59 protein-coding genes, 1 tRNA gene and 4 pseudogenes (1 of these 64 only partly in view) are annotated in these 56,945 nt (G+C 28.7%); 28 read left to right on the top strand and 36 right to left on the bottom strand.

Going from position 1 to position 56,945, the window contains the following annotated elements; all coding sequences use genetic code 11:
- The 7 genes in view from purL to rpmH are tightly spaced (at most 10 nt apart) and all read right to left on the bottom strand, a layout consistent with a single transcriptional unit that may run on beyond the window.
- Positions 1-1,109: the 5' portion of a phosphoribosylformylglycinamidine synthase subunit PurL gene (gene purL, locus FBF06_RS05245; protein WP_002900033.1), read on the bottom strand. It extends 1,078 nt beyond the left edge of the window; only the first 1,109 of its 2,187 coding nucleotides appear in the window; it begins with the start codon at positions 1,107-1,109; the stop codon falls past the left edge of the window.
- A 10-nt stretch (positions 1,110-1,119) separates the two neighbouring features.
- The gene (gene mnmE, locus FBF06_RS05250; RefSeq protein ID WP_100623955.1) at positions 1,120-2,448 is read right to left on the bottom strand and encodes a tRNA uridine-5-carboxymethylaminomethyl(34) synthesis GTPase MnmE; all 1,329 of its coding nucleotides are present in this window, start codon (positions 2,446-2,448) and stop codon (positions 1,120-1,122) included.
- A complete protein-coding gene (locus FBF06_RS05255; protein WP_004308457.1) occupies positions 2,441-3,259 on the bottom strand; it encodes a Jag N-terminal domain-containing protein in 819 nt (272 codons plus the stop codon). Before FBF06_RS05255 ends, mnmE begins: the two co-directional genes overlap by 8 nt.
- Complete coding sequence (gene yidC / locus FBF06_RS05260) at positions 3,256-4,848, bottom strand: membrane protein insertase YidC (RefSeq protein ID WP_052795982.1); 1,593 nt, start codon at positions 4,846-4,848, stop codon at positions 3,256-3,258. Before yidC ends, FBF06_RS05255 begins: the two co-directional genes overlap by 4 nt.
- Positions 4,845-5,186, bottom strand: a complete 342-nt coding sequence (gene yidD / locus FBF06_RS05265) for a membrane protein insertion efficiency factor YidD (protein WP_002869899.1) — start codon at positions 5,184-5,186, stop codon at positions 4,845-4,847. The genes yidC and yidD overlap by 4 nt, the downstream gene beginning before the upstream one ends.
- A complete protein-coding gene (gene rnpA / locus FBF06_RS05270; RefSeq protein WP_002860715.1) occupies positions 5,183-5,509 on the bottom strand; it encodes a ribonuclease P protein component in 327 nt (108 codons plus the stop codon). Before rnpA ends, yidD begins: the two co-directional genes overlap by 4 nt.
- Positions 5,506-5,640 carry a 50S ribosomal protein L34 gene (gene rpmH / locus FBF06_RS05275; RefSeq protein WP_002776864.1) on the bottom strand — a complete coding sequence of 45 codons (135 nt, stop codon included), beginning with the start codon at positions 5,638-5,640 and terminating at the stop codon, positions 5,506-5,508. Before rpmH ends, rnpA begins: the two co-directional genes overlap by 4 nt.
- A gap of 130 nt (positions 5,641-5,770) precedes the next feature.
- On the opposite strand from rpmH, the gene FBF06_RS05280 reads away from it, so the two are divergent.
- From FBF06_RS05280 to FBF06_RS05290, 3 genes are read left to right on the top strand one after another with little or no spacing between them, the layout of a single operon-like run.
- Positions 5,771-6,250 carry a GNAT family N-acetyltransferase gene (locus FBF06_RS05280; RefSeq protein ID WP_002867426.1) on the top strand — a complete coding sequence of 160 codons (480 nt, stop codon included), beginning with the start codon at positions 5,771-5,773 and terminating at the stop codon, positions 6,248-6,250.
- Positions 6,247-6,855, top strand: coding sequence for a uracil-DNA glycosylase family protein (locus FBF06_RS05285; protein ID WP_002853338.1), 609 nt, complete (start codon positions 6,247-6,249; stop codon positions 6,853-6,855). Before FBF06_RS05280 ends, FBF06_RS05285 begins: the two co-directional genes overlap by 4 nt.
- A complete protein-coding gene (locus FBF06_RS05290; protein ID WP_002865964.1) occupies positions 6,852-8,042 on the top strand; it encodes a hypothetical protein in 1,191 nt (396 codons plus the stop codon). Before FBF06_RS05285 ends, FBF06_RS05290 begins: the two co-directional genes overlap by 4 nt.
- Here the strand turns inward: FBF06_RS05290 and FBF06_RS05295 are convergent.
- Positions 8,034-8,407 (bottom strand): annotated as a pseudogene (locus tag FBF06_RS05295) (thioesterase family protein). The gene FBF06_RS05290 and the pseudogene FBF06_RS05295 overlap by 9 nt on opposite strands.
- A gap of 142 nt (positions 8,408-8,549) precedes the next feature.
- Between FBF06_RS05295 and FBF06_RS05300 the strand changes: the two are divergent.
- From FBF06_RS05300 to FBF06_RS05325, 6 genes and pseudogenes are all read left to right on the top strand, one after another.
- Positions 8,550-10,699 (top strand): annotated as a pseudogene (locus FBF06_RS05300) (hypothetical protein).
- A gap of 425 nt (positions 10,700-11,124) precedes the next feature.
- Positions 11,125-12,930, top strand: coding sequence for a filamentous hemagglutinin N-terminal domain-containing protein (locus FBF06_RS09770; protein ID WP_224374552.1), 1,806 nt, complete (start codon positions 11,125-11,127; stop codon positions 12,928-12,930).
- Between the two features lie 152 nt (positions 12,931-13,082).
- The gene (locus tag FBF06_RS09775) at positions 13,083-13,775 is read left to right on the top strand and encodes a hypothetical protein (RefSeq protein WP_057041267.1); all 693 of its coding nucleotides are present in this window, start codon (positions 13,083-13,085) and stop codon (positions 13,773-13,775) included.
- A 320-nt stretch (positions 13,776-14,095) separates the two neighbouring features.
- Positions 14,096-15,824, top strand: a pseudogene (locus FBF06_RS05315) (ShlB/FhaC/HecB family hemolysin secretion/activation protein).
- 82 nt (positions 15,825-15,906) lie between these two features.
- Entirely contained in the window at positions 15,907-16,797 is an 891-nt protein-coding gene (cmoB, locus tag FBF06_RS05320) for a tRNA 5-methoxyuridine(34)/uridine 5-oxyacetic acid(34) synthase CmoB (protein WP_079460385.1), read from the top strand.
- A gap of 72 nt (positions 16,798-16,869) precedes the next feature.
- Positions 16,870-17,448, top strand: coding sequence for a hypothetical protein (locus FBF06_RS05325; protein WP_052795978.1), 579 nt, complete (start codon positions 16,870-16,872; stop codon positions 17,446-17,448).
- Here the strand turns inward: FBF06_RS05325 and FBF06_RS05330 are convergent, their stop codons facing one another.
- Positions 17,449-17,622 (bottom strand): hypothetical protein, encoded by a 174-nt coding sequence (locus FBF06_RS05330; RefSeq protein WP_002855981.1) that lies wholly within the window; start codon positions 17,620-17,622, stop codon positions 17,449-17,451.
- An 8-nt stretch (positions 17,623-17,630) separates the two neighbouring features.
- The gene (locus FBF06_RS05335) at positions 17,631-18,158 is read right to left on the bottom strand and encodes a thermonuclease family protein (RefSeq protein WP_052795977.1); all 528 of its coding nucleotides are present in this window, start codon (positions 18,156-18,158) and stop codon (positions 17,631-17,633) included.
- 67 nt (positions 18,159-18,225) lie between these two features.
- Between FBF06_RS05335 and FBF06_RS05340 the strand changes: the two genes are divergently transcribed.
- Positions 18,226-19,494: a M20/M25/M40 family metallo-hydrolase gene (locus tag FBF06_RS05340; protein WP_002856444.1), complete on the top strand. Its 1,269-nt coding sequence runs from the start codon at positions 18,226-18,228 to the stop codon at positions 19,492-19,494.
- On the opposite strand, the gene FBF06_RS05345 is transcribed toward FBF06_RS05340, so the two are convergent.
- Complete coding sequence (locus tag FBF06_RS05345; protein ID WP_002855823.1) at positions 19,477-20,724, bottom strand: MFS transporter; 1,248 nt, start codon at positions 20,722-20,724, stop codon at positions 19,477-19,479. The genes FBF06_RS05340 and FBF06_RS05345 overlap by 18 nt on opposite strands.
- A 39-nt stretch (positions 20,725-20,763) precedes the next feature.
- On the bottom strand, positions 20,764-21,603 hold the full coding sequence (locus FBF06_RS05350; protein ID WP_052795976.1) for a cysteine ABC transporter substrate-binding protein: 840 nt from the start codon (positions 21,601-21,603) through the stop codon (positions 20,764-20,766).
- A 219-nt stretch (positions 21,604-21,822) separates the two neighbouring features.
- Between FBF06_RS05350 and jlpA the strand changes: the two genes are divergently transcribed.
- Positions 21,823-22,941, top strand: a complete 1,119-nt coding sequence (gene jlpA, locus FBF06_RS05355) for a lipoprotein adhesin JlpA (RefSeq protein WP_009882608.1) — start codon at positions 21,823-21,825, stop codon at positions 22,939-22,941.
- Between the two features lie 91 nt (positions 22,942-23,032).
- Entirely contained in the window at positions 23,033-23,773 is a 741-nt protein-coding gene (yaaA, locus tag FBF06_RS05360; RefSeq protein ID WP_002856021.1) for a peroxide stress protein YaaA, read from the top strand.
- Between the two features lie 3 nt (positions 23,774-23,776).
- Here yaaA and FBF06_RS05365 read toward each other — a convergent pair whose 3' ends face one another.
- Positions 23,777-24,928, bottom strand: coding sequence for a M20 aminoacylase family protein (locus FBF06_RS05365; RefSeq protein ID WP_002856210.1), 1,152 nt, complete (start codon positions 24,926-24,928; stop codon positions 23,777-23,779).
- Between the two features lies 1 nt (position 24,929).
- Entirely contained in the window at positions 24,930-25,541 is a 612-nt protein-coding gene (locus FBF06_RS05370; RefSeq protein WP_032584420.1) for a hypothetical protein, read from the bottom strand.
- A gap of 233 nt (positions 25,542-25,774) precedes the next feature.
- Between FBF06_RS05370 and FBF06_RS05375 the strand changes: the two genes are divergently transcribed.
- A complete protein-coding gene (locus FBF06_RS05375; protein ID WP_002853356.1) occupies positions 25,775-25,981 on the top strand; it encodes a membrane protein in 207 nt (68 codons plus the stop codon).
- A 2-nt stretch (positions 25,982-25,983) separates the two neighbouring features.
- On the opposite strand, the gene FBF06_RS05380 is transcribed toward FBF06_RS05375, so the two are convergent.
- From FBF06_RS05380 to hemB, 6 genes are read right to left on the bottom strand one after another with little or no spacing between them, the layout of a single operon-like run.
- Positions 25,984-26,745: a DUF5416 family protein gene (locus FBF06_RS05380; RefSeq protein WP_011812755.1), complete on the bottom strand. Its 762-nt coding sequence runs from the start codon at positions 26,743-26,745 to the stop codon at positions 25,984-25,986.
- The gene (locus FBF06_RS05385) at positions 26,742-28,007 is read right to left on the bottom strand and encodes a (Fe-S)-binding protein (RefSeq protein ID WP_002856666.1); all 1,266 of its coding nucleotides are present in this window, start codon (positions 28,005-28,007) and stop codon (positions 26,742-26,744) included. The genes FBF06_RS05380 and FBF06_RS05385 overlap by 4 nt, the downstream gene beginning before the upstream one ends.
- Position 28,008: 1 nt before the next feature.
- Positions 28,009-29,364 (bottom strand): oxygen-independent coproporphyrinogen III oxidase, encoded by a 1,356-nt coding sequence (gene hemN, locus FBF06_RS05390; protein WP_002856393.1) that lies wholly within the window; start codon positions 29,362-29,364, stop codon positions 28,009-28,011.
- On the bottom strand, positions 29,351-29,842 hold the full coding sequence (locus FBF06_RS05395) for a DUF2603 domain-containing protein (protein ID WP_002856534.1): 492 nt from the start codon (positions 29,840-29,842) through the stop codon (positions 29,351-29,353). The genes hemN and FBF06_RS05395 overlap by 14 nt, the downstream gene beginning before the upstream one ends.
- Positions 29,839-30,759, bottom strand: coding sequence for an ornithine carbamoyltransferase (gene argF / locus FBF06_RS05400; protein WP_002854006.1), 921 nt, complete (start codon positions 30,757-30,759; stop codon positions 29,839-29,841). The genes FBF06_RS05395 and argF overlap by 4 nt, the downstream gene beginning before the upstream one ends.
- A complete protein-coding gene (gene hemB, locus FBF06_RS05405; protein WP_002859198.1) occupies positions 30,756-31,739 on the bottom strand; it encodes a porphobilinogen synthase in 984 nt (327 codons plus the stop codon). The genes argF and hemB overlap by 4 nt, the downstream gene beginning before the upstream one ends.
- A 57-nt stretch (positions 31,740-31,796) precedes the next feature.
- Between hemB and ribA the strand changes: the two genes are divergently transcribed.
- Positions 31,797-32,357, top strand: a complete 561-nt coding sequence (gene ribA / locus FBF06_RS05410; protein WP_002855920.1) for a GTP cyclohydrolase II — start codon at positions 31,797-31,799, stop codon at positions 32,355-32,357.
- Positions 32,358-32,924, top strand: coding sequence for a 16S rRNA (guanine(527)-N(7))-methyltransferase RsmG (gene rsmG, locus FBF06_RS05415; protein WP_002855974.1), 567 nt, complete (start codon positions 32,358-32,360; stop codon positions 32,922-32,924).
- 15 nt (positions 32,925-32,939) lie between these two features.
- Here the strand turns inward: rsmG and FBF06_RS05420 are convergent, their stop codons facing one another.
- Positions 32,940-33,512 carry a hypothetical protein gene (locus tag FBF06_RS05420; RefSeq protein WP_002867944.1) on the bottom strand — a complete coding sequence of 191 codons (573 nt, stop codon included), beginning with the start codon at positions 33,510-33,512 and terminating at the stop codon, positions 32,940-32,942.
- Positions 33,513-33,606: 94 nt separating this feature from the next.
- Positions 33,607-34,704: a YeiH family protein gene (locus FBF06_RS05425; protein WP_002853043.1), complete on the bottom strand. Its 1,098-nt coding sequence runs from the start codon at positions 34,702-34,704 to the stop codon at positions 33,607-33,609.
- Between the two features lie 112 nt (positions 34,705-34,816).
- Between FBF06_RS05425 and FBF06_RS05430 the strand changes: the two genes are divergently transcribed.
- A complete protein-coding gene (locus FBF06_RS05430; protein ID WP_002855820.1) occupies positions 34,817-35,698 on the top strand; it encodes a LysR family transcriptional regulator in 882 nt (293 codons plus the stop codon).
- Positions 35,699-35,778: 80 nt separating this feature from the next.
- Entirely contained in the window at positions 35,779-37,647 is a 1,869-nt protein-coding gene (rpoD, locus tag FBF06_RS05435) for an RNA polymerase sigma factor RpoD (protein ID WP_071311273.1), read from the top strand.
- 15 nt (positions 37,648-37,662) lie between these two features.
- Here the strand turns inward: rpoD and FBF06_RS05440 are convergent, their stop codons facing one another.
- On the bottom strand, positions 37,663-38,175 hold the full coding sequence (locus FBF06_RS05440; RefSeq protein ID WP_002852934.1) for a histidine phosphatase family protein: 513 nt from the start codon (positions 38,173-38,175) through the stop codon (positions 37,663-37,665).
- Positions 38,172-38,690 carry a rhomboid family intramembrane serine protease gene (locus FBF06_RS05445; RefSeq protein ID WP_002853058.1) on the bottom strand — a complete coding sequence of 173 codons (519 nt, stop codon included), beginning with the start codon at positions 38,688-38,690 and terminating at the stop codon, positions 38,172-38,174. The genes FBF06_RS05440 and FBF06_RS05445 overlap by 4 nt, the downstream gene beginning before the upstream one ends.
- Positions 38,691-38,788: 98 nt before the next feature.
- On the opposite strand from FBF06_RS05445, the gene FBF06_RS05450 reads away from it, so the two are divergent.
- The gene (locus tag FBF06_RS05450) at positions 38,789-39,205 is read left to right on the top strand and encodes a PepSY-like domain-containing protein (protein ID WP_032585073.1); all 417 of its coding nucleotides are present in this window, start codon (positions 38,789-38,791) and stop codon (positions 39,203-39,205) included.
- 8 nt (positions 39,206-39,213) lie between these two features.
- Here the strand turns inward: FBF06_RS05450 and FBF06_RS05455 are convergent, their stop codons facing one another.
- The 5 genes from FBF06_RS05455 to FBF06_RS05475 are packed head-to-tail and all read right to left on the bottom strand — an operon-like array spanning position 39,214 to position 46,150.
- Complete coding sequence (locus tag FBF06_RS05455; protein ID WP_032580799.1) at positions 39,214-40,830, bottom strand: ATP-dependent metallopeptidase FtsH/Yme1/Tma family protein; 1,617 nt, start codon at positions 40,828-40,830, stop codon at positions 39,214-39,216.
- Positions 40,831-40,833: 3 nt separating this feature from the next.
- Positions 40,834-42,084, bottom strand: a complete 1,251-nt coding sequence (mtaB, locus tag FBF06_RS05460; protein ID WP_002858158.1) for a tRNA (N(6)-L-threonylcarbamoyladenosine(37)-C(2))-methylthiotransferase MtaB — start codon at positions 42,082-42,084, stop codon at positions 40,834-40,836.
- Positions 42,081-43,652 carry a mechanosensitive ion channel domain-containing protein gene (locus FBF06_RS05465; protein ID WP_002852957.1) on the bottom strand — a complete coding sequence of 524 codons (1,572 nt, stop codon included), beginning with the start codon at positions 43,650-43,652 and terminating at the stop codon, positions 42,081-42,083. The genes mtaB and FBF06_RS05465 overlap by 4 nt, the downstream gene beginning before the upstream one ends.
- Positions 43,649-44,704: a 3-dehydroquinate synthase gene (gene aroB, locus FBF06_RS05470; protein WP_052795973.1), complete on the bottom strand. Its 1,056-nt coding sequence runs from the start codon at positions 44,702-44,704 to the stop codon at positions 43,649-43,651. The genes FBF06_RS05465 and aroB overlap by 4 nt, the downstream gene beginning before the upstream one ends.
- A gap of 45 nt (positions 44,705-44,749) precedes the next feature.
- Positions 44,750-46,150 carry a COG3400 family protein gene (locus tag FBF06_RS05475; RefSeq protein ID WP_002857878.1) on the bottom strand — a complete coding sequence of 467 codons (1,401 nt, stop codon included), beginning with the start codon at positions 46,148-46,150 and terminating at the stop codon, positions 44,750-44,752.
- A 29-nt stretch (positions 46,151-46,179) separates the two neighbouring features.
- Between FBF06_RS05475 and tgt the strand changes: the two genes are divergently transcribed.
- The 5 genes and pseudogenes from tgt (at position 46,180) to FBF06_RS05495 (ending at position 48,954) form a co-directional block, all read left to right on the top strand.
- The gene (gene tgt, locus FBF06_RS05480) at positions 46,180-47,301 is read left to right on the top strand and encodes a tRNA guanosine(34) transglycosylase Tgt (protein ID WP_002859190.1); all 1,122 of its coding nucleotides are present in this window, start codon (positions 46,180-46,182) and stop codon (positions 47,299-47,301) included.
- A 1-nt stretch (position 47,302) separates the two neighbouring features.
- A complete protein-coding gene (locus FBF06_RS05485) occupies positions 47,303-48,070 on the top strand; it encodes a magnesium transporter CorA family protein (protein WP_002860739.1) in 768 nt (255 codons plus the stop codon).
- Between the two features lie 52 nt (positions 48,071-48,122).
- Positions 48,123-48,199, top strand: a tRNA-Arg gene (locus FBF06_RS05490).
- Between the two features lie 296 nt (positions 48,200-48,495).
- A pseudogene (locus FBF06_RS09780) lies at positions 48,496-48,591 on the top strand (Arm DNA-binding domain-containing protein); the annotation flags it as partial.
- Positions 48,592-48,609: 18 nt separating this feature from the next.
- Entirely contained in the window at positions 48,610-48,954 is a 345-nt protein-coding gene (locus tag FBF06_RS05495; RefSeq protein WP_002874001.1) for a hypothetical protein, read from the top strand.
- Between the two features lie 50 nt (positions 48,955-49,004).
- Here the strand turns inward: FBF06_RS05495 and FBF06_RS09785 are convergent, their stop codons facing one another.
- Together FBF06_RS09785 and FBF06_RS05500 are read right to left on the bottom strand one after the other, a co-directional pair.
- Entirely contained in the window at positions 49,005-49,307 is a 303-nt protein-coding gene (locus FBF06_RS09785) for a tyrosine-type recombinase/integrase (RefSeq protein WP_248276697.1), read from the bottom strand.
- The gene (locus FBF06_RS05500) at positions 49,285-49,944 is read right to left on the bottom strand and encodes a site-specific integrase (RefSeq protein ID WP_248276698.1); all 660 of its coding nucleotides are present in this window, start codon (positions 49,942-49,944) and stop codon (positions 49,285-49,287) included. The genes FBF06_RS09785 and FBF06_RS05500 overlap by 23 nt, the downstream gene beginning before the upstream one ends.
- A 266-nt stretch (positions 49,945-50,210) precedes the next feature.
- On the opposite strand from FBF06_RS05500, the gene FBF06_RS05505 reads away from it, so the two are divergent.
- Positions 50,211-50,351, top strand: a complete 141-nt coding sequence (locus FBF06_RS05505) for a hypothetical protein (RefSeq protein ID WP_168977564.1) — start codon at positions 50,211-50,213, stop codon at positions 50,349-50,351.
- Positions 50,352-50,904: 553 nt separating this feature from the next.
- On the opposite strand, the gene FBF06_RS05510 is transcribed toward FBF06_RS05505, so the two are convergent.
- Both FBF06_RS05510 and FBF06_RS05515 read right to left on the bottom strand, forming a co-directional pair.
- Complete coding sequence (locus FBF06_RS05510; protein ID WP_002807233.1) at positions 50,905-51,048, bottom strand: hypothetical protein; 144 nt, start codon at positions 51,046-51,048, stop codon at positions 50,905-50,907.
- Between the two features lie 11 nt (positions 51,049-51,059).
- Positions 51,060-51,374: a hypothetical protein gene (locus FBF06_RS05515; RefSeq protein WP_052796220.1), complete on the bottom strand. Its 315-nt coding sequence runs from the start codon at positions 51,372-51,374 to the stop codon at positions 51,060-51,062.
- 536 nt (positions 51,375-51,910) lie between these two features.
- Between FBF06_RS05515 and FBF06_RS05520 the strand changes: the two genes are divergently transcribed.
- The gene (locus FBF06_RS05520) at positions 51,911-52,312 is read left to right on the top strand and encodes a hypothetical protein (protein WP_052796221.1); all 402 of its coding nucleotides are present in this window, start codon (positions 51,911-51,913) and stop codon (positions 52,310-52,312) included.
- Positions 52,313-52,719: 407 nt separating this feature from the next.
- On the opposite strand, the gene FBF06_RS05525 is transcribed toward FBF06_RS05520, so the two are convergent.
- The 3 genes from FBF06_RS05525 to FBF06_RS05535 all read right to left on the bottom strand — a co-directional run bounded on the left by FBF06_RS05525 (position 52,720) and on the right by FBF06_RS05535 (position 53,946).
- The gene (locus FBF06_RS05525) at positions 52,720-53,106 is read right to left on the bottom strand and encodes a hypothetical protein (RefSeq protein ID WP_087685863.1); all 387 of its coding nucleotides are present in this window, start codon (positions 53,104-53,106) and stop codon (positions 52,720-52,722) included.
- A 38-nt stretch (positions 53,107-53,144) separates the two neighbouring features.
- Positions 53,145-53,447 carry a recombinase gene (locus tag FBF06_RS09790; protein WP_052796222.1) on the bottom strand — a complete coding sequence of 101 codons (303 nt, stop codon included), beginning with the start codon at positions 53,445-53,447 and terminating at the stop codon, positions 53,145-53,147.
- A gap of 202 nt (positions 53,448-53,649) precedes the next feature.
- Entirely contained in the window at positions 53,650-53,946 is a 297-nt protein-coding gene (locus FBF06_RS05535) for a type II toxin-antitoxin system PemK/MazF family toxin (RefSeq protein WP_052796223.1), read from the bottom strand.
- An 853-nt stretch (positions 53,947-54,799) separates the two neighbouring features.
- On the opposite strand from FBF06_RS05535, the gene FBF06_RS05540 reads away from it, so the two are divergent.
- The 3 genes from FBF06_RS05540 (at position 54,800) to FBF06_RS05545 (ending at position 56,439) form a co-directional block, all read left to right on the top strand.
- Complete coding sequence (locus tag FBF06_RS05540; protein WP_237952136.1) at positions 54,800-55,978, top strand: DNA methylase; 1,179 nt, start codon at positions 54,800-54,802, stop codon at positions 55,976-55,978.
- A gap of 2 nt (positions 55,979-55,980) precedes the next feature.
- Entirely contained in the window at positions 55,981-56,127 is a 147-nt protein-coding gene (locus FBF06_RS09800; protein WP_237952135.1) for a hypothetical protein, read from the top strand.
- Between the two features lie 120 nt (positions 56,128-56,247).
- Positions 56,248-56,439: a hypothetical protein gene (locus FBF06_RS05545; RefSeq protein ID WP_002779581.1), complete on the top strand. Its 192-nt coding sequence runs from the start codon at positions 56,248-56,250 to the stop codon at positions 56,437-56,439.
- Positions 56,440-56,945 lie beyond the last annotated feature (506 nt).

The following is a 56,945-nucleotide window of genomic DNA, read 5'->3' on the forward strand; positions in this document are numbered from 1 at the left end:
GCTTTTTCACTTAGAGGCTCGATAGGAATAAGCCCTACAAGCTCATCATGCCAAAAAAGCTCCATTTTTCCTGTATTGGTAACTTCACCTATAACCACAGCATCTAAATCCCATTTTTTGAAAATTTCTATAACCTTATCTTCATAGCCTTTTTTCGCACAAATAAGCATTCTTTCTTGAGACTCGCTAAGCATTAACTCATAAGGAGTCATACCGCTTTCACGTATAGGAGTTTTATCTAAGTAAAGTTTCATGCCACTGCCACTTCTTCCTGCCATTTCAAAAGAACTTGAAGTAAGCCCTGCAGCACCCATATCTTGAATACCCACAATATAATCAGTTTTAAAAAGCTCTAAACAAGCTTCCATAAGAAGTTTTTCACTGAAAGGATCGCCAATTTGCACTGTAGGACGCAAAGATTTGCTTTCTTCATTGAAGCTATCACTTGCCATAACCGCTCCACCAAGTCCATCACGCCCTGTTTTTGAACCCACATAAATCACAGGATTTCCTACACCTTCAGCCTTAGCATAAAAGATATCTTCACTTTTACAAACCCCTAAAGCAAAGGCATTAACTAAGATATTTCCATTAAAACACTCATCAAAAGCACATTCTCCACCTATAGTTGGCACACCCATGCAATTTCCATAATGAGAAATTCCATTTACCACGCCTTTAACAAGGTATTTTTGATGTTTGCCACATTTTTCATCATGAATATCGCCAAATTTTAAAGAATTTAGCCCCGCAACCACTCTTGCACCCATGGTAAAAACATCACGCAAAATTCCCCCTACTCCTGTAGCCGCACCTGCAAAAGGTTCAATAAAGCTAGGGTGATTGTGACTTTCTACTTTAAAAACCGCTGCCATACCTCGCCCAATATCAATAACCCCTGCGTTTTCTCCTGGGCCTTGAATCACCCAAGGTGCTTTAGTTGGAAAACCATTAAGATATTTTTTACTAGATTTATAAGAGCAATGCTCGCTCCACATCGCAGAAATAACCCCAAGTTCTAATAAATTTGGCTCGCGTCCTAAAATTTCTAAAATTTGTGCATATTCTTCATCACTGATTTTATGTGCTTTTATGGTTTCTTTGTCCATTTTTATCCTTTCATTTTCCTAAACAAAAATTACCAAACATTTCGTCTAAAATTTCATCTCTTTGAAAATTTTTGGTAAATCTTGCAAGTTCATTAATAGCTAAATTAAGCTCAAAAGCAAAAAGCTCTAAAGAACTTTCCCCTAAAAGCCCCTTAGCTCTAAAAATCGCTTCACTTGAAATTTTACAAGCATTAATAAGATCTAAAGAACTTACCATAATACCTTCGCTATCAAAAGAATTAAGATAATTTTGCAATTCTTCTTTTAACAAAGTGATGTCTTTTTGAGCACTAAGCTTGATAAAATTTTTATTTTGAGTATTTTTGAAAACATTTTCTAAATCACTTTTATTTAAAATCCAAAAAATTTTTTTATCAGTATTTGCTAATAAGTCAAAAATTTTCTCATCTTCTTTATCTCGCACTCTTGAAGCATCAAAGACTGCCAAAATAATATCTGCATCTTCTAAACTTTTTTTACTTAAAGCTACGCCGATTTGTTCTATAGCATCTTTACTTTCCCTAATACCCGCTGTATCTATAATGCGTAATAAATGCGTTCCTAATTTAAAGCTCTCTTCTATAGTATCACGAGTGGTGCCTGCTATATCTGAAACAATAGCTCTTTCATAAGAAAGCAAGGCATTTAAAAGCGAAGATTTGCCTACATTTGGCTTACCTACAATAGCGATTTTAAAACCTTCTATGAGTCCTTTTTTGCTTTGAGAAAGTGTATAAATTTCTTTTAAAATTTTAGAATTTTCTTCACACATAGTAGAAATTTGTTCTAATAAATCAGAAGGTAAATCATCATCAGCATAATCAATACTAGTTTCTACAAAAGCTAAAGTTTTAACCAAATCTGTGCGAATTTTTTCTAAAAGTTCTCCTAAGTTTCCTTGCATGTTGCGTGCTATAATTTTAGCTGCAAGTGCAGATTTTGAAAGTATGAGATCTTGTATATTTAAAGCTTTTAAAGGAGTCATTTTGCCATTTAAACACGCTCTTTTGCTAAATTCCCCTGCTAAAGCAAGTCTTGCTCCTAAACTCACAAGTTCTTCGAGTAAAACTTCACTCACACTAAATCCTCCATGAGTTTGAAACTCTACTATATCTTCCCCTGTAAAACTATAAGGGGCTTTAAAATATATCATTATAGCTTCATCGATAATTTCATTATTTTGATTAAAAAGTTTTGTAAAAGTAGCATGGCGGGGGGTGAGTTTGGTTTTATGGCTAAGCTTTAAGGCAAATTCTAAAGCCCTTTCACCGCTTAATCTTACAATAGAAATCGAACCCACACCATGAGCTGTGGCAATAGCCGCTATAGTATCACTCATCTTTTTTGAAAAAGTCGTTTATTACAACAAATCTTTGATCATTATTTTGCTTAATTCCTACATACTTATCTGGAAATTCAGCTCTTAACTGCTCTAAAGCGATTTTTATCAAAACCCCATCTAAAGGTTTGGTTTGTCCGCGTCCATGAATTTTAATTTTTTCAATCACGCTTTGTAAATAAAGCTGCATACCTTGAATTTGATTTTCTAAAAATTGAGCAATCTCAAGGCGCACTAAAAGATTATATTTTAAATTGATCCAATTATGCAAAAGATAAGAAATAGCCTTGTAACGATGTGCTTCTTTGCCTATCATCAAAGCAGCATCTTCCCCATCCAATCGAATCAAAACACAATCTTCATCATACATTCTAAGTTCACTAAGCTCTATTTTAAACTGGGAGCTTTCTAAAAGTTTTACAAGCTGAATACGAATCTCGTCTAAAATATCCTGAGTATTACGCACTCCTTTGCTTTCTCGATGAAAACTATCAAAAATTTCATCACTTTTTACTGTGTATTTTTCTTTTTGACTTTTATTTTTTTCATTTTTTGTTTCAATCTTGTTTTCTTGTTTTGGCTCATGTGTTTCTGGTTTGTGATTTTTTGAACTTGTAAATTCTTTTTTAGGATTTTTTTTCAAAATCCTTTTTTTTGCTTTAGCCTCTATAATTGCCTTTTTTCTTCCAAATCCAAAAAAACCTTTTCTTGGATGCTGAATAATCTCATATTCTAAGTCCATCACAGAACATTCTAAACTTCTTGAAGCTTCTGTTAAGGCACTTTGAAGATCAATGGCTTCGATTTTCATTTTTCATGCTCCGCTTGTTTTTTGTGATGTTCTTTAGCAAATATTTTATTGATAACCCATTGTTGAACCAAAGAACAAAGGTTATTTACAAACCAATAAAGCGTAAGTCCTGCTGGGAAAGTGATAAAGAAAAAAGTAAAAATCACTGGTAAAAATTTCATAATCTTAGCTTGCATAGGATCTTGTATAGTCATAGGTGTAATAAGTTGTTGTAAAAACATCGTTGCACCCATTAAAATAGGCAAAATGAAATAAGGATCCATTACCGATAAATCATGTATCCAAAACGCCCAAGGAGCTGCTTTTAGCTCAATAGCATTAAGCAAAACGCGATAAATAGCAAAGAAAATAGGAATTTGTAAAAGTATAGGCAAACAACCACTCATAGGATTTGCACCATGTTTTTTATAAAGCTCCATCATGTGCATATTCATTTTTTGTGGATCGCCTTTATAACGCTCTCTAATATCTTTCATTTTAGGAGCAAGATCTTTAAGTTTATTCATAGAAATCATAGACTTATAAGTTAGCGGGAATAAAATAATACGCACAATTAAAGTCATCACAACGATAGCCCAACCCCAATTTCCTATATACTGATGCAAGAAATTCAAAAACTCAAACATAGGCTTAGCAATAAAAGTAAACCAACCATATTCAACAACTGCTTCAAGGCGTGGATCTATACTTCTTAAAATCACATGTTCTTTAGAGCCTATATAGCCCCCTGCTTTAAATTCATTATCATTATAAGCAAAAACTATAGGGTTTTGATTAGCATCCTTGCTGATTGCCACATTTAAAGGTTTATCAAAATTATAAAAGAAAGTTGCATAGTATCTATCAAAAGCCGAAGTCATTACGACATTATTAGCACTTTCATCCTTTTCTACATCTCCATCTTTATAAGTTTCGATGGTTTCTTTATTATCCATTACCAAAGCACCATGAACTGTATAACTATCTACGGCAATATTTGGACGATATCCTGGACTTATAAAATAATTTGCATTCTTGCTGAGTTTAACTTCTATCTCATAATTTCCTTTTGGATAAAAAGTAATATCTTTTTCGATTTTCAATCCAGAAAGATTTTGAGTGAGTTTTAAAACTTGACTTCCATTTTCATCAACAAAAAGATTGCTAGCGTTAGCAACATAAGGAATTTTAAAAGCCTCTGAGTTAATACTTGGATCACTAAAACGCATTTCTAAAGGATAAGGACTATTTTCCTTGCTAACAAGATTTATAAATTCTCCTTTCTCATTTTGGTATTTTTTATCTTTTAAATAAAAAGCAGAAATTCTACCAAAAGAGTCAATTTGTGCTTCAAAATGCTTGCTTTGAACCTTAGATATCACACTATCTTGTGAAACTAAAGCTGCACTTGGAGTATTTGTGGTGGTATTTTGTATATTAGGAGTGTTATTTATGCTTGTGTTTTGTTGATTTTGTTGTGTAATGTTTTGTTCTATTTTTAAAGGTTGTTTTGGAATGAAAAAATAATCGTAAACAACAAAAAATAAAAAAGAGATCACAACAGCTAAAAGTATACGCTTTTGCTGAAAAATATTATTTGAATTATTCACTGATTTGTCCTTTTAAAGATGATTTTTATAAGATAAAAACTTTTATTTTTATAAGGTATATATAAAAAACAAAGTTGTTTTTTTGCTAAAAATATAGGCTTAAAACATAAATTTATAGGATAAAAATTTTTAGAAACTCTAGGATAATCAAAACCCCCTTTAAAAAAAGGGTTGCATCTTAAAACTCTAAAAAAAGTAGAAAAAAAAGCTAGAAAAAAATTCTTTTTTTGAAACTGCCAAAGCGCATACTCAGAACAACTAGGATAATACCTACAAGCAGCGGGTTTTAAAGGGCTTAAGAATTTCTGATAAAAACGGAGTATTTTTAGGCATATCATTTGAAACATTCTAGTTTTTTCAATCCCCATTTTAGATTTTTTTCTAACCTAGAAAAAGAAAGTTCAGTGATTTCATTTTTAGCTACAAAAATATATTTGCCATCTTGAAGATATCTTTCAAACTTAGCAAACAAAGCCCTTAAAATTCGTTTTGAACGATTTCTAACCACTGCTTTTCCAACTTTTTTACTAGCAACAACTGCTATTTTTTTTTCATAACTATTCAGATAAAAAATAATCACACCTTCGCAATGCCATTTTTTACCTATTTTGTATACAGATGAAAATTCCTCGTTTGTGCTAAATTTATCAAAATTTTTCACACAGCAAGTCTTTTTCTACCTTTAGCGCGTCTTGCATTGATCACCTTGCGACCATTTTTAGTTTTCATACGAACACGAAAACCATGAGTACGTTTTCTTGGAGTGCCATGTGGCTGATAAGTTCTTTTCATTTGATTTTTCCTTAAAAAATTATAAAATAAACTTGTATTTTATCTTAATCTTACTTATAAATTGCTTTTGATTAAGAGTAATTTTTAAATTCTTTTGATAAATTTTGAAATTATTTTTAAAAGGTTAAAAATGTCAGAATTTAAAATTATTGATTTAAGACAAGAAGATTTAGATATTTTACAAGAAATGATCATAGAATTTGCAAAATACGAAGATATGTTAGATTTTCTTCAATGCACGAAAGAAAAACTGGAACATTCTTTACTAAAAAATAAATTTGCTCGTGCTTTTTTGTTAAAAGAAAATGAAAAAACTATAGGCTATATGATTTATTTTTATACTTTTTCGTCTTTTTGGGGCAGCGGTGGAATTTATCTTGAAGATATTTATATACGAGAAAATTTTCGTAAAAAAGGTTATGGAAAAGCTGTGTTTAAATTTTTAGGAGAAATTTGCAAAAAAGAAAATTTAAAAAGACTCGACTGGGTTTGCTTAAATGATAATATTTTAGGTATTAATTTTTATGAAAGTTTAAACGCTAAACATCTTAAACAATGGAGAAATTATCGTCTAAGTGGAGAAAATTTAGAAAAATTGTGTGATTTATGATAAGAAGTCTTTATTATTTAAAAGCTATGGGATTTAACTTTGTTGATACACATACAAACCACTTTGAACAAGTACAAAATTTTCAAGAATTAAAACAACTTGTTTCATCTTGCACCTTATGCCAATTTTCCAAAACAAGAAAATTTAGTCTTATGGAACCTAAGATAAAAAATGCCAAATTGCTAATTCTTGATGTTTTTGGGCAAAAGAGTGAAAATGAAAGCGGAATTTTACTTAATTCAAAAAAAGGTGAAAAATTAAAACACTATATTTATCAAATTTTAGGGCTTTGCGATGAAGATTTTTATTTTTCTTATTTATTTAAATGTTTTTGTAATGGAAAATTTGATGATTTTTCGCTACAATCTTGCTTACCATTTTTCTGGAACGAACTAAAACTGATTCAACCTGCTTTTTTGCTTTGTCTAGGAGAATATACATTTAAAAGCTTGGGATTTAAAGATTATCACATTTTAAAAGGTGAAGTTTTTGCTTATAAAAATTTTTTCATAATGCCAAGTTATGATTTAGATTTTATAGAAAAAAATCCAAGTTATGAAAAAAATTTTATACAAGATTTAAAAAAAATTAAAGGATTTTTATGAAAAAAATATTTTTAATATTTTTCTTATCTTGCTTTTTGCTTAATGCAAAAGAGCAAAAATTAGTCGATGTAAAACCCGTTGAAAATTTTTATCCTAAATTAAGCGTTCAAGAATGCAACACAAATTGTCTTTTTGATCTTTTAGAGTCAAGATTGTATCTCAGTTTTTTAAGTGAATTTGCAGATCAAAACGATCAATTTTTATCTAATGTTTATGCAAAATTATTAAATTCCATTACTGATTTTGAAAAAAATGTTCAAAAAATTACTTCTGTCAAACTTGCGATAATTATCCCAGAAAAAACCATAAAAAGCTACTCAAATACTATAATAAATTCAAGCATAGCCTATCTTTTAAGACAAAGAGCTGAAATCAAAGTAAAAGTTTTTTTAACCGGCACAGAAGATAGTGATAAAATTCGAGCCGCGCTTGATGCAGCACAAGCTCAAGGATATCAGTATGCCATAGCTGGATTTACCTTAAAAGGTGCTAATGAGTTGAAAAATTACTCAGGAAATATGAAAATTTTCATACCGACTATCCATAAAAACAACATACAAATTTCAAATCAAAATATTATTTTTGGAAGTATTGACTATGATGCTCAAATTGCCACACTTTTAAGCAAATCAAATGCTAATATCGCAATATTTAGCGATGGCTCTGCCTTATCAAGCAATCTAAATTCAAGAATTCTTGCTCAAAATAATAATGCTAGAATATATACCATAGAAGGCGAGAAGCTTGATTTCAGCAGGCTTTTAAGATCACAAGGTGGAGTTAATAATGCCTCAATATTTTTTAACACTCCATTGATCAAAACAGCTCTAGCAAGTTCTCAACTAAGAATTTATAACATTCATCCTTATGTGCTTTTATCCACTCAAATCAACTATAATCCAACATTTTTAAGTTTAACACAACAAGGAGATAGAGAAAATTTTATCATTGCTAATTCTATCAATAACCACGATGATAACTTAGTCTATCTTAATGAAATTTTTAATCAAAGTATAGATTATAACTGGATTGCTTATGCTACTAGCATAGGAGTTGATTACTTTTATACCGAATTCCTAAATAAAAAAAGCGAAAGTTTATTTGATGAGAAAATCAAAAATTCTCAAGTTGATTACAAAGTGCGTCTTATGCAAGGTAAGCAAGCAAGCTTTGAAGAATTAAAATAATTCTTCAAAGAGCTTTTTTAACTGCATATCCATTCTAGCTGGTTTTTCGTTTTTAATAAAAGCTAAAGTTAATTCCATTTTAAAAAACAAAATTTCATCTTTATAAATTTCTTGTAAAATTTCCACAGAAGCATTTTTGACTTCTAAAATTTTTGTTTTAATTTCTATCATATCTCCAAGTTTTGCAGGTTTTAAGAAATTGCAATTTGCTTTTGTAAGTAAAAAATGTCCCTTAGACGCATCAAAATATCTACTTTTTTATTGAAAAAAATTTCACTTCTTACTCTCTCGCAAAATTTTAAATAATTACTATGATACACCACTCCACCCGCATCAGTATCTTCATAATACACACGCATTTTCATCGCTTTACCTTAAAAAATATTTCACATTTAAAAAACATTAGATTATACAACGGAAATTCTTTGATATCGCTTTTTAGTTTATATTAAAAAATTCCGTCCAATCTTAATTTAATAAAGCTTTTTAACTTCACTGGGAGGGGGTATAGAGAAATTTTGTTTTAAACTTTCCATTGTTACCTTCTTAAGCATCAACGCTTTTGCAGCCACTCAAGCAAATACTACAGACAATCGAAATTTCAATATTCCAAAGCATTATTTTAATGATAACGAACTTTATGATAAAACCAATTCTACTTATAAAAAATTCCAAGGTATAAATTATTATGCTAAGAGTTCTAAACAATATATTAACAATATTTAACAATCATAAACTAAATATTACAAATATAAACGATTTAAATTTTAAACATTATTTACTTACTCCTGATATGAGAGAAGATGAAGTTCTTTCTTTTAAAGCAAGGCATGGTGTTAATACAGCCGATCGTAGTATAAAAAACAGTTAGAGTGCTTCCTTTTTTAATCACAGCAAAAACCGATCATGCTGATGCAAGTTATAACAAACTTATATTAGAACAAGGAGAACTTAGTTCGGTTTTTTATCTTAAACCTAAAGATACTCATATAAAAACCCTAGTAATTCCAAAAGCAATCAACGCATGAATTTCTTAATGAGTTCTACCTTTACTCATTATAGTAATGCAAGCTATAACCAAACCATACTTCAAAAAGATGCCCATATTAGTATGGGAGTTGAGAACACTTATGATTTAGCCTTAAATGGTTCTCCTTATTTAATCGGAGCTATAGCCACTTATAGAGATTCTACAAATAATAGTTTAAATATAGAAGCAGGTAGTAGTGTGGAGTTTTTTACTTCCTTGCCTAAAAAAGATAAAAATGGTAATAATACCTTTGATGAAAGAATCACTCACCTTGTAGGTGGTTTAGCTTATCAGGGCAATGTAAAAAACAATAAAATCTTTATCAAAGATGCTAATATGATTATCCATGGTCCAAGCAAAGCTTATGCTAGTTTAGCTGCTCATATTAGCGCAGGTTATATAGATAGTGGAACAGATAAAAACTTTCAAGCCAGTAAAAACCTTTTAGACATAGATGGTTTTAATCTTGATATGTATATGAACCATGATAAACAACCCCTAGCTTATAATTCTGTTTTATTTGCTGATTTTTGGGGTGGAAAAACCGAACAAAGACAAGCCTTAGATAATACTATCAATCTAAAAGATATTAAAAACCTAAAAAAAATAAAAACAATGAGAACATTTTTGCCCAAGCTTTGTTTAACTTCTACGCAGGAGCTTATAATAATGGAGAAGTAAATTATAATACCTTAAACATAGAATTAAAACATCCTTTAGAAATCGCTAATAACTTCTTAGGTTATAACCAACATTCTTTTTATGGTGACTTTGCAACTAAAGGAGTTAATCATAATACCATTAACATTAAAAACGATCTTACCACAACCGATCTTTCTCAAAGCTATAAAGATGCTTTAAATATTATAGCTGCTAGAACCTTAGAAGGCAGTGCGGATTATAATAAAGTTTATATTAATAATTCTATGTCAACCTTACCTATATACATTTATACAGCCAAGAAAAACCTTCTTAATAATCAAGACTTTTATCCTAGTAGTGCTAATAACAATAAAGTATCGATTAAAGATTTTGCTTCTTTTAGAAATCTAACTGTATTAACAGAAGCCAAAGAAGCTTCTTATAATACTATAAATTATAACAATATTCAAAGCATTACTGATGCAAGTAATATAGATAAAGGTTCTAAAATCATCATAAGAGCTTTAGATAAAGCTAATCATAATATCATAGATATAAAAAACTATTCTTCTAATGCAGCTGATAATGCTTATTTGATTATGGCTTATAATGAAGCTGCTTATAATAAAATCATTATCAATGATACTTTATTTGGTGTAGCTTCAGATAAAAGAGAAGGAATTTTAAGTATTATAGCTGGACTTTCAAACAATGGCCATGATAATACCTTAATCATAAACAATCTCAATCTTGATGAGTATAAAAATAACAATTCTGTTTTTATAGCTCCTTCAGATATCAGTTTAAGTAAAACAATAGACTGATTTTAAATACTAAAGTTGAAGCTAGAATTATTAATAACTTTGAGCATTATTATCTTATTGTATCCAATAAAATCAACACAACTCCCCTTTTGAAGTCATACGATGCTCCTATTAATATTTCTAGCGAGGGAGTATTGGCTCTTTATACCCTCAAAGAGTAATACCCCTACCTTAAAAATAAAGAAATCTTAATCTTACAAAGTGAGCAAGGTTTTATAGATGAAAACTCTAATACTTTAAATCAAGAAGAACTTCAAAGCTTTATTGAAAAAATGCAAAAAACAAAGAAGATTTTAAACTAAGTTCTATAGATAGATTAAAAAAGATGAATTTACAAAAGCTTTCTTACGAAGCAAGAATATCTCAAGATGGCAAAAGCATTTACGCAAAGATAAAGTAAATAAGGATGGACAATAAAAACAATAACAAATCAAAGTTATCAACAATTAATAATCCTAGAGAAATCTAGGATTAAGAACTTATTTTTGTTTTTAAAAAGAAAAAATAAAACAAACAGATAAAAAAAGAAAAAAAGAAAAACAAAGATAAGTTCTTAGAACCAAACCAAACCAAGAAAGGATAAACCATGAAAAACAATAAAATCGTTTTATCAATTGTTGTAAGTTCTTTACTTTTCTCCCAAAGCTATGCTTTACCAAGTGGGGGTAAGTTCACTCATGGAACAAGTGGAACTATAAATGTAAATGGTAATACCATGAATATTACAGGTAATAAAGTAAATTCTGTTATCCAATGGGGTGGTGGTTTTAATATAGCTAAGGGTGAAACTGTAAATTTTAGACAAGGAAAAACTAACCAAAACTACCTAAACATTGCTTATGGAACCAAAAGTTCTACAATAGATGGTTTACTTAATGCTACAGGTAATAATGTTTATCTTATCAATCCTAATGGTGTGGTTATAGGCAAAAGTGGAACTATCAATGCAAATAAATTTGGAGTGTCTACTTCAAGTATAGATAGCAAAGCGATGCAAGAATTTGCAGATAGAAGTACCTTTGAAAGTCCTGTGTTCTCTCCTAAATTTACAGCCAATAAAGGCAATGTGATTAATATGGGAAATATCAAGGCTAATGATGTTTTAATTATTGGGAATGAGGTGGGCAATGTAGGGGCAGATGGAGTGGGAAATTTCAATCTCCAAGATAATGGTAAAGTCCAATTTGTAGGAGATAAGGTTAAGGTTAATGTAAGAAGCATTAAAAATGCAAATAGTATTATCGTATCAGCTCAAACTGCAGCTACTTTAAGACAATCAACTACAGATGTTTATAAAAACAATACGAACAATCTTGATAGCAGAGTTCAAGCTCAAAACTACAATGGTTTAACGAACTATTTACAAACAATTCAAATGACTAAAAAAACCACTATAGCCAATGTAGAAGACTGGGCTTATTTCGCAAAGGGGATAAATGAAGGTAAAACAGGTATGAAATCTGTGGATACCTTTGATCTGATTTCTGATATTGACTTTGGGGCAAATTGTAACTCAGAAGGAGTTTGCACAGGACAAAATTATGCAAATTTCAATGTAGCAGGAAATAGTGAGCTTCAAGGTGTGAATATGATAGTAAGGAAAGATGATAGTCATGTTTTTTATGCAAATTTTAATGGCAATGGTCATACTTTAAGTAATATTAATATAGATACGACAGTAAGAAATGATATAAATAATACAGGGTTGTTTGGTTATATAGGTGACGATAATAGCAATAATAGTGTAATAAAAGATTTAACTGTAGATTATAAGGGTGGCGGTATAAAATCAAATAGTTATAATGCAGGTGGATTTACTGGGAATACCTATGGTACTTTTACAAATATTAGTTTGAATAATATAGGTAATATTGACGGTGGTGATTATATAGGTGGATTTGCTGGAGAAGTTGGAGATGATGATAAATTTATAAATATTAACTTAAATAATATAGGAAATATGAGTGGTAATAGTAAATTGGGAACCTATGTAGGGGGATTTATAGGATATCTTAGAAATATCTCAGGTTATACAACTTTCTCCAATATCTATATATTTTTAAATAAAAATACAGAAATTATTTCAGATGGTTCAGATGGTAGTGTTGGATTGTTTGTTGCTCTTAATGCAAATAAATTAAATAAACCCGATAACATCCATATATACAAATATAATACTGATTTTACAGATTCTAATAAATATGTTGATAATGGTTTTTGGAATCTAGTTTCTGGCTTTGATGATGCAGGTCAAGATGGTAAAATTAATATTCACAGTTATATCGAACAAGCTAGTGCAAATGAAAACTTTAAAAATGTAGTTTTAGACAAATTAAAAGATATGAAAAAGATAAAAATGGAAATCTTATCTTTACTACAGATTTTACAGTAGAAGTTCCTGATATCAACCCAAATGCTAACCAAGAACTGGTTACCAGTGAAACTAACAATAAAATCTCTCAAGATGATATTGATAAAGATGTCATTAATAGTATTTTAGCAGATGCTAATGTAGATTCTTGGATTAATGTCAATGACAATCCTATGAATGTGCATATAGATAGCAATGATATCAATACCCTAAATCAAAGCTTTGATTTCATGGAAGCTTTAGGAAGTGATTTTACAAATACTTATCTTCAAAATAAAGGTGTAACAGAAATTAAAAATATCCTTCAAGCAAAAACAAACATACAAGCACTCATAAGAAATGTAAACAATCTTGTAAATAACTACAATGACTTTCAAAACACCAAAGAAGATCTTGATAAAGCCATTGATGCTTACAATGCTTACGTAGCTTTAATCAATCAAGGTGCAGCAAGTTCTAAAGATGCAGAATTTATTTCACTTAAAAACAAAGTAAATGATCTTTATGCTAAAGCACAAGGATATCTTGATACTTATAAATTTGATGATACTTTAAAATCTTATAAAACACAAGCCTTATCTCAAAGTAATAATCATTTTAGCATCAAAGGAGAATTTGATACTAAACTAGCTTCTTTAGATTCTGTTTTAGATAAGCCAAATAATGAAGGTGGAGATACAAGCAATCCTGAAGCAAATGCTCCACTTCCTTTCTCTGAAGCTTTACTTACTCAAATGGATAAAAGTGTTTTAAAACAAGATGAAGATGATAAAGAACCTACAGTAGATGAAGCCAGCACTCAATTAAGTGGTAATGCTTGTATAGTATCAGATAATTTTAAAGCAGGAAATCCTTGCTCAAGATAATTAAATTCCAAAAGGTTAAAAGCCTTTTGGATCTTGTTAAAAATTAATAAAACAAAATTTAAAGATTAAAAATCAAAAAAGATTGATAATCAATCAAACAAATATAAAAAATAAAGAAAAATAAAAAGATAAAAAGAAAGAAAAAATAAAAACAGAAAAAGCAAAAAATAAAAAAGATTAAAAACTAAATCTATAAAACAAGCTCTTATGAAATCATTAAAAAGGAAAAACACAAATGAAACGCATTATCTTACTATCTAGTTTAGCTATCTTAAGCCTTTATGCTAGCGATACTAAAGAGATAATAAAAAACCATACAAATGTTAGAACAATCTCCTTATAAAGAAGATGCTAACTTAAAAAACTACAACAACACTTTAAAAGTAAAAGATGGAGTGATTATCATAGATCATTCTAATACTAGTGATAATAATAATTCAAAAACCATCAACACAAAGAAAAACACTCAAAAAGATAATAACAACACTCAAAAAAATCAACCTAATTTGTCTAATGATAATACTTTAAAAACTAAAACCCCAAATTCAAACACTCCTTCTTTAAAAAATACTTCTAAAGAAGAATCAATTCATAAAGTTAGCTTTAGCTTTCATATTACCAATAAAAACATAAACTTTAAAGATCTAGGTTTAGATGAGCAAGTTTTACAAGAAGCCTTAAACGATTACAAAAAAGAAAGTATTTCAGTTCAAGACTTACAAGATATAGCCAATATTATTTCTTATTATGTTCAAGTTAGTGGTTATCCTGCTGCTACAGCTTATATCCCACAACAAGAATTAAAAGATCAAATTCAAATCAATATCACCTTAGGTGTTTTAGGTAAATATGTGGTTCAAAACAATTCTAGTGTAAGAGATTATGCTATAGAAAGTAAATTACCTAATCATAAAAGGCGAAATCATCACTACTAAATTAGTAGAAGATGCAGTTTATAAAGTCAATGAAATGTATGGGATACAAACTCTTGCTTCTTTAAAAGCAGGAGATAATCTAGGTGACACAGATATAGTGATAGAAACTACCCCTAGTGATAGCTTTGTTTCTGTATTGTTTTATGGGGATAATTACGGTATAAAAGAATCAGGCAGATATAGGGGTGGTACTAGCATGAGTTTTAATAACATAGCTCATCAAGGAGATAGTCTAATGCTTACTTGCAAAGAAGCGATGAAGCACAAACTAACTATGGTATAAATTATACTACTTTCTTGGGGAATTTAAAAATCACTCGAAGCTATTCTAAAGGAAACTATGCTTTATGGGGAATTTGGAGAGAATTTGACTTTATAGGAATTTCTGAAAATCTAGGTATAAATTTAAAATATCCTTTGGGGATTACGACTTATAATTCTTTTTATTTAACTTCAAGTTATTATCATAAAAAGCTTCGTGATTCTAAATTTGATATTTTAACTTTTGATAAAAGCTCTGATACAATAAGCTTTGGTATAGAAGGAGTTTATAATGGTATTAGTAATGATAGTTTTTCTTATAGTGCTAATAAGCTATGGTAATGTTAAAGATGAAGGTATGACTATAGTAGGTATAGGAACAAGCAAAGTAGGTGGAGTAGAATTTGGAAAATTTGCTAAACTCAATGTCAATCTTAACAATGCTTATTTCCTTAATGATACCTTTACTCATCTTTTTAGTTTAAATTATCAACAAGTTATCAATGATCTACATTAGATAGTAGTGAAACCATATCTTTAGGAGGTCCTTATGGAGTAAGGGCTTATAATAATGGAGATGGAGAAGGAGATAATGCTGTAGTGGCCAGCTTTGGACTTAGAATGGCTACTCCTTTAAAAGATTTTTTATATTACTCCTTTTTATGATATAAGTTATTCTTGGTATGAGAATGATTCTTATACAAACTATATAGATGCTTATGGTTTACAACTGCTTTATAATAAAACAGGGAATTTTTATGTCAAGCTTGATTTAGCTAGAGCTTTAAAGAAGTATAAGCTAGATGATGATTATAGTTCTAAAGCTTATGTAATCTTTAGAAAGTATTTTTGAGTTATTTTTGATCAAATATTTAATGCATATAATTTATATTGCCATAAAAGCTTTTAATGTTATAATTTAGCATTAAAAGCAAATGTCAAGGATAAAAATGCAAGAAAATTTACTCGAAAAACAATTTCTAAGTCACCCTTTATACGCTAAAATTCAAGAACTTAAAGCTCTCAATCTTGCTTGTAATTTTTCTTTAGATGATAGTGTAAATTTATCTACAAATTCTCAAGCCAAAGATGAAATCTTAGCTATAACAAAAGAACTCAAGCCATGGAGAAAAGGTCCTTTTAAAATAGACGATCTTTTCATCGATACAGAATGGCAAAGTTTTATTAAATTCAACATTCTAAAGCCTTTCATGAACGAAATTTCTCAAAAATGCGTTGCTGATATAGGCTGTAATAATGGTTATTATATGTTTAAAATGCTTGAATTTAATCCTGCAAAACTCATAGGTTTTGATCCTTCTATCAAATACCGTTTGCAATTTGAACTCATTAACGCTTTAGCTAAAACTCCTATAAAATACGAACTTTTAGGCGTAGAAGATCTTCCAAGCTATGGCTTGAAATTTGATGTGATTTTCTGTCTTGGGGTGATTTATCATAGAAGTGATCCTATAAAAATGCTAAAAGATTTAAAAGCAGGACTTAATAAAAATGGAGTTGTTTTTTTAGATACCATGTATATAGAAGATGAGAGAGAAATCGCTCTTGTGCCTAATAAAACTTATTCTAAAATTCCAAATATTTATTTTGTACCAAGCATTAGTGCATTAAAAAACTGGTGTGAAAGAGCAGGATTTAAAGAATTTGAAGTTTTGGCTACAAAAAAAACCGATGAAAACGAACAAAGAAAAACAGAATGGATAGACTCTTTTTCGCTGGAAAATTTCTTAGATCCAAAGGATAAAAATCTTACCATTGAAGGCTATGAAGCACCCAAAAGAGTTTATATACGCATTAAAATATAAATTCTTTTTATTTTTTGCCGATATTGAATTTTAGATATTTTGAAGTAGATAAGTAGAATTTAAAGGTTAGATATGGCAAAAAAAGATAATTTTGAAGAATATGCACAACTTGAAGAATACGCATCTGCAGAAGATATATCTCGCGTTAGAGCAGAATTACTCACTTGTCCTGAATTAAACACCTCACTTGCTGGAACCATTATCGAAATTGATAAAAACTATGCCAAATCAATTTTAATAACCACAAGCGAAATGGTAGCAGATGATCAAGGATTGATTTTTGATGCCTTTATTTTCGCTGCAGCAAACTATGTAGCACAAGCCTCTATCAATAAAGAATTTTCAGTGATTATTGGATCAAAATGTTTTTTTTATGCTCCGCTTAAATTAGGCGATGTTTTAGAACTTGAAGCTCATGCACTTTTTGACGAAACCTCCAAAAAAAGAGATGTAAAAGTGGTTGGACATGTTAAAGAAATTAAAATGTTTGAAGGAACGATACAAGTTGTTAGCACTGATGAGCATATATTTAAACTCAAGCGTCCGCCACTTAACACTGTTAAACCTACAGAAAATCAAGAACAAGGCGCCAAAATCAACAATCCAGAAGCCGTAGCAGCTGCATTAATGGCCTCTGTGGGTAGAAAATAATCAAGGAGTCATTTTAATATCCACCCAATTTTTTGGGCAATCCTTATGATAAGTTCCGCTTCCATCATAATACTCTTTACAATCATCATAAAAACGATTTGAAATCCCTCTTTCATTTACAAAACATCCAGAAATTCCTAAAGCTAATAGTATCATTAAAGTATATTTTTTCATGTTTTTCCTTAGAATTTATTGTGTTTTCTCCATTTATAAGGCTCTATAGGATCACCCTCTTTCCAAAGACCTAAATGATTTTTCTTAGCATTTTCTTGTTCTTTGATATAAGCGTTACTATAGTAAGTATCAGCCCAAGCATAGCCTTTGCTTACTAAAAATCGATTAATATCAACGTCATTAAGCTTTACAATAGCAACAATTCTACCATAAGTATCTTTATTTTTATAAATAATTTCAACTTGTTTGCCGCTTAAAATTCTACTTAAAGCTTCTTTTGATTGCTTTCCAAAACTTTGTTTAAGTTCTGGTGCATCTATACCAAAAAATCTTATTCTAGCGAGTTTGTTTTCATGATTAACTTCTATAGTATCTCCATCAATAATTCTAACTACTTTTCCTTCAAAACTAGAATTTTGGGCAATATAGTTCTGGATAAAAACAACTACAAGAGTGAAGATTAATACAGAAAAAAGTTTTTTTGGATCACTTAATAATTTTCTTAGATTAAATAATTTTTTATAATTTATTCTCATTTTTTAATCATTTTGCCTTTAAATTTTAAAAAATATGCCATAATTTTATCAAAACAAAGGAGATAAAATGCAAAATGTTATAGAAAATTTTAAACAATTATGCAAAATTCCTCATTGCAGTTATGAAACAGAACAAATGAAAGAATTTTTAAGCTCTTATGCTAAAGATAAAGGCTTTAAAGTGAGTGTAGATAAAGCAGGAAATATTCATGCCATAAAAGGCAAACCAAAAATTTGTCTACAAAGCCATTATGATATGGTCTGCATGGGTGATGCACCAAACTTAGAAGTTTATGAAGAAAATGGCTTTTTAAGAGCCAAAAATTCAAGTCTTGGCGCAGATAATGGTATAGGTATAGCCATCATGATGAGCGCTATGGCTGAATTTGAAAATTTAGAGTGTCTTTTTACAAACGATGAAGAAGTAGGACTCATGGGAGTGAATTCACTCGAGCACACTTTAGAATCTAAAATGCTTTTAAATTTAGATCATGAAAGCGATGATGAGATCATGATAGGCTGTGCAGGTGGAGTAGATATAGAAGCAAGTTTGTCTTTTAATACCCTTAGAAAAAAAGGTAAAATTTATGAGCTTTGTGCACAAAATTTTAAAGGTGGACACTCAGGCATAAATATCATACGCAACGAAAAAAGTTCCATCAAAGAAATGGCTAAATTCATACAAGAAAATGAAGGAGAAATCATTTCTTTTGAAGGTGGAGAAAGAATCAATTCTATACCTAAACACGCCAAAGCTTTAGTGCATTTTAAAAATGAAGTAAAAAGCAACAACTGGATAAAATGCGAATTTAAAGAAGAAGGCGAATTTGAAATTTGCGATCAAAGCAAAAAACTTTTAAGTCTTATAAATTCTTTCACTCATGGAGTTAGAGCTTATGATGAAAATCTAGGCATGGTTCAAACAAGTATTAACCTAGCTACTTTAAGAATGGAAAACCAACAAATCAAATTTGCACTTTTTGCAAGATCTAATATACTTGATGGGCTTAAGCAAGTAGAATTTGAAACTTTAGAATTTTTCAAAGCTTTTGATTTTAAAGTAAGAAGTTTTAATTTCTATCCGCCTTGGGAAGGCAAACCAAACACACTTAGCGACATGGTTTTTAAAGCACTTAAAAAAGTATCGCCTAATGCCAAAGTTTCAGCTATCCATGCAGGACTTGAGTGTGGTATTATAGAGAAAAAACAAGAGCTTTTATGTGCTTCTATAGGCCCAAATATCCATAATCCTCATTCAACTGATGAGCATTGTGAAATCGCTTCAGTTGAAAAAATATCTAAGGTTGTTTTTGAAGTTTTAAAAGACAATGCTTAATTCTTTAATCTTGCTTCTTGCAAAAACGCGTTTTAACAAAAACACACAAAGCAAGGAGCAAAATCCCACTATAGCAAGATAAATACCTAAATACTCTTTATAAAAAGCATTAACTATAAAAGGGGTTAAAAAGCCTAAAATCGCATAAGAAATATTATAAGCAAAACTAAGCCCACTAAATTTAAGTTCGCTTTTAAAAATTTGCGTCATAAAAACAGGCGCGAAAGTAATAATACCTTGTGCAAAACAAGCCAGTAAAAAATAAAATAAAAAATTCTCATCATAAAAACTAAAAAACATACCAAAGATAATAAAAGCTATACTAAAAATAGAGCAAATTTTATAGCTTCCCCATTTGCTTGCTAAAAAACCTTGAAATAAAGCTCCAAAAATCACCGCTAAAATAGCAAAATTTTGCACCCATAAAGCAGAAGTTTTACTCATAGCTAAAAGACTTTCAAAATACTTAGGCAAAATCATCAAAGTTGCCACACCGCTTGTTAAAACCATGGTCATTAAAAAACAAACAAGCATACTCATTTTATGAGTTTTTAAAGCTTCAAACAATGGAAAATTTAAAATTTTCTTTTCATTTTGAACTTTTATAAATTCTGGAGTTTCGCTGAGTTTATTTCTTAAAAACAAAGCTAAAATTCCAAAAAATCCTCCTATGATAAAAGGAATTCTCCAAGCATAGCTTTGAACTTCTTCTGGGGTAAAATAAGATCTTATGCCTAAAGTGGCAATATTTCCTAGCAATAAACCTATGGTTAAAGTCGCTGAAATAAAACCAAGAGCTAAAGGAATTTGACGCCCTTTGACAAATTCGCTCACATAAATCCAAGCTCCGCTCACCTCAGTTCCAACGGCTAAACCTTGCAAAATACGAATAGTAAATAAAATCAAAGTAGCAAATATACCTATACTTTCATAACTTGGTAAAAAAGCTAAAGCAAAACTAGGCAAAACCATCAAAAGCATAGAAATATAAAAAATATTCTTTCTTCCATATCTATCAGCAAAATGTGCCATCACAATAGAACCAAAAGGACGCGCTAAATAAGCAGCACCAAAGGCTATATAAGCATTTATCTGCATCCAAAAAGCATCATTTTGCGGAAAGAATACCTTAGCAAAAATATCCAAAAAAAAGGCAAAAAGCACAAAATCATAAAATTCTAAAATTCCACCCAAAGAAGCATAAATAATATTTTTGTATTTTTTTTGCATATTTTATCCTAAATCAACTAAAGGGCAAAAAGCCCTTTATTAAATTTTTCCACCTTCAATCACTACATCATCAGCCTTAACATCATCTCCAAAATGAGCTTTTAAAGTTTCATCATAAGCCTTGTGAAAAAACTGCTCTTGGCCTAGTTTGATGATCAAATTATCGATAAATTCTTTAAGTTCTTTATCGCCTTTTTTAACCGCTGGTGCGATAACATCTTTGTTACCTAACTCTTTGATACCCATTTTAAAATCAGGATGATCTTTCACCCAAGCAAAAAGTAAGGTATTATCATGACTTAAAGCATCGCCTCTTTTATCCATCAAAGCGGCAAAGGTTTCGGTATTTTGATCATATTTTAAAGTTTTAATATTAGGATAATCTTGCGTAAAATAAGCATCTGCTGTTGTGCCTTTGTTTAAAAGCAAGGTTTTATCTTTTAAATCTTCTACGCTAGTTATATTACTATCCTTTGGTACAGCTACGCCTAAAGCTACCTTCATATAAGGCAAGCAAAAATCAACCTGCTCGGCTCTTTGCGGAGTTTGAGTAAAATTAGCCAAAATAATATCTACTTTATTTGATTTTAAAAACTCAACCCTATTTGCAGCTTCAACAAGAACAAATTGCACCTTATTTTCATCGCCAAAAAGTTCTTTTGCTATGCGTTTAGCTAAAGCTATATCATAGCCTTGATTGTTTCCTTTTTCATCCACATAACCAAAAGGTGGTTTATCGCCAAATACCCCAATCCTAACAACTCCATTTTGCTTGATCTTATCAAGAGAATTTAAAGTTTTAGAGTCAGAATTTCCTCCACAAGCAGCCAATACTACTGCAACAAAGGTCGTTAAAACACTTAGAAGTATTTTTTTCATACATTTCCTTTCTTTAAAAATAAGCTTAAAGCTATTGCAAAAATATATAATAATTGCAAAGTTAATTATACTTAAAATTATAAATAATGCATTTGAAACAAACTAAAAAGATTTTCCTATGTGTAAAAATGTAATTAATCTCACACTCTCTTTTAGCATTGTTTAAATTTTAAGTAAAAAAAGATATAATCTTTTTTTTAAATTTTTAAGGAGAAAACTATGAAAAAAGGTATTTTTCTCTCTATTGGAATAGCTGTTTTGTTTTCAGCTTGCGGAAATTCCATAGATGAAAAAACAGTTAAAAAATATGAAAATCAACTAAATCAAACAGTTAAACAAGAAATTGCAAGCCTTTCTCAGGATTCTGGAATAAAGATTGAATTCTCAGATTTTAAATGCAATGCAGATGGTGATTTTATAGCGTGTTTAAGTCCAAATTTCAAAACTCTTGCAAAAGATAATAACGATGAGTATCAAGAACTATTTCAAGCAAAAAATATCAAAATTCGCTCAAATGAAATTTACAAAGGCGAAACAAATACATCAATTAGCATTAAAGAATATTACAACGATCTTTTTAAAAACCAAAAAAGCATACAATCAAATTTGGTTTTTGAAGATTTTAAACTTGGAGAAAAAGTTGTTAGTGACATCAATGCAAGCTTATTTCAACAAGATCCAAAAATCAGCTCTTTTATCAATAAATTAAGCTCGGATTCTTATACTTTATCATTTGATAACTCCATAAACAAACAAGAAAACAATTATCTAGATAATCTTGATATAAAATTTTATAACGCAAAATTAAATTTCAATACAAATCTAAATATAAATCTAAAAGAAGATTTACTTAATTACCTTGATTCTAAGGGTATAAAATTTAACACTCAAACTTTAGCTATGGATGAACAAGCTATCAATGAACTTCTTAATATGGTAAACTACGAACAAGCTTCAGATTTTAGCAATACAATCCAAAAATACATCATCTTAAATAATTTTAAAATTGATTCAACTCTTAAAACCGAAGGCGTATTTAGTAGCTATATAGCAACTGCTAAGGAAAATTTACAAACCTTAAAAGCTCAAAGTCAAAATGAAGAACAAGCATTAATCTTTGATAAAGCTTTAGCTATTTTAAACAATATCACTCAAAATGATGATTATAAACTCAATCTTGATTTAAAATTTAAAAACATCCCTGTTAGTGACTATAGCACACAGGGAATCGACAGCATAGAAAAACTAAGCATCAACAATCAAGACGCCACAGAAGCGTTAAAAATTATACTTCCATTTATCATGTTTTCTATGTTAATGGGCGGAGCGTCATTTTAAATTTTAAAATGATAAAAACTTCAAAAACATTAAAAGCAAGATTAAATTCTTTGCTCTTAATGTTTTCATAATATTAACAAAAAAGGCTAAAATGAAAATTTTATTCTCCCCTAGTGAAAGCAAAAATGAAAATTGCGTAAAAAATCCTATCAATGAAAACTCATTTATATTTAAAGAATTATTTCCTTATAGAATAAAAGCTTTAAAGCATTATGAAGAATTTATCAAAAACGCAAGTTTACAGAATTTACAAGAACTTTTTGGCATTAAAAATGAAAATGAAATTGATAAATTTAAACACGACTTAAAACAAGCTCCCACTCAAGAAGCTATATTGCTTTACACTGGGGTAAGTTATGAATATCTTAATTTTAAAGCCTTAGATAAAAAAAGCCAAGCTTATATTTTAGAAAATACTCTTATATTTTCTAATCTTTTTGGCGTTGTAAGAGCTAATGATACCCTACCCTTTTATAAATTCAAGCAAGGGGCTAAAATAGGAAATTTTGCCATAGAGAAATTTTATAAAGAACATTTTAGTAAAGCCTTAGATGCATACTTAGAAAATGAGGAAATACTTGACCTTAGAGCAGGATTTTATGATAAATTCTACACCCCAAAAAAGAAATTTTATACTTATAAATTTGTAAAAAATGGTAAAGTCATCAGTCATTTTGCTAAAGCTTATAGGGGAATTTTACTCTCCATAAGTGCAAAAAACCAAGTAAAAAACAATAAAGAGCTTTTAGCAAACCTTCCTTCAAACCTAAAACTCAAAGAAATTCAAATCAAAGGTTTAAAGGAAGAAATTGTGCTTGAAATTCTAGATTAGTTTTTATTTTAAGTATTTTAAAACTAGCTTCGCATAATAACTTGCAGCCCTAGCTAAAAGCTTATCATTAAAAACATAACTAGAATTATGTAAATAAATGTCGTTTTCATTTTCTAAAAAAGCATAGGCACATTTTTTCATTTCGCAAAAAAATCCAAAATCCTCACTTGCCATTAAAGGACGATGATTAAATTCACAATTTTTTTCGCCAAATAATTCTTTTGCAACCTCACTAGCAAAATCCACAGCTTCATCGTTATTCATAGTCACTGGTGCAACAACATTTTTATTGATTTTAATCTCTATATCATTAGCCTGTGCAATACCTTTACAAATTTTATAAATTTTTTCTTCAGTTAGCTTTCTAGTTTCATTATCTAATGCTCTAACACTCATTTTAATCGTTGCAATATCTGGAATGATATTAAAAGCATGTCCTGCATTAAAAGCTCCTATGCTTACAACTGCTGAATTTTGAGGATCAACATTGCGAGATACTATACTTTGCAAAGCCACCACAAGCAAAGAAGCAGCATAAATAGGATCTTTTGCTTTTTCTGGAGCACTTCCATGACCACCTCTTCCAATAACTTCAATGCTATAACTATCCGAAGAAGCCATCATCGCACCTTTTTTAAGATAAAATTTCTTATCACTACCAAAAGGCATATTATGCCATCCAAAAACATAATCACTATCAAATTTTTCAAACAATCCATCTTCTATCATCGCCTTAGCGCCACCCAAACCCTCTTCAGCAGGTTGAAAATAAAGATTTAGAGTACCATTAAAATTCTGACTTGCTAAATACTTTGCAGCAAGCAATAAAGAAGTAGTATGTCCATCATGACCGCAAGCATGCATTACATTTTCTTTTTTGCTTTTATAAGGCAAATTTGTGCATTCTTGCAAAGGCAAAGCATCCATATCTGCACGAAGTCCTATTTTTTTATTGCTATTTCCCTTTTTTAAAACCCCCACAACGCCTGTTTTTCCTATTTCTTCATAAACCTCATAACCAAATTCTTTTAATTTTTGTGCCACTAATTTTGCAGTATATAATTCATCAAAACCAAGCTCAGGATTTTCATGAATTTGATGACGAATTTTTTCAAATTCGCCTTGTAAGTCTAGTATTTCTGGAATTAAATTCATTCTATTTTTCTCCTTGTATAAAATTTTCTCTTCTAGGCAAAACAAATTGTGCTAAGATCGCTGAAATAAAAATCAAAGCAAAAATATAAACAAAACCCAAAGTAAAACTATGGGTTTTATCAACACTCCAAGATACTACCCATAGGTTAAATGATAGTATAACAAAGGTAATACTCCAAAAAGCACTCATAATATAAGCAGTTTGATTTGGATTGGAATTTTTTAGTTCTGAAGGTAGATTAAAAAAAAATGGAAACCACATAGAATAAAAAATGCCTGATAACACAGCAAAAATCTGTATCAATACTAAATTTTGTAAAAATAACATACAAAATCCGCATATAAAAATACACGCTCCTCCAGACAATAGCATTATTTTAAAAGAAATATTTTTTCTTTTAAAAAATAATCCAAGATAAGGACCAAAAATTTTCGCAACTACTATCATACTAGTGATTAAAGTAGCTTGCTGAGTATTTAGGGCAAGATCATTTGAAATCAAAGGCATTAAAGACCCTGTCGCTGCCCAAGAGATACTAAAAACAGCATAAACACTAAAAATTATAAATTCAACTCCAATGCGTCTAAAATGAAATAAAAGTGATTTTTCCATATTAAAATCCTTTTTAGATATTTATTAAAATATAACATAAAAAAATAAGATATTTATTATCTTTAATTATTTTTTTAATTTAATTATTTTTTTATATATTTTTTTGTTACTTTTTGAAAATTTATATATAAGTTTAAAGATAAAAAAACTAAAATACAAAATAAAAAACCCGTAAAAGTTTTTTGAAGTATTTAAATGATATATTTCAAAATCTAGTTTTAAAAAGGAAAAATATGGAATTTTTAGCATTTATTTTTTTGATTATTATATTTTTATTTGTAGTCTTTATCATCGTTACTCGCTATGAAAAAAAGATAAAATTACTCAACCAAAACATACAAAATATGAAAGAAGATATAGCCGATCTTAAAGAAACAACTCAAAAAAATCGCTCTTTAATTGAAAAAAATCGCTCTAATATAGAAAATATAATAAAATAAAACTAAGAAAGATTTGCGATAAGCTTATAGTGTTTTTTCTGATTTATCATTAAAGTAAAAATTTTTTCACTTGAATTTTCGCTTTTATTTTTATAAATCATACTTTTTAAAAACGGAAAAAGCATCGTACTAGAAGTTTTACCTTGTAAAATAATATGCATAGAGCCTTTTAAAATTCCGTACTTATAGCTCATACCGCTTGGAAATATATCAAGATTAAAAATTAAACTATCTTCATTACTATCATAATTTAAAATTTCAATTTTAACAAAGCTAATTTCTTGATCTTCTTGAGATAAATTTTTAAAAATTTCAAGTTTTTCATGTTTTTTGATAGTAACAACTTCTTGCTTACTTTCTTTAAAATCAGAAAGAAAATTTTCATTTTTAAAAATTCTTGAAAAAAATTTTAAATTTTTAAATTGCATACTTGTTTGTTTTGTGTTTTCATGCATTATTTTTTCGGATTTTAAGATGTTGTGTTCTATATCATCTTCTTGGTTTTGATTATCTTTGTTTGATTTCATGTCAAAATCTTCAACGATAATCATATCTTCAGTATCACAAATATTAAAATGTTTTACAATTTCTTCAAAAGTAAAACTGTCATCACTAAATTCCAAAAGATCTACATTTGAAGTGATAAAATCAACGCCATCTCGTTCTTCAATCTTATCTTTAATCACAAAAGCATCAACACAAAAGCACGATCTTTGAATTTCGTATTCAGAACTTTTGCCTTTAAATACTATCTTCATCATCACAAAGCTTTTACTATAAGTTCTAAAGGACTAACAAAAACAACCTTGCTTGAATTTTGTTCTAATGCATTTGAAATTTGCATTCTGCAAGCTGAACACTCGGCGCTTACCACACTAGCCTTACTTTCATCGATCATTTGTGCTTTTTTAAGCCCTACACTTAAAGCTCTATCATAATAATCCGTTTGCATACTCACCCCGCCAAAACCGCAACAAGTATTAGAATTACTCATTTCTACAAAATGATAATTTGTTTTTAAAAGTTCTCTTGGCTCTTTAAAAACTCCTTGCATTTTTCTTGCATGGCAAGGATCGTGATAAGTAATACTATAATTAAATTTATTTTTTGTTTTTAAAATTTCTTCCAAAGAAGTAAATTTATAAAAATACTCGCTAGCCATATATATCTTAGATGACACACATTTTGCGCGTTTTGCCCAGTCTAAATCATTTTGCATTATAAAAAAATGTTCATAATCTATCTTTAACATAGCCGAACAAGTGGCCTCAGGAACTATAATAGCATCTAATTTTTCTAATTTTTTTTCAAAATACTCAATATTTTTTTTAGCCAAAACTTCAACACTTTTAAAATCACCCGTAAAAAATTGCGGCGCTCCACAACACACTTGTTCTTTCATCAAATCCACATTGATTTTTAATTCCTTAGCGATTTTAAGCACTGCATTAGCCGTATCTATGTAAAAATAATTTGCCAAACAACCTACAAAAAAACCTATTGTTTTTTCTCCATCATTATTGATAAATTTTGGATTAGAATTTAAGAAACTTTTTTTATTAAAACTTGTAAGCAATCTTCCCTTTTTAACAAAAGGCATGGAAAATCTTGCCTTCATACCTGTATTTTCATTCTCATTTTGAATTTTAAACGCACAACTTTGAAACACATAGCCAAGCTTAGCTACCAAATCTAAAATTTTGCGTCTTCTTAAAAAGAAAAAAATAAGTTTTTTATACCAAGCTATACCAAATTTTTTAGCTATATCATAACGAACTTCTTCTATGGCATTATCTACTCTTAATTTACTTGGACATACTTCAACACAATTGGTGCATAAAAAACAAGATTCAAAAACTTTCTTAGCTTCTTTATCAAGCTCTAGACTTCCCTCTTTATAAGCGGCTAAAAGATCTAAAAATCCTCTTGGACTAGTAATTTCATCGCGATTTTCTTCATGTATAGTACAAACAGGTATACATTTGCCACATTTAACACAAGCATCACTTATTTGACTAAATTTCATCTTACACCGTTTTTGAGAATACTTTTTTATCTTCACTAATGTTTTTCATATAAGCATCAAAACACATAGCAATATTTCTTATAAGTAAAACACCTGTTTCATTGACTTTGATAAAATTTTCATCAAAATTAATAAAATCTTTGTATTCTTCTAAAGCTTTTAAATCCTCTTTAAAATACTCCTGAAAATCAATGCAAAATTCTTTTTCTATTGACTTAATATCAAGCTTAAAATTTGCCATTAACTCCATAATCACTGCTTTTCTAAGCTCATCATCATCGCTTAAAGCTACGCCTCTTTCAAAAGGTAAAACTCCTCTATCTAATGCAGCTTCATAACTTGACATATCTTTAAAATTTTGCGCATAATGTCTTTGTCCTTCGCCTATACTTGTAAGCCCAACACCGACTAAATCAGCACCGCCTTTGGTGGTATAACCTTGGAAATTTCTATGCAAAGTTCCATTTTCTAAAGCTTTAAAAAGCTCATCATTTTCTTTTGCAAAATGATCCATTCCTATCATTTTATAACCATTTTTGCTTAAAAATTTCTCACAAAATTCTAAAATTTCAAGCTTAACATCAGGACTTGGCAAGGTATTTTCATCAAATTTTCTCATATTTTTCTTAAGCCAAGGCACATGAGCGTAATTAAAAATCGCCAAACGATCAGGGTTTAAAAGCATAACTTTTTCTAAAGTTTGTGTAAAGCTTTGTAAATTTTGATAAGGCAAACCATAAATTAAATCCATATTTACAGACTTTATGCCTTTACTTCTTACAAGATTTAAAGCATTTTGTGTTAATTCAAAAGGCTGGATGCGATGAATTTCTTTTTGAACTTTTTCATCAAAATCCTGTACTCCAAAGCTGATACGATTAAAGCCATTTTGCGTTAAAACTGTGGCTTGTTCCCCATTTAAAAAACGCGGATCGATCTCACAGCTAATCTCTGCATCTTTAGAAAAATTTCCAAAAACAGATCTGATTTTTAAAATCAAATTTTGAAGTTGTTTAGCACTAAAAAAAGTTGGAGTTCCGCCCCCAAAGTGCATTTGCACCACTTCTCTTTTAGTATCTAAAATAGTACTTAAAATATCAAGCTCTTTAAAAATATAAGTTAAATACCTTTCTTTACTCTCTTCTTTGGCTGTATAAATAACATTACAACCACAAAAATAACAGGCACTCCTACAAAATGGTAAATGAAAATAAAGCGATAAAGATCTATCTTGCTTTTTTAAAATTTCTATATATTCTTCGTATTTGAAATTTGCATTAAACTCTACTGCTGTAGGATAAGAAGTGTAGCGTGGTCCTGCTTTAGAGTATTTTACAAAAGCTTTATAATCTCTCATTTTGGTTTACCCTTTCTATCATCGCTTGCATATCTACAAATAAATTTGGATGCTCTTGTTTGATTTTAGAAATTAATTTTTCAAGATCAATACTAACTTCCATGGTGCCATTTTGCGCCTTTTGCTTGATCTCATCCATAGCAACCGTCCAAACATCGTTAAAATCTACAGGAATTTGTTGATAAATCGCCTTTTCTAAACGCAATTCAAAATTCTCTTTTTGACTTTGTTTTAAACTTTCAAGTATATTCTTAAGACTTTGCAAAGAAAGCAAAGTGTGAATTTCATCGTTTTCATCGATCACAAACCAAGGCTCAGGAGAATCAAAACTTCCATTTTCAAGAACTAAACATTTTTCGTTTTCATTCTCGCTTTGCTTCATTTTAAAAATCGTTCTATCTTTTTTCTTTATTCCTAGATTTTGACTAAATTCATCAATGCGTTTTAAGCAAGTGTTATACTTTTCTAGCTCTTTCATTCTCTTCCTCTCTGATTATCCAAAAAGCAAAGCAAGGCTTTTACCACATAAAGGCGATTTCTTGCTTCTTCAAAAATCACATCTGCATGTTTTTCAAAAATTTCTTCACTCACTTCATAACCCCTATAAGCAGGCAAACAATGAAGCAATATCGCGTCTTTATTGGCAACGCTCATAGCCTTTTCATCAATCATAAATCCTTCAAATTCTTTAATCTTGCGTTCTTTTTCATTCTCTTCACCCATAGAAACCCAAGTATCGGTAATGACTACATCTTTATCCTTTAAGGCTTCAAATTTATCATGACTTAAGGAAATTTTAGCTCCTGAAATCAAAGCCTGTTTCATAGCAAATTCCCAAATTTCAGGGCTAATTTTATAGTTTTTTGGTATAGCTATACTAAATTCAAAACCCAAAATCGCAGCCGCAATAAGCCAAGAATTGCACATATTGTTACTATCTCCGATAAAAGCAACTTTTGCTATACCATTTTGCATCTTATTCCATTCTTTGATAGTAAGCAAATCTCCTAAAACCTGAGTAGGGTGATAAAGCTCGCTTAAAGCATTGATCACAGGGGCTTTAGAATATCTTGCAAATTCGAGTAAAGTTTCATGTTTATTGACTCTCATCATCACAAAATCAACCATCGCCCCTATCACCCTAGCTGTATCCTTTACAGGCTCGCCACGACTAAGTTGTAAATCATTGCTACTTAAAAATAAAGCCTTTCCGCCAAGCTCTGTTATGGCTAATTCAAAGGCCATTCTTGTTCTTGTAGAGTTTTTCTCAAAAATCATTGCTAAAGTTTTATCTTGTAAAAGTTTTTTAGGCTCTTTTTTAAGCTCGCTAGCATGATTTACAAGGCTTAAAATTTCCTCCTTAGAAAAATCTCTTAAAGTTAAAAAATGTTTCATTTTTCTCCTTTTAACATTTTAGCTAATTCTTTAGCATGATAAGTGATGATAAGCTTTGCCCCTGCTCTTTTAAAAGCTATCATAGTTTCATACAAAACTTTTTCATAATCAATCACTCCTGCATTTTTAGCTGCCTTTAACATAGCATACTCTCCGCTTACATTATAAACACACAAAGGCAAGTTAGAATGAAGGGATATTTCTTTAACCACATCAAGATAAGCAAGAGCGGGTTTTACCATCAAAATATCAGCTCCTTGTGCTTCGTCTTCTAAGCTTTCTTCTAAAGCTTCTTTACCATTAGCAAAATCCATTTGATAGCTTTTTCTATCTCCATAACTTGGAGCTGATTCTGCTACATCTCGAAATGGCCCATAATAACTTGAAGCAAATTTAGTAGAATACGCCATTATAGGCAAATTTTCAAAACCTTCTTTATCTAAAGCTTTGCGCAAAGTAGTGATAATACCATCCATCATTCCACTAGGTGCTATCATATCTACCCCTGCTCTTGCGTGAACTAAGGCTTGTTTGGCTGAAATTTCTAAAGTGACATCATTATCCACACTTTTTGTTTTTGGATCGATAATCCCACAATGCCCGTGATCTGTGTATTCACAAAAACAAAGATCGCTGATTATAAAAAGATCTGGAAAATTTTTCTTAATCTCTCTTATACTTCTTGCAACAAGCCCTTCATCATCTAAAGCATCGCTTCCACAGCTGTCTTTTTTCTCATTTTCCAAAACGCCAAAAAGTATAATGGCTTTAATGCCTAAATTAACTACATTTTGACACTCTTTTAAAATTTCATCTAAACTCATTTGAAACACATCAGGCATAGAAGAAATTTCTTTTTTTATCCCCGTTCCATTAACCACAAAAAGCGGATAAATCAAATCATTTACACTTAAAGAATTTTCTCTTACCATGGCTCTTAAGTTTTCATTAAGCCTTAATCTTCTAAATCTTTTAAACATTTTTTTGTCCTTTTTTTGCTAAAATCTTAACATAAATTTGATTATAGAGAGTAGTAAATGAAAATAAAAATTTCAGAAATTGCGAATTTACCTAGCAAATGGGGAAATTTCCAAATACAAAGTTTCAAAGAAAATGATAAAGAACATTTATGTATATTTAAAAATACTCCAAAAGACACACTCAATCTAAGAATTCATTCAGAGTGCTTAACAGGAGATGCTTTAGGAAGTTTAAAGTGTGATTGTGGGGAACAGCTTGAATTTTCACTAAAATATATAGAAAAGAATGGCGGAATGGTGATTTATCTTAGGCAAGAAGGAAGGGGTATAGGGCTTTTTAACAAGGTTAATGCTTATGCTTTACAAGATAAAGGTTTTGATACGATTAAAGCAAATCATCAGCTTGGCTTTAAAGCCGATGAGAGAACTTATGAAATTGTAGAATTTATACTCAAACACTATGAAATTTCTAAGGTTAATTTACTCACAAATAACCCTGAAAAGCTAGATTCTATCAAAGAAAAAATCATCACACGCATACCGATTTTAATAGAACCTAATCGTTTTAATGTAGAGTATTTAAACATAAAACAAACTCAAATGGGACATCTTAAATAAATGATTTTTAAAGATTATGATTTTTTGCAAAACTACGATTTAAAAAACTTTGAAGAAAAGGTAAAAATTTATAAAGAATTATTATCTAAATTTAACCGCATTCACAATCTTACTCATTTAAAAAATATAGATGAAAATATCTTTGATAGTATTAAAATTTTAGATTTTTATGATTTTTCTAAAGCAAAAAATATTGCCGATATAGGAAGTGGCGCAGGATTTCCAGCTGTATTTTTAGCTTTTTTACTGCAAAGCAATTTTCATCTTTTCGAACCCAATCCCAAAAAAGCTGCCTTTTTGCGGACATTAAAAATAGAATGTGAACTTCCAAATTTACATATTTACAAAGAAAAAGTTCAAGAATACAAGAATACCTTTAAAGCTGATATCATCACTTCAAGAGCCTTAATGGATGTCAAGCCTTTGCTTGAAATTTGCAAAAATCTAAAAGATGAAAATACAGTTTTTATTTTATGGAAAGGTAGTGAAATTTATCAAGAACTTGAAAATATAAAAGATTATGAAATTTTTGAAAATAATTTAAGAAGATATTGTATTTTAAAGTAGCCCTAAGGCTACTTTTTATTCTGCTAAATCAGCATTAAAACTGATATCCACTAAAGGCCAAGAAATTCCACCATGTCCTGCAGCAACATCGCTTAATGCTTTTAATGCTTTAGAACCATTTTTAAAAGTATGCAAATCAAGTTGTCCTTTAGCTTCAAATTTATTATCTTTGATGGTATAAGTTAAAGGTACAATAGTACTTTTTTTATCCATAGTAATTTTTGCTGAAATAACGCCTTTATTTTCACCCGCAATCACATCTTGAAAAACAACTTTAATATCCGTATCTCCCAATAAAGCAGGGAAAAATACTTTTGTGATATTATTGGTTATAATATCATTGCCTTCACCCATAAAAGCATTGCTTGGCTTTATGGTAGCTTTAGCGCCTTTAAGATAACTTGCCAAATCCTTTATACTTTTAGAAAATTTATATTCTACATTTTTAAATTCACCTTTTGTTCCTATCATATCTTTAGTTTTATATCCTTCAAAAGAAACCTTTAAACTATCTTCTTTAAAAGATACAGCACTTAAAGCCGAAGCTAACAAGCAAGAACTTAAAACACTTACAAGAATTTTTTTCATCTTTATTCCTTTTTAATAAATTTAATTAATGAATTAAATTATATTCTTAGTTGATTAATAAAATAAAATTTTCTAAAATAAAAAATAATTTTTATTACCAAAGTATACCTTTAAAAGCTAAGGTTAAAAAATATCCTCCAAAAATCAAAACAAGCCCTAAAACAAAAGCCAAGCCAAATACCCTAGAGCCACTTTTTAAAAATTTTTTAAAGTCAATTTGCAAGCCTAAAGCTGCCATAGCAAAAACGATACATAAAGTACAAAGTGTTTTACCTAAAGAGATAATATCACTCGTAGCAATACCTAAAATACTTTCTTTGCTTGCTAAATAAGTATTTAAAACTATCATGCCTAAAAATGCAAAAGCAAAATAAGGTATAGTGATACTTTTTGCAGTTTTTCCACTGCTTGAATGTTGATTTTTAGCGAAAAAATAAGTCACTATAAGCAAAAAAGGCACAAGTAAAATCACTCTCATCATTTTTATAATCACTGCAACATTAGAAGCACCTTGCTCAAATCCTGCCATATCCTTTGCCATTTCAGCAGCACCTGCGACATTTGCCACCTCATGCAAAGTAGCTCCCATAAAAACACCCATAGCATTTTGATCAAAAAAAGGAAAAAGATTTAAAGAAAAAGCTATGGGATATAAGAACATAAATACAAGTCCAAAAATCACCACCGTACCTACAGCTAAAATTCCCTTAAAAGGATCACTTTTCAAACTTGACTCTAGTGCTAAAACCGCTGCCGCACCGCAAATCGCACTTCCAGCTCCAACAAGCATAGAAGTTTCTTTATCGAGTTTAAAAATTTTCGTTCCCACAAATAAAGCAATAATAAAAACAAAAAATATCACTATAGCAGAAAGCAAAAATCCTTTCAATCCTACGCTTAAAAGCTCAGTTAAAGTGATATTAAAACCATATAAAACAATGCCAAGTCTTAAAAGTTTTTTCGCACTAAAATGCACTCCGGCTTGAAAATGATGTTGGTATTTAAAAAACCAAGGAGAAAGCAACACTCCTATGATAATAGCAAAAGCAGTCGCTGCTAAATGAGTGGTATCTTTGATACTTTGAACACTAGAAAGATACATAGCAAAAATCACTATACAAGCAGTAAAAAGCAAACCCTTAAAATTTGATCGCACTATAGCCACGCTATGTGCTAAAAAACTTGTTTTCATTTATTTTCCTTTTTGTAAATTTTGTGTTATTATATTTTTTTTATTAAAATTATAGAAATATATTATTTTAATTTTTATAATAAATTTTTTTTATTAAATAAAGGAATCACTCATGAAAATCAAAGATATGGAAATATTTTTAGATCTTTTAAACACTCAAAGTCCAACTCATACAGCCAACAATTTTTCCATAACTCAACCTAATGTTTCAATAGTAATTAAAAATTTAGAAAATAAATTTGATGGCATTTTATTTGAAAGACTTGGAAAAAAACTCTTACCTACACCAAAAGCTTTAGAACTAGGAAAAAATTGGTTAAAAATTATACAAGCCTACTACCAAAGCTTAGAAAAATTAAACGACGAAAGTATGCTCTTAGGGGAAATAAAAATAGCCTCAACTCAAAGCATTTCTGAACATTTTTTAGCTCCTATTTTATTTGATTTTAAGGCAGAATTTAAAAACATAGAAATTCGCTCTCAAACGCAGAATTCAAAAGAATGTTTAAATTTACTAAAAAACGGAAATATAGAATTTGCAATCATTGAAGCAGAACTTGATCCAGCTTTAGTGGAGTATGAAAATTTAGAAATAAATTTTTGGCAAGATGATGAACTTATAGTAGCTACAAGTGATAAAAAACTCAATGAAAAAGAATTTTATATCGATGAACTTTTGGAACAAAAGTGGATTTTAAGAGAAGTAGGCTCAGGCTTAAGGGATAAATTTTTAAACGAAATTGGTGCAAGCTCAAAAAAACTTAATATTTTTCTTGAACTTGATAGAATGGCTGCGATTAAAGAACTTGTTTTACAAAAAAAAGCAATCTCTATTTTTTCCAAAAAAAGCATAGAAAAAGAATTAAAAAATTCAACACTTTATGAAATTAAATTAAAAAATATCGACCTAAAGCGTAAATTTTATACCTTAAAAAGAAAAAATTATAATTTTAACAGAGCTTTAGAAAAATTTGAAAAAATATTCAAATCATAAACATAATAACCGATTTATCATAGAAAGTTAAGCAATTTTTAGATAAAATCCAAAGCTTATATAAATTTCAAGGATAATCAATGAACGCCAAAACTCAAGAAGCTGAATTAGAAGAATTATTTCAAGAAAATGCAAAAGATTATATCACATATGAAAAATTGGTAAAATATCTTACAAAACAACCAAGCGCATCAACCGCTAAAAAAGTGCAAGCATTAATGAAAAAACACAAAGTGCAACTTTTTTCAGCAGCTGAAATTGCACAAATGAAAAACATAGAAGATGCAAAAAGACTTCAAGAAGAAAAACAAAAACTCCAAGATACAAGCCTTGAGAACGAATTTGATTTAGCCAATGAAAACGATTTATTAGAATGGAGCAGATCAGACTCTCCTGTTCGTATGTATTTAAGAGAAATGGGACAAATTGCTTTATTAAACAAAGATGAAGAAATTGAAATTTCCAAAAAAATAGAACTTGGCGAAGATATTATCATTGATGCTTTTTGTTCTGTACCTTATTTGATAGATTTTATTTTAGATTATAAAGAACCTTTAATAAACAGAGAAAGAAGGGTAAAAGAACTATTTAAAAGCTTTGACGATGAAGAAAAAAGTGATGATAAACTTGATGAACTTGATATAGATGAAGATGAAGAAAACGAAACAGAATTAGAATCAGATGAAGAAAATACTAAAAAAAACAGCAAAAAAGAAGATGAAAGAACTTTAAAAGTTATAGAAAAATTTAAAGCTCTAGAAAAAGCTAAAAAAGATTGGCTAAAAACATCCAAAGACAAAGAAAGCGGAGATGAACTTTTAGATAAATTAAGCATTGCGTTCAAAAAAAATATTTTAAAAGAAAAATTAATGGATCTAGGCCCTACTTCAAAACTTATTAGCGAAATCGTAAAATCAATGGAAACTGCACTAAAAAGTGATGAAGAATTTGACAAAGAACTTAAGCGTTTAGAATACCGCTTACCTATGTTTTCTGATGAACTTAAAAAACGCCATGCAGATATTTTAAAAGATATTACAAAATTGAGCAAAGAAAAAATCACAGAGCGAGCTTTAGAAACAACCATGGTAAGCACTTATATGGAAATTAAAAAACTATTTCAAACTAAAGAAGCCAGTGAAAAAAGCTTTGATCTTGAAAAATCACGCTTAAAAGAAATTTTGGAGCAAATTAAACGCGGTAAAAAAATCTCTGATGAAGCAAAAGGAAGAATGGCAAAATCAAACTTGCGCCTTGTTGTAAGCATAGCTAAACGCTACACAAATCGTGGTCTGCCTTTCTTAGACCTTATCCAAGAAGGAAATATAGGTTTGATGAAAGCTGTGGATAAATTTGAATACAAAAGGGGTTATAAATTTTCCACTTATGCAACTTGGTGGATCAGGCAAGCTATTTCAAGGGCTATAGCTGATCAAGCAAGAACCATAAGAATTCCAATCCATATGATAGAAACCATCAATCAAATTAACAAAATTATCCGCGAACATCTACAAAAAGATGGAAAAGAACCTGATGTCAGTGTTATAGCTAAAGAAGTAGGTTTAAGCGTAGATAAGGTTAAACAAGTTATTAAAATCACAAAAGAACCAATTTCTCTTGAAGCTCCAATAGGAAATGAAGATGATGGTAAATTTGGAGATTTTGTTGAAGATAGAAATTCACTTTCTCCAATGGATCATATCTTAAAGGATGATTTAAAAGAACAAATTGATGAAGTTTTAGATCAATTAAACGATAGAGAAAAAGCGGTAATTCGTATGCGTTTTGGTTTAATGGATGATGAAAGTGATAGAACTTTAGAGGAAATTGGAAAGGAACTTAATGTCACTCGAGAAAGAGTGAGACAAATAGAAAGCTCAGCTATAAAAAAACTCAAACACCCTAAAGTAGGAAGAAAACTAAAAAATTATATAGAAGGTTGGAAGTAAGAGTCAATCTCCTTACTAAAAACCCAGATCTTTTTCTTCTTTTAACTTGCGTACATGTTCAAAAAAAACTAATTTTCCGCTATGTTTTTTTAAATTTTTAAATTCCTTAATATCAAATTCTAAACACAAGATAGAAGAAGTTGGAAAAGAAGCTAAACATAGCGAACTTAATAACTCTCCAAGCTCCATTAAACTAGGATTATGACCCACTAAAAATACTTCATTAAACTCATCATCAATATCTTGCAGAATTTTTAGCAAATTTTCAACATTGCAAAGATACAATCTTTCATCAAAACAAATTCTATTTTTATCAAAATTATAAAATTTGGCTATTTTTTTCGCTGTTTTAGCGGTTCTAACAGCAGGACTTGATAGCACCAAATCAGGATGAATTTCATGCGAAGCAAGATTTTTAAAAAGTTTTTTTAAATCTTCCTTTCCACTCTTAGTAAGTTTTCTTTCAAAATCATCGATGTCTTCACTCTTACTTGCTTTTGCATGTCTTATAATATAAATTTTTTTCATTTTACCTCTTTTATTTTAGCTAAAATATAACCACACATAAACCCGAAAATATGACCATACCAAGCAACATTTACCCCCATAAGCAATGGCACAAAACTCATAAGTAAAATTGCCACTATAAGTCCTTTTGTGCTATTTTTATCAATAACAGCATAAAAGCCCATTAAAACACAAATTGCACCACTAGCGCCTATGACATTTATATTTTCTCCAAAATATTTAAAATCAAAATACACATAAAAAACACTTAAAAGTGAGCACAACAATCCGCCAATAAAATAAATAAAAATAAAACACAAAGCACCCAAATAAGTTTCTAACATACGCCCAAATTGAAACAAAACTATCATATTTAATATAAGATGAGTTAAATTTCCATGTAAAAACATTGAACTTAAAAGCTGCCAATAAGCTCCATTAAAAAATAAAATATTCAAACCAAGGATATTGTAATAATCATAAGAAATCAAAAAATAACATAAAATATTTAAAAAAATTAAAAAAATTGTAAGCAAAATATAAAACCTTTATTTTTTATAATATTGTCTTAAAATTCACATAAAATTCACATAAATTCTTTACAATTTTACTAAAAAATAATTTAGGAAAAATATTGAAAATTAAATTTTTAAATATTATTACTATTTTAAGTTTATCTTTAAATGCTGATATAATAATTTCTGCTGATAATTTACCAAATGTTTCTAAAGAATTTTTACAACATAATTTCAAAGCGCCTATAGGGATCGTGCAAAAAGACAAAAATTCCTATGAAGTCTATCTTAGCGATGGAACAGAGCTTGAATTTGATATAGATGGAGCTTGGAAGGAAATTGAAAATAAAGCCTTTCCTTTTGATCTAGATTTTTTACCTCAAAATTTAGCCAATATCATCAAAAGCGAATTTCCAAATACAAAAGCTAGAGAAATTGAAAGAAAAATCAACCATTATAAGATTAAACTTGATAACGATATAAAAATTCTTATAGATTTTAATGGAACTATCTTATATAAAGAATTTGATGATTAAACATATCATCAAACCTGCATTATATCTTTAACATCGTCATATTCTATCTTTTCTTTTTCAAGCAAAAGCTCTGATAATTTTAAAATTTTATCCTTCATAGAATTTAAAAATTCATCCATTTCTTTTTTTTGTTCACTTAAATTTGACTCTTTCAACATATCAAAACTCAACATATAATCAAGCAATTCTTTAATCTTTAAAAAATCATCTTGCGAGTTAGTATAACTTTCATTGTAAATCAATCTCATGGCTCTAGAACCAGCCAAATAAACTTTTATACGATTGATAAGCTCTGATTTTGATCTTATATTATGCTCATATTCTTTAAAACGATCTTCAATGAGAGTGATTTTTTCAAATCCTATGTCAAAATAATACGCACTCAAAGCTTTTGCAGCTTGATAAGTGGCTTGAATTTTCTTCTCTTCATCATTAAAACTTAAAATCTTTTTCTTACCTAAAAGAACTTTATTTAATACAGCATAAAAATCGCTTTCCTCAACTAAAGCACTATTTCTTCTTAAAGCATTAATTGCTGCTTCATTGACCAAAGTTTCAAGCCCTGCTCCACTAAAACCTACGCTTGCTTTAGCGATTTTATTTAAATTGATATTATTGTTTTTATCTTTCATATAAATTTCTAAAATTTTAAGTCTATCCTTAAAATCAGGCAAAGATAAAAAAATTCTCCTATCAAAACGCCCCGAACGCAATAAAGCAGGATCCATAAGTTCGATTTTATTTGTCGCAGCTATAACTATAACCCCGCTATTGTCCTCAAAACCATCCATTTGAGTTAAAAGTTGATTTAAAGTGCTATCTCTTTCAACATTTGACATTTCTCCTCTTGCCTTACCTACGGCATCTATTTCATCAATAAAAACTATGCTAGGCGCCATCATTTTAGCTTTTGAAAAAAGCTCTCTAACTCTTTTTGCACCCATACCTACATAAATTTCAACAAAACTTGAACCACTTTGATAAAAAAATGGCACCCCTGCTTCTCCTGCAACTGCTTTTGCTATCAATGTTTTTCCTACACCAGGTGGGCCTACCATTAAAACACCTTTTGGCATTTTTACACCAAATTCTTTATATTTTTTAGGATTTTGTAAAAAATCCACAAGTTCGCTTAGCTCCATTTTAACTTCATCAACACCTGCTACATCATTAAAAGTAATATTTGAAATCACAGGTTTTATATGGGAACTTTCTAAATTTATATTTGAATTTTGAGCTTGAGTGTGATTTTGATTCTTATTTGATATTGGATATTTAGCCAACTCTTTTTTACGAGCAAAATAACCAAGACTTATAAAAAGTGCGATAATAAAAATAAGTAAAACAAAAAACACCCAAAGCGTATTATCTTTTTTAACCTCTACGGGAACTTTTGATAAAAGTGTTTTTATATCTATGCCATCTTTTATAATTACGTAATTTTCACCTTCTGCCTTAAGCCAAATTTCGTCTTTATCAATCACAGCTTTTTGGATTAAATTTTGGCTTAATAGACTTTGATAAAGATTTTCATCTATATATTTAGGTTCATTTTTAAAATATAAAATTCCCAAAAGCATACATAAAACCATAAAAGATGCTAAAATTATCTTTTTATTTTTCATTATCTAGCCTTTTAAATTTGTAAAGTTAGACTTTTCTTGTACTTCATATTCAGATATAACGATCCATTCTTTAGCTATATCTTTATCACTTTTAATTTTGATCTTATTAAAAAACTGATCATAACCCTCAAAAAAACCATCTTTTTGATTTTCTACCAAAACTTCAAGTGAAACTTGATTTTTTTTCCTAAATTCATAATTATTTTTTTCTACTATGGATTTTAAAGTGTTTAGCCTTTCTTTAGCTAAAGTTCCATTTATCACATCTTTCATGGTAGCAGAATGCGTGTTGTTTCTAGGGCTAAAAATAAAAGCATGGATATGAGTGAGTGGAAATTCTTTAAAATTTCTTAAAGCTTCTTGCCATAGCTCTTCACTCTCGCCTGGATGAGCTACTATAAAATCCGTCCCTAAAGCATATCCTTTGCTTGCTATAGTATTAAAAAGCTTTAAATCATTATCCGTATGTGATCTTCTTCTCATTATACGAAGCATTTTTTCACTTGTATGTTGCAATGCAATATGTAAATGCCTTTCAAGCCAAGCTTCATCTAAGATTTCTAAAAAACTTTCATCAAGCTGTGCAGGTTCTAAACTACCTAGCCTTATGCGTTTTATACCTAAAATTTGTCCCATTTTTTGCAAAAGCTTGCCTAGGGTTGTGCCATTTTTAAGCCCATATGAACCTATATTAGTCCCTGTTAAAACAATTTCACTATAACCATTAGCTCCCAAAATTTCAACCTGTTTTAAAAGAGCTTTTTCATCCACACTTCTTGATTTTCCCCTCACGCTAGGAATAATACAATAAGAACAAGCAAAATCACAACCTTCTTGAATTTTCACAAAAGCTTTGGTATGATTTTCATACTCACAAACTATATCTTTATCAATAAAATTTAAATTTCCAAGTTCATAAAAACTTGTCTTTGCTCCTAAAAATTCATTGATTTTATCTTTATTTGACGCTCCAAGCACTCCAAAAACTTGCTTTTTATCTAAAAGCTCCTTACCTTTGCTTACAGCACCACAACCTGTAAGTATAACTTTAATGCCTTTTTTTTGCATGGTATTTACATAAGATTTTATCCCGCTATCAGCTCCATTTGTAACCGTGCAAGAATTTACAACGATAATTTGTGCTTTATTCTCATCATTTATAATCTCATAATCTTTTACATAACTTTTTAAAAGCTCTGTATCATAAATATTTGTGCGACACCCAAAGGTTTTAAAAAAAACTTTTTCTTTCAATCCTTATTCCTTGCATGAAAATACATATTTTCATGATGTTGTTCAAAATGATTTTGATTTAAATTTCCTAAATATAAATTTTGCGATGGATAAGCAATTTTTATATCTTTATGCTTATTAAATTCTTTTATAATCTCTTTGCTAATCGTACTTCTTAATACCAAAGCCGCATAAGCATTAGTCATATACCATGCAGAAATTCTCATTCCCCAATGTTCAAAAAACATAAAAAACCTTGGCTCCACTTTAGGATTTTTAATACTATATTCATGTTGTAAACGAGCTATATTTTTTCTAGCAAGCTCAGTATAACCTTTGGCATGGCGTGTAACAATATTTTCCACAATTTCTTGAGCTTTGTCAAGATTGCTATCAAAAGTAACACTTATATCAATGCCATCAAGCACGGTTTTCATACCATGATGGGTATAATTAGCAAGCAAATTTGTAAAAACATAGTTATTAGGAATAAATATAATACGCCCACTACGACGATTTTTATTATAAGTTTCAAGCGTAAGCTCTTCATAAAGAGTAATGCGTAAAAAAGAAATGTCTATAATATCTCCTATATAGGTAGTATCATTTTGAAAAACTTTTACACGATCCCCTACTCTAAAACTTCCGCCAAAAATAATCACACACCATCCAAGCATAGACATAAACATATCTTTCATAGCAATAGCTAAGCCCGCAGAGGCAAAACCAAGTATAGTTACAAGATAAGTAATATTTTCTATATAAGCAAAGAGCAAAATAAGAAAAATAATATTTATATTAATAAAATTAATAATCTTCGTAGCAGTATAATATCTTTCACTATCCTTAATGTATTTTTTAGCAATAAATTTCAACATAAAAGCTATAGCTATAACAATAACAATAGCAACAAGTATATTTACAGCCCTTAAGCTTTGAACTTTAATCTCAGCACTTACTCGAGAAAGCTCTTCATCAATTTTTTTCTCATAAACAGAATAAGAAACACTAGCAAAATTTAAAGCTTGCTCAAATTCTTCCAGCTTTTTATCCGAAGCTTTTAAAGCTTCTATATTCTCAACACTTGGTTTAAGCTCAACTAATTCCTTAAGTTCTGAGTTTTTTTCCCTGATTTTATCTACTAAATTTTTAAAATCATTAAATTTAAATATATACTCTTCCTTTTCTCCTTTTAATTTCTTAATATGAGAAAAAGCTCCTATAATAGCCAAAGGATTAGTAAGCTTAGATAAAGTTTCTATATTATCAGGGGCACTAAGACTTTGTGCAAAATTTAAATCTTTATATTCTTTAAGCAAGTTCAATTGCTCTTCTAAATTTGCTATCTTGCGTTTAAGTTCTTCTTGTTGGTGAATATCGGAAGTCTTTTTTAAATTAAGATTTAAAATGATTAATTCATCATTTATATCTTGATATTTTATAAAATTTTCATAACGTATATTCCAAATACTAGCACTGATTACAGTATTTAAAGTATTAATTTTCTCATTTATATTATTAATAATAGTCCGATTTACATCACCAAAAGCAAAAACAACAAAAAAGGTTAAAATAATAATTTTTTTCATTGGAATTCTCTTAAAGTTGCAATTATATCTTCTTTAGAAATATCACCTTTTATCAAACCCTTACCCAAAGGACTAGCAAGAACAAAATTGATTTTTTTATTAGAGCTTTTTTTATCCATGAAAAAAGCTTCATAAAATTCATCTACATTGTTGATTTTATATGATATTGGCAAACCGAATTTAAGTAAAATATCTTTTATTCTTTGACTTTGCATTTTATCCAAAAGCCCTAAATTTAAAGCCAATTGATTTGCCATAACCATACCTATAGCCACCGCTTCTCCGTGTAAATAAAGCTTATAATCTGTAAAATTTTCTATAACATGAGCAAAAGTATGACCATAATTTAAAAGCATTCTAAGCCTTGATTCTTTTTCATCTTGTTCAACAACCCTTGATTTAAGCTCTATGCTTTTTGCTATAATTTGAGTCAAAATTTCATTCTCACAAGTAGCATTTAAGAAACTTTTTTCATCAATTTTTTCTATAAAATCAAGTATACTATAATCAAACATTGCTGCCATTTTAATAAATTCAGCCATGCCTGCAGCAAGTTCTCTAGAGCTCAAAGTCTTTAAAAAAAAACTCTCACAATATACAGCTTTAGGTTGATAAAAAGTGCCAATAAGATTTTTACCAAAATTATTATTAACACCTGTTTTTCCACCTACTGCTGCATCAACACAAGCTAAAAGTGTAGTAGGAATATTTATAAAATCAATACCTCTTTGATAAATACTAGCAGCAAATCCGCCCATATCACTAATCACGCCACCACCAAAACTTATAAGTACGCTTTTTCTATCCAATTTAGAATTAAACATTTGGTTTAAAATTTCTTCCATGGTGCTTAAATTTTTATATTCTTCACCATCTTTCACAGTGGCAATAAAAATTTCTTTTGCCTTAATTTTAGAAAGTAATGTTTTCAAATGAAGACCTGAAATCTTAGGATTTGAAAGTATAAAAACCTTACTATCAAATTCTAATTCTTCAAGTTCATCAATATAAACCTTATAAGCATTTTCTTTTAACTTAACTTCTACTTGCATTGAACTACTCTTTTTGCATTTATTTTATCACATTTAATTAATTATTTATTCTACTGGTATGAAAAGTTGGTAATTTTGTCTCATTTTGTAATAATGCCTATTTAAATTTGTACTTAAATTTCTGGCAAAATCTCTATTTAGTAATTCTTTTTGAAAACTCACAAATTGTAACAAATCTTCGCGATATTGCAAATTTAAAAGAGGGTTTTCATCATTTTTATTAATAATTTGTATATTTTTATCATAAAGCTTAGATAAACTTCTAAAATACTCCTCCATATCTGTAGTATTTTGAGAATTTGGATTATAATAATATAAAATAACTCCAAAATCAAGCTGTTTACTTAAATCAGTAATGACATTTGCATTGTTTTCAAGTTCACTCTCATCAGCACTTAAAATAATCGCTTCTTTAAGCTCATCAAAAGAAGCTTCACCCACCTTCATAATAGGAATTTTTAAATCAAAAAAAGCTTGTTTTTCTTTCTCAAAATTTTTTATATCAGTTACAACTAATCCTATATCATTATTTTGCAACCACATGGAAATTTGTTTAAAATCCGTGTTGAAATAATCAAAAAACACACCTTCTTTATCCTCAGAAAGTTTTTTTAATTTTTCATACATTACCCCTAATTTAGGATTGATAACATGTATAAAAAATCTTTTTGCATTGCTTTTTTGAGTTAATTTTAAAGTAGTATCAAGCACTCTTTCTTGCATATTTTGATTCATATTTTTCATATCAATTAAAGCAAAAACATTACTTCCAAAAGGCATAGGAAATTGCCCTGCTTTGCCTCTTATATTATGAAAAATACTTTGTAAAACAACAGGATCCCCAACGATCAAAATGCTATCATTTGGCTCTAGAACAAAAGATGGTTTTACAAAATAAATTTTAGAATTTCTATAAATAAGGACTATGCGCCACCTTTTTTGTTGTATTGAACTTATGTGCCTATAAGCAAAAATAGACCCTGCTGGAATTTTTACTTCCATAATCTCTCCAACTCCAAGTCCTATATACTGAGCTGTTAAAGCAATATCTGGTAAAAAATCCATAAATCTACGGCTTAAAGTCATTCTAGCATCAGCTAAATTTGCATGAGTATCATTAACACTTAACCCCCAAAAATCCATTATTTCTATTTCTAAATTTGGATTTAAAGAACGCAAAGCCTCATAACTTTTTTTAGTTTCAAATTCATCTTGCATATAAATAAAAGCCTGTTTAAAATCCTTACTCATAATATTTTCAAGACGCGCTGTGCTTGTAGGATCAAAATAATGCAAGTCAATATACTCACTAGAAATATTTAAGTTATTTTTTTCACTATTTTGACACACTACTGTAAAAAAGTAACCTAAGCCTTTTTCAAAACAAAGCCTTTCTAAGAAATGCTTTGCTAAAATACCATCTATTATAATTAAAATATTATTCATTTTAAACTCCAAAAAGGAAATTATAACAAATGGAATTTAAATTAAAGCATAAAGATGGAATGGCAAGGGTTTGTGAAATCACTACCGCACACAGCACTTTTTTAACCCCTGTTTTTATGCCTGTTGGCACAGTAGGAGCGGTTAAAAGTCTTGATGCTAATGATATGAAAAATGAGCTTGATGCAAAAATTATTTTAGCAAATACCTATCACATGTACTTGCGTCCAACTTCCAAAGTAGTAAAAGATTTTGGAGGTTTACATGGATTTACGAAATTTGATAGAAGTTTTTTAACCGATAGTGGTGGTTTTCAAGCTTTTTCTTTAAGTAAAAATTCCAAACATTTTAATGAAGGCATAGAATTTAAAAGTCACATTGATGGAAGTCGTCATCTTTTTGCTCCAAAAAGTGTTTTAGATACTCAATATGATTTTAATTCTGATATTATGATGATTTTAGATGATTTAGTAGCCCTACCCGCAACCAAAGAAAGGGTTAAAATTTCTGTTGATCGCACTATACTTTGGGCAAAAGAGGCTATTACTTATCATAAAAATATGCAAAATAAAGGTATAGGTATAGGGCAAAATATTTTTGGTATTATCCAAGGTGGTACAGATTATGAAGAAAGAAAACGTTGCGCTTTAAGTTTAAATGAAATGCCATTTGATGGTTTAGCTATAGGTGGGCTTAGCGTGGGCGAAGAAAACGCCTTGATGTACGAAACAGTCCAAAACTTAAACCCTTATCTAGATGAAAATCGTCCAAGATATTTAATGGGCGTAGGAACGCCTGAAGATTTAGTAGAAAATGTTGAGCGAGGAGTAGATATGTTTGACTGTGTGATGCCAACTAGAAATGCAAGAAATGGAACATTTTTCACAAGTTTTGGAAAATTTAATATCAAAAAAGCAGAATTTATCAACGATCATGAAGTTATAGATTCTACTTGCTCATGTTATACTTGTCGTAATTTTTCAAGGGGTTATTTAAACCATCTTTTTAAAGCTAAAGAACTTACTTTTTTTCGTTTGGCAAGTCTGCACAATCTACATTATTATCTTGAACTTGCAAGAAAGATGCGTGAAGCAATTTTGAACAATTCTTTTACGCAATTTAAAAGAAATTTTTATCACTTAAGAGGCAAATAAAATGCTAGAGCTACACGAAAATCTAAAAAAAATCCTGCAAGCAAAGAATTTAGAAACTTTCTATAGCGAAATTTATGGACAAAAAATTTTTGTTTACGTGGGATTAAATTTAGAAACTTGGCTTTTTAATGATGAAAAAATTTATAAACTTCAAAATGAAGAATTTAAGCTTTCTAGCATAGAAGAATTTTCAAATTTTATTAAATCTATTTTAGAAGATTTTAAAGTACAAAATACTCATTTTCAAAACCTTTTAGAACACAAAGAAGGTATTATCTTAAAAGGTGGTTTTGTTAAAAATTTTTACAAAAAATCCTTTGTTTTAAGACAAAAAATTAACAAAAATCTAAAGCAAATTAATCTTCTAAGTGAAGCTTTCAATCTTTTGCTTAGCGAACAAGCACAATACAAAAAACATTTAAAAATTCTAAATTTATCCATCAGCATCTTAAATAAAAATACCAAAGAACATCTAACAAGAATTGATACTCTTTATACATTAACAAGTGCAATTAAAAATGAAAAAATGAATAAAAGTATTTATCTTTTAAGCATACTTTCTTCTATTTTCTTACCTTTAAATTTGATCGTAGGATTTTTTGGAATGAATACTAATAATCTTTTTTTCAAAGATAGCCCTTATGGTACACTTTATATTTTTTCTTTGATTTGCTGTATTTTGATTGTAGGTTTTATATTTTATCATTCAAAAAAGACTAAAGAATTTGATTTAGATGAAGGTAAAAAAGCTAAAAAACAAACAAAATAAGCAAAATTTTGCTTATTTTAAGAATATTTATATATAATTTTAACTTATTTTTGCGCTCATAGCTCAGCTGGATAGAGCATTTGATTGCGGTTCAAAAGGCCAGAGGTTCGAATCCTCTTGAGCGCACCATCACTTCTTTTCTTAAATAATCTTGAATCATCTAAAATAATCATCTAAAGCATGATATAGCAATGTTTGAAAGCTTCTAAAATAATCTCAAATAATCAATTTTGACAATTTTAAAAGTATATGTTAAATTTTAAAATTCAAAAATAACATATACTTTTTAACATAGGAATATTAAAAATGATTATTGTTAATGATAAGCAACTTAAAACTTTAATTGTAAAAAAAGAACATATATTAAAGATGCATACACAAAAAATCTCTACATCGAAGCAAAAGATTCGCTAAAAGGTATTATTATCTTTTTTTATTTTAGATATAGGTTAAACAAAAAAATACAAAGTATTAAAATAGGAAAATACCCAACAACCACACTGTCAAGCGCAAGAGAAAAAGCAAATATTTTTAATAATATGTTAACTGAAAAAATTGATCCCAAGGAACAAATTCAAAAAGAAGATATAAAAAAATCAAAAACCCTAATAATACACTTAAATTCTTATTTAGAGGCTGAAAATAATCTACAAAAAATCAAGATTTTAGTCAAAATATATCAAAATTTACAAAAATGTAGCCGAACTCCTGATCTTATTGATATAAAAGAACTTGAATTTAACAAAGAAGACATTTTCGAAGAATTATTTTATGCTTTAGGCGGTTTAGGAGGTATATATTCCGTAGAAATGATACAATCTAGAATTGCAAATTTCATCAAAATACTTCGCGGAGAACCTAAACTTTTATTAGAACAATTTTAAACACATAGACTTCTTCTTGAAGTCTATGCAAATACTCAATTTTAGAAAAATTAATTATTCAATAACGCAGCTTTTATTGTATCATTTGTTGCTTTGGCATATATAGTAGTAGTATTTAGATTTGCATGTCTTAGAATTTTTTGTATGACCACAAGGTTTGTTCCTTTGGCTGTTAATCTCATGGCTAAAGTGTGTCTAAGCAAATGAAGTCCTTTTTTGCTGATCAAAGCTTTAGCGTAAATATTATTTACAATCAAAAAAGCATTACTTCTATTTAAATGTTTTCCTGTGCTAGTTTGCATTATGTAATCACTATCTTGGATATTTTCTTTAAAATAATTCAAGCTCATCATCTACTTCTTCTTTTTTAATAAATGCAAATTGTTCTTTACCGCCCTTGCCTATTATGGATATTTTTAATATTTCATCATCAACCTCTTCAAAATCACAAAGTTTTACATTTAAAGCTTCAGAAATTCTAAGTCCTCCATAAAGCATAAGTTTTATCAGTAAAGAGTTTCTAAAACTATTATAAACTTCTTTTTTTGCTTTTTCTTTTTCTAAAACATTATCTAGCCTTATAATTTCATTTTCATTAAGATAATTTAATTTTTCTTCTGATTTTTCTGTTCTAAATCTAATTTTCTTCATATCAAAGGAAAAAATAAACAAATCATCATTATTATCGCTTATAAAAGAAAAAAAGCTAGTTAATACTCTCAAATAAGTTATTTTTGTTTTTTTTGATAGTTTATTGCCATTTTTTGAATTATTTTCTAAATAATTAAGAAAATTGACTAAAAAAGTCGTTTTTATATCGTTTATTTGCATTTCATCTTGATAATCTAAAGAATATTCTACAAATTCTAGTAAAATACGCCTATAAAGTAAAAAAGTATTATTTGAATAGGATAATGCTTGAATATGTTTCAAATAAGTTTCTATCCAACGCTCTAAATCTTCGCTTATTGTAGTATTTTTAAGTTTCATTTTATTTATATCCTTTTTTTATAACATAATTAAATATTATGTTATATATTTTAAATTATATCATAAAAATATTTATATTTTTGCATTATTTGTCTATTTATACAATTTTTTATTAATATTATGGTATAAATTAATATTATGGTATAATTTATATATTTTAACAAATAAAGGATAAAAATGGAAAAAATACAATAAATAATGAAAATATTCAAAAAAATGAAATATTAATTCCAAAAAGAGTATTATTTGATGAAAAAACATTAAAAATGATAGAAATGATGATTCCTGCTTACAAAGATGAAATTTCTAATGTAGCTAAAGAAAATGAGAAAATTAATCAAATGATTAAGCTTGCTATAGAAAAAATGTTTAAAAATGATTTTTTGAATAAAATAAATAATTTTTAATTAGGTTTTTTATGAATAATGTTTTGTTGCACAGAATAACTGAGAAAGGAAACATTCGCTATTATAGCATAGAAATTATTACCACTCTATTTGAGGAATATATGGTTGAGAGAGTTTACGGAAATGTGCGTTTTAAAAGTTGCACAGGAAGAAAAAATAATGTATTTCCAAGTTTTAATGAGGCACAAATTTTTTTGAGAAGTTAAAGAAACAAAAAATGAAAAAAGGGTATGCGTAAGTTTTTGCTCAAAAAATAAGAAAAAACATTGATAAAATAGGCTTTTGAGATAAGCTTTTAGCTAAACTCTCAAAAACAGGTAAAAAATCCTTATCAAATCCGCTAATTTCAATTTTTATAGCCATTTGTATCCTTTCTTATATAATTTTTATTTTTATTATACCATAAAGGATTTTGTTGTAAAATTGGAAAAAACTTTTTTTATATATAAAATTACATAAATAAGACAATCAAAATATAATACAAAAGATTAAAGAATATAGTAAAAACGGTTTTTTAAAAAAACTAATATAAAATATATGGCTAATTATATAATTAATCCTCCTCTAAGCCATCATTAATTCCTGCTTCTGCAAGTTCAAGCTGTTCTTTTTGATACACTTTATCATCTTTAAAGGCTTCAAAACTTTTTTCCCATAAAACCTTTCTTTGCTCTATATATTCTTGATCTTTACACATATTAATCCTTTTTATTTATCAGGTTTAAAACCACTATCTAAAATTATTTTTGTTATTGCACCTTTAAGTTTATCAAAACGATTTAAAGCTTGCATATTACTAACTCTAAGCAATCTTATTTTATCATCTTTTTTATAAAACACTTTAAAAACTTCATCACTTTGTTTGTGTTTTACTATATCATCTAAAGTAGGACTACCTATGAATTCATATTCTTTGGTAAAATCTTCATTTAAAACATCGAATAAATCTTGTTTATAAGCATTTGATGAATGGGGATCGCAAGAATGAACATCAATAATATAATCTTGTATATTTTTTTGCATAGCAAATCCTTTAAAAAATAGTATAAATTTTTATTTTTAGAATGACTTAAAATCTTTTTTAATTTTTATAAATATTAAGGATATTATTTTTTTATATTATGTTGATGATCTTTTTTATCAAAGTCATAAAATGTAACAAATATGGCTACGGCTATTGCAAAAGCTAAAATAATATATTGTCCTAATGAATGAGATAAATCCATATTGTTTCCTTTGTAATATGTTATTTTAACATATAAATTATAACAAAAAAGAAAAAAAATAAAATGAAAATAATAAGAAATTGATTTTTTATTATTTATTATGATAATCTTATTTGAGTACTTTAAAAAGCTTAGAATATAAAGTGTTGTGATGTAGCTTTTAAAAAACAAAGAAGCAGAAAACACCCTTATAAAAATTATTAATTATATTCACTAACCATAGATGTAATAAAAAATATTGAGTAAAATATAATCAAAACAAATTTCTATTTATTTTTATAAAAACTGCATTTTTAAATTTGCTATGTTATAATTAAAAAAGGTTGTATAAATATGAAAAATTATTATATTTCAGAAGGTGTAAAAGCTTTATTTTCTATCTATTTTAAAGATCAAACTGAAGAAAATTTCATTAAAGCTCTTAACGAATTTACTAAAGAAAGCCAAATAAATTCTCAAGAAATAAAAGACAAATCTTTTAGAGAATTTAAAGAAGCCATTTCTAAATTACCAACTATAGATCTTTTGAATACTAGATTTGATAAGCTTGAAGATTCAGTTGATAAGCTTGAAAATTCAGTAGGTGCTAAACTTGATAAGCTTGAAAACAAACTAGATAGTTTTAAAAGAGAAGTTAGAACATATGTAATTATTCTTGCTGCTTTAATGTTTATTTTGCAGCCTACAATTTTTGATTTAATTTTGTCTATCTTTAAATCATTTCTAAGACAATAAGGTTTTTAGTTTTCACTTTCGTTAGTGTGTTTATCATTGAGATAATGAGCTACTAAAACCAATGTGCCAAAAACGAGAGTGATAGCACCAATTAAAATAGCTATATTATAACCATCCATTTTTTCTCCTTTTTTTCAAAAAAGTTCAATCTTTAAGAAAGATTGATGATAATGCAACTACCGTTAAAATTAGCAAACTTTCAATTAAAATAATAAAAGCTCTACTATCGCCTGTATTTATAAACAATCCTATGCCAATAGATTCCATGAATCTTAAGATTGCTTTTGTGGGTATTTTTGTGAATATTACTATTTTTTTGAAAAAATCTTTCTTTTTTCTCCTTATCTTATAACAAAAAAATGCTAAAAGTCAAGGGATAAAATATCCCACCTTAGGGTTAAGTTACACTAGATTGTTTCTAGTGCGAGAGTATTATTTTTTAAGTGTTCTACCATAAAGTCCATTATTGCCCAAACACTTGAAATTATAGTGGCAATGCTAACAACACAAGCTCCTATAAGCCAATAGATTCCTTGTTGTTTTAATGAACTTTCCATTCGTTTGATTTCGGCTTCAAGTCCTTTAGTCTCAGATTGGAATAAATCCTTGCTAACCAACTCATTTCTTATTTGCTCAATGGCTTCTTGCTTTAAATTCCCAAAATTAAGCCTTTGCGTTGTTGCTCTATCATTAGCAAATTCTTCAAAAGCTTGAATGAGCTTTTTAGCTTGATCAGTATCTGAAAAAATACTTTCCAATAATGCTTTAAATTTTTTCATGTCATATCCTTGCATACTAACTCCTAAATTATAACATATTTTCATGTGCGTTCTTAGGCTACATTTCCAATTTGCTTCCACCATGTTTTTTTCTCAGGGTGAAATCTATAACCTAATTGCTTGATTTTTTCATTTAAACCATAGGTATTTCCTACAATCCAATAATAACCATCTTCATTTTTCACTTCGAGTCCCAAAGATAACAAAACTTGTCTTTCATCTTCGCTAAAAGTTGTAGCGTTTGATTGTGAAAAGTTTTGTGAGAAATCAACTTTCTTTTTGTTTTCCTGAGTATTGTTTTGTTCGGCTTCAATATCGATAATAATATCGCTACTTTCAGTCATTCCAACACCCATTTCTTCAGCAGAATATAATCCACTAAGTTGGAATTTTACCACTAGCCCAAGTATTTATTGTAGAAGCAGAGACATCTAATTGTCTTCCTAATTCAGTTTGAGTAATGTTTAACTCTTTACACACTTCTTTAATAATATTTTTTCTCTTCTGTCATGCTAATCCTTTATTTTAGATTAATATTTTTTAGTAATAATTTTTTCATTACTTTTCAGAAATGAAAGGATTTGGCTCATTTTTTGAATTTCCCTGTCTTAGTGCAGGGCTTATTATATTTTCTACTATTTTATTTTTAATCATTTCAAAATCTTCGTCATTGATTTTTCCTATGTAAGTTTTTATCCTTTTAGTATCAAAAACTCTCATTTGTCCTAAAAGTGCAACTTGTAAAGCGCCTTTATTGTCCTTAAATTTGTGAAATAAAAAGCCTTTTTTTGTTTTAGTCTTAGAACTTAAAGGTGCGCCTAAAAATGTGCCATTATAAAAACTATTTATTACCAAAACAGGACGCGTAAAAAACTCATTTTACCTTAAACTTCAGCACCGATATTTAAACCAATGCTAAGCCAATAAATCTTTTTTTACACTAACTTTTCTGATTAATTTTACTTTGTTTAAGCTCTTTTTTCGTTCGTTCCAGCTGTCAAATTGCACTTCGTTCGTTTTATTCCTTTATATCTTTTGACATAATGCTATGTAATACTGCAAGCAGAAGTTTCATCTTTAAATATTTCTTTTCTATATTTTTCTAAGTTTTTTCATTGTTTCTCCTGTCTTTTTAAAAATTAATTCTCGATTTGTTTTTCAACTAATTTTCTCTTTCTTTTTTTAATTTATTGGTATTTTGGTTTATGATTTATATAAAAAACAAGCTCATTATTATAACAGTTCCATTTTTTTAAATAGCGAAAAATGAAAGGAGTGATAAAGATTTTGAGATTTTTCGATGTATAAAATAAGGCAGATTTTTATTTTATCAATAGCAATTATTATTAAAAAAAATAGCAGAAAATTTCATTTGCCTATATTAATTGTAGCTTTTTATTACAATCAGCATTTTCAAAAAACTTTATCATTATTTCAGCTTAAATTTTATCATTTAAAATTAAACTTGATATAAATCTTTTCGTATACTTTGCTCGCTCGATTTAAATATATAAAAGCATAATATTGAGTAATACTATGTAATTTTAAACAAGGCATGGTTTTTGATAAAATTTTTAGATGAAAAAATCTACAAGCTTGATTGTTTTATTGATTAATTCCAAAACAAGAACTAAAAATTAACAATCTTAGTCTATTAAAATTCTTTTTATACAATTAAAAAATAATTATTATATACAAATGTGAAAATATGGATAATACGCAAAAATATGCAGCTATAGATCTTAAGTCATTTTATGCTTCTGTTGAATGCATTTTAAGAAAATTAGATCCTCTAAATACCAATCTTGTAGTTGCGGATGAAAGTAGAACTGAAAAAACAATATGTCTTGCGGTATCTCCCGCATTAAGATCTTATAATATATCGGGCAGATTAAGACTATTTGAACTAATACAAAAAGTAAAAACAATCAATTACGAGCGCTTAAAAATTGCTAAATATTTCAGTGCAAAATCATACAATCATCTTGAACTAATAAATAATCCTAATTTAGAACTTGATTACATTGTTGCAAAACCTAGGATGTCAACATATATAGACTATAGTTCTAAAATCTACAGTATTTATTTAAAGTATTTTGATCCAAAAGACATTCATATTTACTCCATTGATGAAGTATTTATTGATTTAACTCCTTATATCAAACATTATAAGCTATCTGCTGACAAACTCATTGAAAACATATTATTTGAAATTTTAAAAACAACTCAAATAACAGCAACTGCGGGAATAGGAACAAATCTTTACTTAGCAAAAATTGCAATGGATATATTAGCCAAAAAACAAAATATTAATAAAGATGGACTTTGCATAGGGTATTTGGATGAAATGCTTTATAGAAGAAAATTATGGCAACACACGCCCATAAATGATTTTTGGCGTATAGGCAAAGGATATGCAACAAAACTAAAAAGCATAGGCATTAACAATATGGGAGATTTAGCAAGATACTCTCTTAATAACGAGGATAAACTTTATCAAATTTTTAGAGTAAATGCTGAGTTATTAATCGATCATGCTTGGGGATTTGAAAGCTGTACAATGCAAGCTATTAAAGAATATAAAAGCAAACATATCTCTAAGGTAATGGCTAAGGTTTTGCCTAAGCCTTATAGTTTTAAAAAAGCTAGAAATATGCTTAAAGAAATCGTCGATCATATGGTTCTTGAGCTAATTGAGCAAAATTTAACATGCAATCAAATCGTTTTAGATGTACAATATGATAAAGAAAGCTTAGAAAAGGTACAAAGCTACAATGGTCCAATGAGCAAAGATTCCTATGGAAGATCTATTCCAAAAATGCACATTCAACAATCAATTTGGATTACCACAGCTCTTCCTTGGAAACTATTTGCAATAAAGGTTTAGAATTGTTTGATTTAATAGTTAATGCTGATTTTTTAATTAGAAAAATAAGTCTTACTCTTAATAATGTTGTAAAAAATGACACGATAAAAAAAATTAAAGAACCCAGTCTTTTTACTGACTTAGAACAGAAGGAAAATAAAATTTTATAAAAGAAGAGAAATTACAAAAAGCTAGACTCGCGATTGTTCACAAATATGGAAAAAAATCTATTTTTAAAGCCTCGAGTCTTGAAAATGGCTTAAAAATTAATTCGCAAATAGGAGGACACAATGCCTAATAACCACGATGATATTATTAATATTAAATACAAAAAATCTACAAAATATCCTCTTATGCCATTAGAAAAAAGAGCGGCACAGTTTGCTCCATTTTCAGTGCTTAAAGGATTTGATGAAGCAATTGAAAAAAAGAAAAAAGAAATGGAAAGAAAGCTTGAAAAGTCTATCTATATAAACGAGTAATCATGTTTTTATGAGAAAAATATTTTAGATATAAAAATCAATTAAAAACAAGTAAAAAAATAAGTATTTTTTAAATAGTGTATTTTTTATACCACTTTTATCTCTATATATTTTAGACTTAAAATAAAATTAATTAAAATTAGTATTAAAATTTTATCTTTTTTTTCTGTGAATTTTCATATAAAAAATATTGTTTTTTAAATGATTAAAAAAATAAAAAAATTATCTTGTACTTTTCACGAGCAAAAATTCAAAGAGAAAATTACAGCAAAACTATATTTATTTTGATTTATTTTTTTGTTTTTTTATCTATCTTTACTCTAAAATTTTTGTAAATTTTTCAATTAAAAAATACTCCAAATCCAAACCCACGAAAAGACAAAAAATAGTTTTAATTAAGCATTAAAAAGTCTAGCCTTTAGCAATGCCATTTTTATACCTACCCTAAAGCAAAGAATGCCTATTTTTAGGGACTTTATAGCATAACTTATTGCGATTTGTCTTTT

Origin of the sequence: Campylobacter sp. CFSAN093227, assembly GCF_012897855.1 — a bacterium.
GTDB classification, from domain to species: Bacteria; Campylobacterota; Campylobacteria; order Campylobacterales; family Campylobacteraceae; genus Campylobacter_D; species Campylobacter_D jejuni.

What these genes read in the sequence shown, in the direction of transcription:
- FBF06_RS05255 (WP_004308457.1), bottom strand. Translation starts at nt 3,259, where the DNA reads ATGAAAATCGAAGCCATTGATCTTCAAAGTGCCTTAACAGAAGCTTCA.
- ribA (WP_002855920.1), top strand. Translation starts at nt 31,797, where the DNA reads ATGAAAATAAAAATTTCAGAAATTGCGAATTTACCTAGCAAATGGGGA.
- FBF06_RS05350 (WP_052795976.1), bottom strand. Translation starts at nt 21,603, where the DNA reads ATGAAAAAAATACTTCTAAGTGTTTTAACGACCTTTGTTGCAGTAGTA.
- FBF06_RS05395 (WP_002856534.1), bottom strand. Translation starts at nt 29,842, where the DNA reads ATGAAAGAGCTAGAAAAGTATAACACTTGCTTAAAACGCATTGATGAA.
- FBF06_RS05495 (WP_002874001.1), top strand. Translation starts at nt 48,610, where the DNA reads ATGTTAACTGAAAAAATTGATCCCAAGGAACAAATTCAAAAAGAAGAT.
- FBF06_RS09770 (WP_224374552.1), top strand. Translation starts at nt 11,125, where the DNA reads ATGAAAAACAATAAAATCGTTTTATCAATTGTTGTAAGTTCTTTACTT.
- FBF06_RS05290 (WP_002865964.1), top strand. Translation starts at nt 6,852, where the DNA reads ATGAAAAAAATATTTTTAATATTTTTCTTATCTTGCTTTTTGCTTAAT.
- FBF06_RS09785 (WP_248276697.1), bottom strand. Translation starts at nt 49,307, where the DNA reads ATGATGAGCTTGAATTATTTTAAAGAAAATATCCAAGATAGTGATTAC.
- aroB (WP_052795973.1), bottom strand. Translation starts at nt 44,704, where the DNA reads ATGCAAGTAGAAGTTAAGTTAAAAGAAAATGCTTATAAGGTTTATATT.
- rpmH (WP_002776864.1), bottom strand. Translation starts at nt 5,640, where the DNA reads ATGAAAAGAACTTATCAGCCACATGGCACTCCAAGAAAACGTACTCAT.
- FBF06_RS05375 (WP_002853356.1), top strand. Translation starts at nt 25,775, where the DNA reads ATGGAATTTTTAGCATTTATTTTTTTGATTATTATATTTTTATTTGTA.
- FBF06_RS05365 (WP_002856210.1), bottom strand. Translation starts at nt 24,928, where the DNA reads ATGAATTTAATTCCAGAAATACTAGACTTACAAGGCGAATTTGAAAAA.
- argF (WP_002854006.1), bottom strand. Translation starts at nt 30,759, where the DNA reads ATGAAACATTTTTTAACTTTAAGAGATTTTTCTAAGGAGGAAATTTTA.
- FBF06_RS05455 (WP_032580799.1), bottom strand. Translation starts at nt 40,830, where the DNA reads ATGAAAAATAAAAAGATAATTTTAGCATCTTTTATGGTTTTATGTATG.
- FBF06_RS05420 (WP_002867944.1), bottom strand. Translation starts at nt 33,512, where the DNA reads ATGAAAAAAATTCTTGTAAGTGTTTTAAGTTCTTGCTTGTTAGCTTCG.
- hemN (WP_002856393.1), bottom strand. Translation starts at nt 29,364, where the DNA reads ATGAGAGATTATAAAGCTTTTGTAAAATACTCTAAAGCAGGACCACGC.
- cmoB (WP_079460385.1), top strand. Translation starts at nt 15,907, where the DNA reads ATGTCAAGGATAAAAATGCAAGAAAATTTACTCGAAAAACAATTTCTA.
- yidD (WP_002869899.1), bottom strand. Translation starts at nt 5,186, where the DNA reads ATGATATGCCTAAAAATACTCCGTTTTTATCAGAAATTCTTAAGCCCT.
- FBF06_RS09775 (WP_057041267.1), top strand. Translation starts at nt 13,083, where the DNA reads ATGAATGTGCATATAGATAGCAATGATATCAATACCCTAAATCAAAGC.
- tgt (WP_002859190.1), top strand. Translation starts at nt 46,180, where the DNA reads ATGGAATTTAAATTAAAGCATAAAGATGGAATGGCAAGGGTTTGTGAA.
- FBF06_RS05440 (WP_002852934.1), bottom strand. Translation starts at nt 38,175, where the DNA reads ATGAAAAAAATTTATATTATAAGACATGCAAAAGCAAGTAAGAGTGAA.
- FBF06_RS05430 (WP_002855820.1), top strand. Translation starts at nt 34,817, where the DNA reads ATGAAAATCAAAGATATGGAAATATTTTTAGATCTTTTAAACACTCAA.
- hemB (WP_002859198.1), bottom strand. Translation starts at nt 31,739, where the DNA reads ATGTTTAAAAGATTTAGAAGATTAAGGCTTAATGAAAACTTAAGAGCC.
- FBF06_RS05465 (WP_002852957.1), bottom strand. Translation starts at nt 43,652, where the DNA reads ATGAAAAAAATTATTATTTTAACCTTTTTTGTTGTTTTTGCTTTTGGT.
- rpoD (WP_071311273.1), top strand. Translation starts at nt 35,779, where the DNA reads ATGAACGCCAAAACTCAAGAAGCTGAATTAGAAGAATTATTTCAAGAA.
- FBF06_RS05385 (WP_002856666.1), bottom strand. Translation starts at nt 28,007, where the DNA reads ATGAAATTTAGTCAAATAAGTGATGCTTGTGTTAAATGTGGCAAATGT.
- FBF06_RS05280 (WP_002867426.1), top strand. Translation starts at nt 5,771, where the DNA reads ATGTCAGAATTTAAAATTATTGATTTAAGACAAGAAGATTTAGATATT.
- FBF06_RS09790 (WP_052796222.1), bottom strand. Translation starts at nt 53,447, where the DNA reads ATGGGTGTTGGAATGACTGAAAGTAGCGATATTATTATCGATATTGAA.
- FBF06_RS05540 (WP_237952136.1), top strand. Translation starts at nt 54,800, where the DNA reads ATGGATAATACGCAAAAATATGCAGCTATAGATCTTAAGTCATTTTAT.
- FBF06_RS05425 (WP_002853043.1), bottom strand. Translation starts at nt 34,704, where the DNA reads ATGAAAACAAGTTTTTTAGCACATAGCGTGGCTATAGTGCGATCAAAT.
- rsmG (WP_002855974.1), top strand. Translation starts at nt 32,358, where the DNA reads ATGATTTTTAAAGATTATGATTTTTTGCAAAACTACGATTTAAAAAAC.
- FBF06_RS05510 (WP_002807233.1), bottom strand. Translation starts at nt 51,048, where the DNA reads ATGTGTAAAGATCAAGAATATATAGAGCAAAGAAAGGTTTTATGGGAA.
- FBF06_RS05485 (WP_002860739.1), top strand. Translation starts at nt 47,303, where the DNA reads ATGCTAGAGCTACACGAAAATCTAAAAAAAATCCTGCAAGCAAAGAAT.
- FBF06_RS05525 (WP_087685863.1), bottom strand. Translation starts at nt 53,106, where the DNA reads ATGCAAGGATATGACATGAAAAAATTTAAAGCATTATTGGAAAGTATT.
- FBF06_RS05500 (WP_248276698.1), bottom strand. Translation starts at nt 49,944, where the DNA reads ATGAAACTTAAAAATACTACAATAAGCGAAGATTTAGAGCGTTGGATA.
- FBF06_RS05520 (WP_052796221.1), top strand. Translation starts at nt 51,911, where the DNA reads ATGAAAAATTATTATATTTCAGAAGGTGTAAAAGCTTTATTTTCTATC.
- FBF06_RS05335 (WP_052795977.1), bottom strand. Translation starts at nt 18,158, where the DNA reads ATGAGAATAAATTATAAAAAATTATTTAATCTAAGAAAATTATTAAGT.
- FBF06_RS05545 (WP_002779581.1), top strand. Translation starts at nt 56,248, where the DNA reads ATGCCTAATAACCACGATGATATTATTAATATTAAATACAAAAAATCT.
- yaaA (WP_002856021.1), top strand. Translation starts at nt 23,033, where the DNA reads ATGAAAATTTTATTCTCCCCTAGTGAAAGCAAAAATGAAAATTGCGTA.
- FBF06_RS05475 (WP_002857878.1), bottom strand. Translation starts at nt 46,150, where the DNA reads ATGAATAATATTTTAATTATAATAGATGGTATTTTAGCAAAGCATTTC.
- FBF06_RS05505 (WP_168977564.1), top strand. Translation starts at nt 50,211, where the DNA reads ATGATAGAAATGATGATTCCTGCTTACAAAGATGAAATTTCTAATGTA.
- FBF06_RS05370 (WP_032584420.1), bottom strand. Translation starts at nt 25,541, where the DNA reads ATGGAAAAATCACTTTTATTTCATTTTAGACGCATTGGAGTTGAATTT.
- mnmE (WP_100623955.1), bottom strand. Translation starts at nt 2,448, where the DNA reads ATGAGTGATACTATAGCGGCTATTGCCACAGCTCATGGTGTGGGTTCG.
- FBF06_RS05340 (WP_002856444.1), top strand. Translation starts at nt 18,226, where the DNA reads ATGCAAAATGTTATAGAAAATTTTAAACAATTATGCAAAATTCCTCAT.
- FBF06_RS05345 (WP_002855823.1), bottom strand. Translation starts at nt 20,724, where the DNA reads ATGCAAAAAAAATACAAAAATATTATTTATGCTTCTTTGGGTGGAATT.
- FBF06_RS05515 (WP_052796220.1), bottom strand. Translation starts at nt 51,374, where the DNA reads ATGCAAAAAAATATACAAGATTATATTATTGATGTTCATTCTTGCGAT.
- jlpA (WP_009882608.1), top strand. Translation starts at nt 21,823, where the DNA reads ATGAAAAAAGGTATTTTTCTCTCTATTGGAATAGCTGTTTTGTTTTCA.
- FBF06_RS05325 (WP_052795978.1), top strand. Translation starts at nt 16,870, where the DNA reads ATGGCAAAAAAAGATAATTTTGAAGAATATGCACAACTTGAAGAATAC.
- FBF06_RS05285 (WP_002853338.1), top strand. Translation starts at nt 6,247, where the DNA reads ATGATAAGAAGTCTTTATTATTTAAAAGCTATGGGATTTAACTTTGTT.
- FBF06_RS05330 (WP_002855981.1), bottom strand. Translation starts at nt 17,622, where the DNA reads ATGAAAAAATATACTTTAATGATACTATTAGCTTTAGGAATTTCTGGA.